General features: G+C 64.0%; 29 protein-coding genes. 9 read left to right on the forward strand and 20 right to left on the reverse strand.

Annotated features, from left to right (window positions below):
* Nucleotides 1–180 precede the first annotated feature (180 nt).
* The 5 genes from ABE528_RS25100 to ABE528_RS25120 form a co-directional block, all read right to left on the reverse strand.
* Nucleotides 181–1,716, reverse strand: a complete 1,536-nt coding sequence (locus ABE528_RS25100) for a DHA2 family efflux MFS transporter permease subunit (protein ID WP_152955835.1) — start codon at nt 1,714–1,716, stop codon at nt 181–183.
* Nucleotides 1,713–2,906, reverse strand: a complete 1,194-nt coding sequence (locus tag ABE528_RS25105; protein WP_346654370.1) for an HlyD family secretion protein — start codon at nt 2,904–2,906, stop codon at nt 1,713–1,715. The genes ABE528_RS25100 and ABE528_RS25105 overlap by 4 nt, the downstream gene beginning before the upstream one ends.
* A gap of 30 nt (nt 2,907–2,936) precedes the next feature.
* Nucleotides 2,937–3,410 carry a MarR family transcriptional regulator gene (locus ABE528_RS25110; protein WP_085679303.1) on the reverse strand — a complete coding sequence of 158 codons (474 nt, stop codon included), beginning with the start codon at nt 3,408–3,410 and terminating at the stop codon, nt 2,937–2,939.
* Between the two features lie 112 nt (nt 3,411–3,522).
* Nucleotides 3,523–4,152 (reverse strand): response regulator, encoded by a 630-nt coding sequence (locus ABE528_RS25115; RefSeq protein WP_346654371.1) that lies wholly within the window; start codon nt 4,150–4,152, stop codon nt 3,523–3,525.
* Between the two features lie 12 nt (nt 4,153–4,164).
* The gene (locus ABE528_RS25120; RefSeq protein WP_346654372.1) at nt 4,165–5,571 is read right to left on the reverse strand and encodes a PAS domain S-box protein; all 1,407 of its coding nucleotides are present in this window, start codon (nt 5,569–5,571) and stop codon (nt 4,165–4,167) included.
* Between the two features lie 194 nt (nt 5,572–5,765).
* Between ABE528_RS25120 and ABE528_RS25125 the strand changes: the two genes are divergently transcribed.
* From ABE528_RS25125 to ABE528_RS25135, 3 genes are all read left to right on the forward strand, one after another.
* Nucleotides 5,766–7,388, forward strand: a complete 1,623-nt coding sequence (locus tag ABE528_RS25125) for an acyl-CoA synthetase (RefSeq protein ID WP_152955837.1) — start codon at nt 5,766–5,768, stop codon at nt 7,386–7,388.
* Between the two features lie 18 nt (nt 7,389–7,406).
* The gene (locus ABE528_RS25130; protein WP_152955838.1) at nt 7,407–9,176 is read left to right on the forward strand and encodes an acyl-CoA dehydrogenase C-terminal domain-containing protein; all 1,770 of its coding nucleotides are present in this window, start codon (nt 7,407–7,409) and stop codon (nt 9,174–9,176) included.
* A gap of 161 nt (nt 9,177–9,337) precedes the next feature.
* Nucleotides 9,338–10,345, forward strand: a complete 1,008-nt coding sequence (locus ABE528_RS25135; protein ID WP_152955839.1) for a FecR family protein — start codon at nt 9,338–9,340, stop codon at nt 10,343–10,345.
* Nucleotides 10,346–10,349: 4 nt separating this feature from the next.
* Here the strand turns inward: ABE528_RS25135 and ABE528_RS25140 are convergent, their stop codons facing one another.
* On the reverse strand, nt 10,350–11,669 hold the full coding sequence (locus ABE528_RS25140) for a Na+/H+ antiporter family protein (protein WP_346654373.1): 1,320 nt from the start codon (nt 11,667–11,669) through the stop codon (nt 10,350–10,352).
* Between the two features lie 304 nt (nt 11,670–11,973).
* Between ABE528_RS25140 and ABE528_RS25145 the strand changes: the two genes are divergently transcribed.
* Nucleotides 11,974–14,118, forward strand: a complete 2,145-nt coding sequence (locus ABE528_RS25145; RefSeq protein WP_346654374.1) for a methyl-accepting chemotaxis protein — start codon at nt 11,974–11,976, stop codon at nt 14,116–14,118.
* A 54-nt stretch (nt 14,119–14,172) separates the two neighbouring features.
* On the opposite strand, the gene ABE528_RS25150 is transcribed toward ABE528_RS25145, so the two are convergent.
* Complete coding sequence (locus ABE528_RS25150; RefSeq protein WP_346654375.1) at nt 14,173–16,101, reverse strand: S8 family serine peptidase; 1,929 nt, start codon at nt 16,099–16,101, stop codon at nt 14,173–14,175.
* 157 nt (nt 16,102–16,258) lie between these two features.
* Between ABE528_RS25150 and ABE528_RS25155 the strand changes: the two genes are divergently transcribed.
* From ABE528_RS25155 to sfnR, 5 genes are all read left to right on the forward strand, one after another.
* On the forward strand, nt 16,259–17,275 hold the full coding sequence (locus tag ABE528_RS25155) for an ABC transporter substrate-binding protein (RefSeq protein WP_346654376.1): 1,017 nt from the start codon (nt 16,259–16,261) through the stop codon (nt 17,273–17,275).
* Entirely contained in the window at nt 17,272–18,120 is an 849-nt protein-coding gene (locus ABE528_RS25160) for an ABC transporter permease subunit (protein WP_346654377.1), read from the forward strand. Before ABE528_RS25155 ends, ABE528_RS25160 begins: the two co-directional genes overlap by 4 nt.
* Nucleotides 18,121–18,401: 281 nt before the next feature.
* A complete protein-coding gene (gene msuE / locus ABE528_RS25165; RefSeq protein WP_346654378.1) occupies nt 18,402–18,962 on the forward strand; it encodes an FMN reductase in 561 nt (186 codons plus the stop codon).
* 9 nt (nt 18,963–18,971) lie between these two features.
* Nucleotides 18,972–20,156: an acyl-CoA dehydrogenase family protein gene (locus tag ABE528_RS25170; protein WP_152955845.1), complete on the forward strand. Its 1,185-nt coding sequence runs from the start codon at nt 18,972–18,974 to the stop codon at nt 20,154–20,156.
* Nucleotides 20,157–20,165: 9 nt separating this feature from the next.
* Nucleotides 20,166–21,266, forward strand: coding sequence for a sigma54-dependent transcriptional activator SfnR (gene sfnR / locus ABE528_RS25175; protein WP_346654379.1), 1,101 nt, complete (start codon nt 20,166–20,168; stop codon nt 21,264–21,266).
* A 71-nt stretch (nt 21,267–21,337) separates the two neighbouring features.
* Here sfnR and ABE528_RS25180 read toward each other — a convergent pair whose 3' ends face one another.
* The 13 genes from ABE528_RS25180 to ABE528_RS25240 form a co-directional block, all read right to left on the reverse strand.
* Nucleotides 21,338–21,751 (reverse strand): hypothetical protein, encoded by a 414-nt coding sequence (locus ABE528_RS25180; RefSeq protein ID WP_346654380.1) that lies wholly within the window; start codon nt 21,749–21,751, stop codon nt 21,338–21,340.
* A gap of 117 nt (nt 21,752–21,868) precedes the next feature.
* Entirely contained in the window at nt 21,869–23,251 is a 1,383-nt protein-coding gene (locus ABE528_RS25185; RefSeq protein ID WP_346654381.1) for an MFS transporter, read from the reverse strand.
* Nucleotides 23,248–24,459, reverse strand: coding sequence for an acyl-CoA dehydrogenase family protein (locus ABE528_RS25190; RefSeq protein ID WP_346654382.1), 1,212 nt, complete (start codon nt 24,457–24,459; stop codon nt 23,248–23,250). Before ABE528_RS25190 ends, ABE528_RS25185 begins: the two co-directional genes overlap by 4 nt.
* An 11-nt stretch (nt 24,460–24,470) precedes the next feature.
* The gene (locus ABE528_RS25195; RefSeq protein ID WP_346654383.1) at nt 24,471–26,183 is read right to left on the reverse strand and encodes an ABC transporter ATP-binding protein; all 1,713 of its coding nucleotides are present in this window, start codon (nt 26,181–26,183) and stop codon (nt 24,471–24,473) included.
* Nucleotides 26,180–27,043: an ABC transporter permease gene (locus tag ABE528_RS25200; protein WP_152955851.1), complete on the reverse strand. Its 864-nt coding sequence runs from the start codon at nt 27,041–27,043 to the stop codon at nt 26,180–26,182. The genes ABE528_RS25195 and ABE528_RS25200 overlap by 4 nt, the downstream gene beginning before the upstream one ends.
* A complete protein-coding gene (locus ABE528_RS25205) occupies nt 27,040–28,026 on the reverse strand; it encodes an ABC transporter permease (protein WP_152955852.1) in 987 nt (328 codons plus the stop codon). Before ABE528_RS25205 ends, ABE528_RS25200 begins: the two co-directional genes overlap by 4 nt.
* Nucleotides 28,023–29,657 (reverse strand): ABC transporter substrate-binding protein, encoded by a 1,635-nt coding sequence (locus ABE528_RS25210; RefSeq protein WP_346654384.1) that lies wholly within the window; start codon nt 29,655–29,657, stop codon nt 28,023–28,025. Before ABE528_RS25210 ends, ABE528_RS25205 begins: the two co-directional genes overlap by 4 nt.
* 180 nt (nt 29,658–29,837) lie before the next feature.
* Complete coding sequence (locus tag ABE528_RS25215) at nt 29,838–32,624, reverse strand: RHS repeat-associated core domain-containing protein (RefSeq protein WP_346654385.1); 2,787 nt, start codon at nt 32,622–32,624, stop codon at nt 29,838–29,840.
* A gap of 15 nt (nt 32,625–32,639) precedes the next feature.
* A complete protein-coding gene (locus tag ABE528_RS25220; RefSeq protein WP_346654386.1) occupies nt 32,640–37,778 on the reverse strand; it encodes a SpvB/TcaC N-terminal domain-containing protein in 5,139 nt (1,712 codons plus the stop codon).
* A 29-nt stretch (nt 37,779–37,807) separates the two neighbouring features.
* Nucleotides 37,808–39,274, reverse strand: a complete 1,467-nt coding sequence (locus tag ABE528_RS25225) for a hypothetical protein (protein WP_346654387.1) — start codon at nt 39,272–39,274, stop codon at nt 37,808–37,810.
* A gap of 129 nt (nt 39,275–39,403) precedes the next feature.
* Nucleotides 39,404–41,413 carry a hypothetical protein gene (locus ABE528_RS25230; RefSeq protein ID WP_346654388.1) on the reverse strand — a complete coding sequence of 670 codons (2,010 nt, stop codon included), beginning with the start codon at nt 41,411–41,413 and terminating at the stop codon, nt 39,404–39,406.
* Nucleotides 41,388–45,956: a neuraminidase-like domain-containing protein gene (locus ABE528_RS25235; RefSeq protein ID WP_346654389.1), complete on the reverse strand. Its 4,569-nt coding sequence runs from the start codon at nt 45,954–45,956 to the stop codon at nt 41,388–41,390. Before ABE528_RS25235 ends, ABE528_RS25230 begins: the two co-directional genes overlap by 26 nt.
* 48 nt (nt 45,957–46,004) lie before the next feature.
* Entirely contained in the window at nt 46,005–50,708 is a 4,704-nt protein-coding gene (locus tag ABE528_RS25240) for an Ig-like domain-containing protein (protein WP_346654390.1), read from the reverse strand.
* Between the last annotated feature and the right edge of the window lie 298 nt (nt 50,709–51,006).

Below are 51,006 nucleotides of genomic sequence, written 5' to 3' on the forward strand. Positions count from 1 at the left end.
CTGCAGGCCCCATCCTGGGGCCCAGCGCTTGACGGGCATCCATGCCCGTCACCTCCCTCCGCAAGACCTGCGTTCGGCCTCCTGAAGTCGCAATCTGCGTCGCCTGAACTATCGCGCACTTAGAAGCCAAAGCAAAAGCAGAGCAAGAGCAAGAGCAAGAGCAAGAGCAACGCTACTGCTTCAATGCCCCGCCGAAGCCGGCCCCGCCTTCGCCGTAAACGGCGGCTTGGCCAACCACACCAACAATATCAACCCGGCAAACACCCAGGTCATCAAGGTAAAGTAATCCACCGTCGACATCATGTACGCCTGCGCATTGACGATCTGCTCCAGCTGCGCATAGTTCTGCGCACTCGCCCCGCCCAACTGCTCCAGCGTATGCCGCGTCGCCGGGTCGAACTGGCTGATGTGCTCGCTCAAATAGGCATGATGCTGGTCCGCCCGACGAATCCAGATCCACGTCGTCAACGAAGCCGCAAAACTCCCCCCCAGCGTGCGCAGGAAAGTCGCCAGCCCCGAACCATCAGCAATCTGGTGCGGCGGCAAATCCGACAGCAAAATGCTCAACGTCGGCATGAAGAACAGCGCCACGCCAATCCCCATGAACAACTGCACCAGGGCGATGTGCTGGAAGTCCACCTCACTGGTGAACCCTGCACGCATGAAGCAGCTGGTGCCAATCGCCAGAAACGCCAGCCCCGCCAACACCCGCAGGTCGAAGCGGTGCGCGTACTTGCCCACGAACGGCGACATGATCACCGGCAGCAAACCGATCGGCGCCACCGCCAGCCCCGCCCAGGTGGCGGTGTAGCCCATCTGCGTCTGCAGCCACTGCGGCAGGATCAGGTTGATACCGAAGAACCCCGCATAACCACCGACCAGCACAATGGTGCCGACCCGGAAATTGCGGTGCACGAACAACCGCAGGTTGACCACCGGGTGGCGGTCGGTCAGCTCCCAGATGATGAAGATCGCCAGGAACACCACCGAAATCAGCGTACCGATAATGATGAACGACGACTCGAACCAATCCAGGTCATTGCCCTTGTCCAGCACCACCTGCAACGCCCCCACGCCGACGATCAGCGTCAGCAGGCCGATGTAATCCATCGGCTGGCGGCTGGTCACCACCGGGCGCGTGCGCATCTGCTGGCGCACTACGGCAGCGGCGAACAGGCCGATCGGCACGTTGATGAAGAAGATCCACGGCCAGCTGTAACTGTCGGTGATCCAGCCACCCAATATCGGCCCGGCAATCGGCGCCACTACCGTGACCATCGCCAGTAAAGCCAACGCCATGCCCCGTTTCGCCGGCGGGTACACGGCAATCAGCAAGGTCTGGGTCATCGGGTACAACGGCCCGGCCACCACACCCTGCAACACCCGAAAGCCCACCAGTTCCGGCATCGACTGGGCAACACCACAGAGAAACGATGCCAGCACGAACAGCAACGTGGCCCAGATGAACAGCTTCACCTCGCCAAAGCGCCGGCTCAGCCAGCCGGTCAGCGGCAAGGCGATGGCATTGCTCACCGCAAACGAGGTGATCACCCAGGTGCCCTGCTCGTAGCTCACCCCCAGGTTGCCGGAAATGGTCGGCAGCGCCACGTTAGCGATGGTGGTATCGAGCACCTGCATGAAGGTCGCCAGCGACAGGCCGATGGTGGTCAGCAGCAGGCTCGGCGGCGTGAACTGCGCCGGGGCGTTGTTGCTCATCGCTGCGCCGTCTTGCCGGTGGCGCTGTTCTCGTGGATCAGCCGGGCGATCAGGTTGTCGGCCTCGACCAGCTGGCGGTCATACACCTGGGTGGTGTAGCTGGCCTGCTGCGGAGGCTGCTGGGCCAAGGTCGGGCCGCTCTGGTCGTGCAGGTCGACTTCGACCACGGTGGACAGGCCGATACGCAGCGGGTGGTCCTTGAGCTGGTCGGGGCTGAGGTGAATGCGCACCGGCACCCGCTGGACGATCTTGATCCAGTTGCCGGTGGCGTTCTGCGCCGGCAACAGGGCGAAGGCGCTGCCGGTACCGGCGCCGAGGCTGTCGACCGTGCCGCTGTATTTGACCTCACCGCCATACAGGTCGGCGCTGACTTCCACCGGCTGGCCGATGCGCATGTCGCGCAGCTGGGTTTCCTTGAAGTTGGCGTCGATCCACACCTCGTTCAGCGGGATCACCGCCATGGTCGCGGTGCCGGGCTGCAGGCGCTGGCCAAGCTGCACGGTGCGTTTGGCCACATAACCGGTGACCGGCGCCACCAGGGTGGTGCGGGCGTGGTCGAGGTAGGCCTGGCGCAGGTCGGCCGCAGCCGCCATCACCTCAGGGTGCGAGGACACCACGGTGTCGTCGACCAGCGCGGTGCTGGTGTTGAGCTGCTGGCGTGCGCTGTTGACGGCGGCCTGGGCCACGGTCAGGTCGTCACGGGCATGGGAGATCTCTTCCGCAGCGATTGCGCCGCTGTCGGCCAGCACCTTGCGCCGGTTGTAGTTCTGCTGGGCCTTCTGCAATTCGGCCTGGCGGGTTTCCAGCTGGGCCTTGAGCGCGTCGACGTTGCTGTACAACCCGCGCACCTGGCGCACGCTGCGCGCCAGCTTGGCTTCGGCGGACTGCAAGGCCACTTCGCTGTCGGACGGGTCGAATTGCAACAGCACCTGGCCGGCATGCACCAGGTCGCCGTCATCGGCGCCGATGCTGGTGACGGTGCCGGTCACCAGCGGGGTGATCTCCACCACGTTGCCATTGACGTAGGCATCGTCGGTGCTTTCGTGCCAGCGCCCGACCAGGCCGTACCAGGCCCAGGTGCCGGCGCCAGCGAGCAGCACCAGCAACAGCAGGCCAAGCAGCCAGGCCTTGCGCTTGCCCGACGCTGGCGCGTCGGCGGGGGGAGTTGCGGTGTCTGTGGGAGTGGCCATGACAATACCTTGGAATATGCGTAACAGGGATCAACGATCGCCGAAGCGGCGGATCGTCAGAGGGTCGCCGGCACCCAGCAGAACCTTGGCCAGCAAACCTTCGAGGGTCTTCAGCTCGTCTGGCTGCAACACGCCGACCAGTTCGTTCATCGCCGCCGCGCCGATCTCCGGCAGGCGGTCAGCCAGGCGCTGGCCGTCGGCGGTCAGCGCCAGGCGCACCTGGCGGCGGTCATCGGCGCAGCGGTTGCGCAGGATCAGGCCCTTTTGCTCGAGGCGGTCGAGCATGCGGGTCATCGAACCGCTGTCCAGGCCCAGGTAGCGGCACAGTTCGGCCGGGGTATCCACCTCGTACTGGGTGACGATGATCAGCACCTTGAACTGTGCGGCGGTGACGCCCTCCGATTCGAGGTGCCAGTCGAGAATGCGGTCCTTGAGGATCGCCGCACGGCCCAGCAGCATGCCGATGGCACAGGTCTGGAAGTTTTCCGGGGTGAAATGGGACATCGGAGTCTGCTCGGGCAATTGTTTAAAAATATTACTGCCTAGGCAGTGAATGTCAAAGCTTTGATTAGGGGGCTATGCAAATTTTCATGAAACGGCCGTTGCCGGCAACGTTTCACCGCGCACGCAAACCCAGCGCCTCCACGGCCCCGCAGGCGATCGCCATGCCCACCAGTTCGGCCAGGCTGCCCGCCTGCAAGCGCTTCATCACCCGCCCTCGGTACAGGTCCACGGTCTTCACGCTGATGCCGAGGCGCTCGGCGATCTCGCGGTTGCTCAAGCCTTGGGCCAGCGGCACGAAGACATCGCGCTCACGCGGTGTCAGGGCATCCACGCGTGCCTGCACCGCGGCCAGCACCAGGTCGTCCTGGCGCGCCTGCCCTGCCCGCTCCAGCGCGGCCTGCACACTGTCGAGCAGCAACTGGTCGCTGTAGGGTTTCTCGATGAAGTCGCTCGCCCCGGCCTTGAACGCCCGCACCACGATCGGCACATCGGCATGGCCACTGACGAAGATCACCGGGATCTGCAGGCCGCGCTCGCGCAGCGCCTGCTGCACCGCCATGCCACCCAGCCCGGGCATGCGCACATCGAGCAGCACGCAGGCCGGCCCATCGTCCACGCAGGCATCGAGAAACGCCTGGCCGCTGGCGAACGGCACGCCCTGCAGGCCCACCGATTCCAGCAACCACACCGTCGAATCACGCATGCCCTGGTCGTCGTCGACTACATACACCTTCGCTTGCACCCTGCTCTCTCCTTATCCCCGGTTCACTGCCAGACGGCAGCACAGCACCAGCCCACCCGCCTCACCCGCACGCGCCCAGAGGCTGCCGCCGAAACCTTCGATCAGGCTGCGGCTCATGCTCAAGCCCAGGCCCAGGCCATCGGCCTTGCTGGTACTGAACGGGGTGAAGATCTCATCCAGGCGCTCGGCGGCCACGCCCGGCCCCTGGTCGGCGACCTCGATCAGCACCCCGTCGCCCTCGCGCACGGCGCCCAGCAGGATACGTGACGGCTGCGCGCCATGCTGCTCGCGGTTGGCCTCGATGGCATTGCGCAGCAGGTTGAGCAGCACTTGTTCGAGCAGTACCCGGTCGGCGAACACCGCTGGCAATTGCCCGCCGATGCGCAGTTCGACAGCGACCTGGTCACGTGCCGCCTCCCAGGCGCACAGGCGCATGGCTTCAGCCGCAACTTCGGCCACCTCTACCGCCTGCAGGCGCCGCGGCCCCTTGCGCAGGAAGGCCCGCAGGCGGCGAATCACCTCGGCGGCGTGGGTCGCCTGCTCGGTGATGCGTTGCAGGCCTTGGCCGACCCGCTCACGCGCTTGCGGGTCGCGCTCCAGGCCTTGCAGGTAGCGTTGGCTGGCGTTGGCATAGTTGACCACCGCAGCCAGCGGCTGATTCATCTCGTGGGCGATCCCCGACGCCAATTCGCCCAAGGTGGCAAGCCGGGCGCTATGGGCCAGGTTCTCCTGGGCCTCGATGCGCAGGGTGATGTCACGCGACACGCTGACCACCTCCACCACCGCACCGGTGTAGGTTTCACGGATCGCCCGGCTGGCGATCTCGAACCAGCGATACGCGCCGCTGGCATGGCGGACGCGGCAGGTCATGGTGTGATAACCGTCCTGGTCCAGTGCGGCGCCGGCCTGGCGCAGCACCTGGCGCCGCTCGTGCGGGTGCAGCAGGGCCCGTACCGGCATGCCGCGCAGCTGCTCCGGCCACAGGCCAAGCAGGCGGTAGGCGGCTGGCGAGGCATCGAGGAAACGGCCGTCCGGGCTGTGCCGGGAAATGAGGTCGGTGGTGTTCTCGATGATCAGCCGATACAGGCGCCGCGCGCGGCTCGCCTCACGGGCGCCTTGGCGCTCCTCGCTGGCATCGCGGCAGCGCACCAGCACCCGCTGGCCCTGGTCATCGGGGATGAAGGTCCACAGCAGAATGCGATCGCCGACCTGCTTTTCCACATCGGCGATTGCCCGGTGCTGACGCAGGCAGGCACGCACCAGCGCCGCACAGTTGCCCGGCAGCCAGTCGTTGAGCACCGCGCCTGCGCCAATCAGCGCCTGCAAAGCCGGGTTGCTTGCCAGGGCACGGGCATCGGCGGCCAGCAGCACACTGGGTTGTGGGTCCTTGGCGAGCAAGGGTGAAAGGGTCTGGTCCACTGTCGGCGCTCGTTCTTATAGTAGTTTTACTATATTGCTATAGTCGATATTCCATCTACGATAGCGGTTCGCGTAAAACTGCGACAGGGGCAAGCGGCCATCGGCGCGCTGCCCGCACCCTGATCAGAGCTAACAATCAGCCACCGGGGGGCCACACGCACAGGCTGCGTCTGCCTCCCCTACAGGATTACCGTATGTCGATCTTCGCCCAGGGCCTGATGCCCGCTGCCGTCAACCACGTCGCCCTCACCCCGCTGAGCTTCATCGAACGTACCGCCGCCGTGTACGGCGATTACCCGGCCGTGATCCACGGCGCCATCCGCCGCAACTGGCGCGAGACCTACCAGCGCTGCCGGCGACTGGCCAGCGCCCTGAGCGGGCGCGGTGTCGGCCGCGGCGACACGGTGGCGGTGATGCTGCCGAACATTCCGGCCATGCTTGAAGCGCACTTCGGTGTGCCGATGATCGGTGCCGTGCTCAACACGCTCAACGTGCGCCTGGACGCCGAGGCCATCGCCTTCATGCTGCAGCATGGCGAAGCCAAGGTGCTGATCACCGACCGCGAGTTCCACGGCGTGATCGCCGCCGCCCTCGCCTTGCTCGAACACCCGCCGCTGGTGGTCGACGTGGATGACCCCGAATACGGCGAAGGCCGTGCGCTCAGCGAGCTCGACTATGAAGCGCTGCTGGCCGAAGGCGACCCGGACTTTGCCTGGGAATGGCCCGAGGACGAATGGCAGGCGATTTCGCTGAACTACACCTCGGGCACCACCGGCAACCCCAAGGGCGTGGTCTATCACCATCGTGGCGCCTACCTGAACGCCATCGGCAACCAGATGACCTGGACCATGGGCCACCGCCCGGTGTACCTGTGGACCTTGCCGATGTTCCACTGCAACGGCTGGTGCTACCCCTGGACCATCACCGCGCTGGCCGGCACCCACGTGTTCCTGCGCCGGGTCGACCCGCAGAAGATCCTCACCCTGATCCGCGAACACCGGGTCAGCCACCTGTGCGGCGCGCCGATCGTGCTCAACGCCCTGGTCAACATGCCGGAGGCCGCCAAGGCCGCCATCGACCACCCGGTGCAGGCCATGGTCGCCGGCGCCGCACCACCGGCCAAGGTCATCGGCGCGGTCGAGCAGATGGGCATCCGCGTCACCCACACCTACGGCCTGACCGAGGTCTACGGGCCGGTCACCGTCTGCGCCTGGCATGACCAATGGGACGAACTGCCGCTGGAGGAACGGGCGCGGATCAAGTCGCGCCAGGGCGTGCGCTACCCCACCCTCGACGGCCTGATGGTCGCCGACCCGCAGACCCTGCAGCCGGTACCGCAGGACGGCAACACCCTGGGCGAGATCTTCATGCGTGGCAACACGGTGATGAAGGGCTACCTGAAAAACCCCGAGGCCACCGCCGAGGCCTTCCGCGGCGGCTGGTTCCACACCGGCGACCTGGCCGTGTGGCACGCCGACGGCTACGTCGAGATCAAGGACCGGCTCAAGGACATCATCATTTCCGGCGGCGAGAACATCTCGACCATCGAAGTCGAGGACACCCTGTACAAGCACCACGCCGTGCTGGAAGCCGCCGTGGTCGCCCGCGCCGACGACAAGTGGGGCGAAACGCCCTGTGCCTTCGTCGCCCTCAAGCCCGGCCATGAGCAGACCCGCGAAAGCGACATCATCAGCTGGTGCCGTGAGCACATGGCCGGGTTCAAGGTGCCGAAGACCGTGGTCTTCGGCGAGCTGCCCAAAACCTCCACCGGCAAGATCCAGAAATACGTCCTGCGCGACCGCGCCAAGGCCCTGTGAACCGTTATCGAGCCTGACATGACCGACTACACCGCTCCGCTGCGCGACATGCGCTTCATCCTCCATGACGTGTTCCAGGGCCCGGCCCTTTGGGCACGCCTGCCCGCCTTGGCCGAGCGCGTCGACGGCGAAACCGCCGACGCCATTCTCGAAGAGGCCGCCAAGGTCACTGGCCAGTTGATCGCCCCGCTCAGCCGTAACGGCGACGAGCAAGGTGTGCACTTCGACGCCGGTAACGTCACCACCCCGCAGGGCTTTCGCGACGCCTGGCGTACTTACCGCGAAGGCGGCTGGGTCGGCCTGGGTGGCAACCCCGAATACGGCGGCATGGGCATGCCGAAAATGCTCGGTGTGCTGTTTGAAGAAATGCTCTACGCCGCCGACTGCAGCTTCAGCCTGTATTCGGCGCTGAGCGCCGGCAGCTGCCTGGCCATCGACGCCCATGCCAGCGAAGCGCTCAAGGCCACCTACCTGCCGCCGCTGTACGAAGGCCGCTGGGCCGGTACCATGTGCCTGACCGAGCCCCACGCCGGCACCGACCTGGGGCTGATCCGCAGCCGCGCCGAACCCCAGGCTGATGGCAGCTATCGCATCAGCGGCAGCAAGATCTTCATCACCGGTGGCGAACAGGACCTGACCGAGAACATCGTCCACCTGGTGCTGGCCAAGCTGCCGGACGCCCCGGCCGGGGCCAAGGGCATCTCGCTGTTCCTGGTGCCCAAGTACCAGGTCGAGGCCGACGGCAGCCTCGGCCCGCGCAACGCCGCACACTGTGGCTCGATCGAGCACAAGATGGGCATCAAGGCCTCGGCCACCTGCGTGATGAACTTCGACGGCGCCAGTGGCTACCTGGTCGGGGAGCCGAACAAGGGCCTGGCGGCGATGTTCACCATGATGAACTACGAGCGCCTGTCGATAGGCATCCAGGGCATCGGCTGCGCTGAAGCGTCGTACCAGAGCGCCGCACGCTACGCCAACGAGCGCCTGCAAAGCCGCGCCGCCACCGGCCCAAAGGCGTCTGAGAAGGCCGCCGACCCGATCATCGAACATGGCGATGTGCGGCGCATGCTGCTGACCATGCGCGCCCTCACCGAAGGCGGCCGCGCCTTTGCCGCCTATGTCGGCCAGCAGCTGGACCTGGCACGCTACGCCGAGGATGGTGGTGAACGCGAGCATGCCCAGCGCCTGGTCGCGCTGCTGACCCCGGTGGCCAAGGCGTTCTTCACCGACAACGGCCTGGAAAGCTGCGTGCTTGGCCAACAGGTGTATGGCGGCCATGGTTACATCCGCGAGTGGGGCCAGGAGCAACGGGTGCGCGACGTGCGCATCGCGCAGATCTACGAAGGCACCAACGGCATCCAGGCCCTCGACCTGCTCGGGCGCAAGGTGCTGGCCGATGGTGGCCAGGCCCTGGCCTGCTTTGCCGCCGAAGTGCGGGCCTTCAGTGCCGGGGCACCACTGCACCGCGAAGCCCTGCAGGCCAGCCTGGCGCGCCTGGAAGCCACCAGCGAATGGCTGCGGGCACGGGCACGCGAGGAGGCCAACCTGGTCAACGCCGTGGCCGTGGAATACCTGCACCTGTTCGGCCTGACCGCCTACGCCTACATGTGGGCGCGCATGGCGGCGGTGGCCCAGGCCAGGCACGCCGAAGACCCGGCCTTCCATGGCGCCAAGCTCGCCTGTGCGGCGTTCTTCTTCCAGCGCCTGCTGCCGCGCAGCCTGGCCCTGGATGCCAGCATCCGCGCCGGTAGCGCCAGCCTGTACGCGATGGCAGCCGAGCAGTTCTGAGCCGGCAAGGGAGCGCTTCCTGCTTGCCGCGAAGCGTTCTCAATCGCTGGAAATCCCTTGCGAAACCGACGAAAAACACACATAACTGATAGTCATTCGCCATTACCTCGGTTCTCGGGAGCCCCTTTGCAGGGGTAGAATGCGCAAAACCCGGAGCCACGATGAACCAAGACCGCCACAATCCCAGCCCAGACGATGCCATCACCGACGCCGCCGCGCACTGGTGCATGCGCCTGCACGCCGACGATTGCACGCAGGTCGAACGTGAAGCCTTCGCCCGCTGGCTGGCGGCCGACACGCGTCACGCCGAGGAATACCAGGCGATGCTGGAAATCTGGCAAACCGCCGAGCTGTTGCCGCGCACCGCCACGGTCATCGACTTCAACCCGCCTGCGCGGCATGTGCCACGGGCACGCCACTGGCGGCCACTGGCGTCGGCAGCGGCGCTGGCCCTGCTGGTATTGCCGCTGGCCGGTTGGGTGGGTTGGGAGCAAGGCTGGTTGCCCAACCACTATCAGCACTTCGAAGCCGGTAACGAGATGCAGACCGTGCAGTTGAGCGACGGCAGCACGGTCGAGCTCAACCTCCATACCGAACTGACCTACCTCAACTACAAGGACCAGCGTCAGGTCACGCTCAAGCGCGGCGAGGCCTTCTTCAAGGTGCAGCACGACAGCAGCCACCCGTTCATCGTCCGCGCCGGCCGCGGCCAGACCCGCGTCACCGGCACCCAGTTCAACGTCTGGAAGTACCAGGACCAGGTCAAGGTCACGCTGGTGCAGGGTTCGGTGCTGGTCAGCAGCGATGGCAGCGCTGGCGGCTACCGCCTTGGCCCTGGCATGCAGGCCAGCTACCACACCGGGGATTTCGAGCCGCAACTGGCCGAGAACAGCGACTACGACAACAGCCTGGCCTGGCGCGACGGCAAGCTGGTGCTCGACAACCTGAGCCTGGAACAGGCCCTGCCGGTGATCAACCGCTACCTCGACGCCCCGCTGCTGCTGGCCGACCCCGGCACCGGGCGCATCCGCATCAGCGGCATCTACAACACTCGCGAGGTCGAGCGGCTGGTGGACAACCTGCCCAAGGTGCTGCCGATCTACCTGACCCGCAGCAAGGACGGCAGCACCGTCCTCAACAGCATCTCACCGCCCCCCACCAAGGGCTGACACCTTACAACGTCATCGCTGCCAGCCAGCCGAACGCCAGCAGCGGCAAGTTGTAGTGAAGGAAGGTCGGGACCACGGTGTCCCAGATGTGATGGTGCTGGCCATCCACGTTCAGCCCCGAGGTCGGGCCGAGGGTCGAGTCCGACGCCGGCGAGCCGGCATCGCCCAGGGCACCTGCGGTACCGACGATGCACACCGTGGCCAGCGGGTCGAAGCCCAGTTGCACGCACAGCGGCACGAAGATCGCCGCCAGGATCGGCACCGTCGAGAACGACGAGCCGATGCCCATGGTCACCAGCAACCCCACCAGCAGCATCAGCAAGGCGCCAATGCCCTTGCTGTGGTCGATCCACTGCGCCGAAGCCTCGACCAGGCTGTTGACCTCACCGGTCGCCTTCATCACATCGGCAAAGCCTGAGGCGGCGATCATGATGAAGCCAATCATGGCCATCATCTTCATGCCTTCGGTGAACAGGTCGTCGGTGTCCTTCCAGCGCACGATGCCCGACAGCGAAAAGATCAGGAAGCCGACCATGGCACCGATGATCATCGAGTCCAGCCACAGCTGCACGATGAATGCCGCGGCAATCGCCAGCCCCGCCACCAGCAGGGTCAGCAGGTTGTACTGCACGCTGACCTGCTCGACCTGCTCGATGCGCGCCAGGTCGTAGTCGCGCTTCTTGCGGTAGCTGATGAACACCGCCAGCAGCAGGCCGACGAACATGCCGGCGGCCGGGATGGCCATGGCGTGGGTGACATTGACCCCGCTGACATCGACCCCGGCCCGGGCGACGTTGGCCAGCAGGATTTCGTTGAGGAAGATGTTGCCAAAACCCACCGGCAGGAACATGTACGGCGTGATCAGGCCGAAGGTGATGACGCAGGCGATCAGCCGGCGGTCGATGCGCAGGCGGGTCAGCACGTACAGCAGCGGTGGCACCAGCAACGGGATGAAGGCGATGTGGATGGGCAGGATGTTCTGCGACGACACCGCCACCACCAGCATCAGGCCGATCAGCAGCCATTTGACCTTGCCGCCGTTGGCATGGCCCTGGCGGTCGATCATGTTCAGCGCGCGGTCGGCCAGGGCATGGGCCAGGCCCGACTTGGCGATGGCCACGGCGAAGGCGCCGAGCAGCGCGTAGGACAGTGCCACCGTGGCGCCGCCACCGAGGCCGCCGTTGAAGGCCTTGAGTGTGCCTTCGATGCCCAGCCCGCCCACCAGGCCACCGGCCAGTGCGCCGATGATCAGGGCGATGACCACATGCACGCGGGACAGGCTGAGTATGAGCATGATGCCGACGGCGGCGATCACTGCGTTCATGGTTTGGAGTTCCTCATAGCGGCAGACAAAAAAGCGCGCACTGTGACGGAGTGGGAGTTGGATGTCAAAAGCGCCATGTTGCGGCGCATTTCGCTGGCAATTTAAATTGAATGTTTGAATAAAGAAAAAAGCGCCAGGGCCGATATAGGGGGAAGCTCAGAGATGCCTGCCTTTAGGTTTTCAGCGCCTGTGAGATCGAGCGCCGCGCGGGCGGCGCTCGATCTCACAGGCGCCAAATACCTCAAGCCAAACACCTCCCAGCCCCACCGCCAAACCCTTACTGACAAAAAAAGGGATTCCCCACATGCCTTTGCGACAACTTTCCATCCAGTGGAAGATCACCCTGCTCGCCGGTCTCTGCCTCGCCAGCATCGTCACCCTGCTCGTCGGCCTTTCACTGTACCGCATGGACCACAGCTCGGACCTGGTCAAGGCCAGCAGCATGCAGATGCTTTCCGAAGCTGCGCAGTCGCGCATCGAGTCGCAAGGTGAAGTCCAGGCGCTGAACATCCGCCGCCAGTTCATGGACGCCTACCAGTACGGCGCGGGCTTCTCGCGCCAGGTGCTGTTCCTGCGGGAACAGGCGGAAAAACGCTTCCTCGACGCCTTCGACCTGCGCGAAGACCTGACCCGCCAAGTGCGCGCCGCACTGCAAGCCAACCCCGACCTGCTCGGCCTGTCGCTGGTGTTCGAACCCAATGCGCTGGACACCAAGGACAGCCTGTTCGCCGGCAAAGCCGAGCTGGGCAGCAACGAAACCGGGCGCTTCTCCCTGTACTGGTCGCAGCCACGCGCCGGCCAGCTGACCGCCATGGCCCTGCCCGAACACGACTTGGCCAACACCGAGATCGGCCCCAGCGGCCAGCCGGCCAACACCTGGTGGACCTGCCCGCGCAGCACCGGCAAGGTCTGCGTGGTGGAGCCGTATTTCTACGACATCGACGGCCAGCGCGTGCTGATGACCAGCATCGTCTTCCCACTGGCAGTCAACGGCAAGATCATTGCCACCCTGTCCATCGATATCAACCTCAACAGCCTGCAGGCCCTGAGCCAGGATGCCAGCCGCAGCCTCTACGAAGGCCGCACCACGGTCGGCATCCTCAGCCCGGTCGGCCTGCTGGCTGGCTACAGCGCCGACGCCAGCAAGCTGGCCCAGCGTTTCGACCAGGTCGACCCGCGCCAGGGCGCCGAGCTGGTAGGCAAGCTGGCCACTGGCAAGCTGAGCACCCTCCACGACCAGGCTCGCCTGAAAGTGCTGGCGGCCTTCGAACCGATCCCCGGCGCCCAACCCTGGGGCGTGCTGCTGGATGTGCCGGAAAATGCCCTGACCGGTCCCGCCGAAAAGCTCAAGCAAGAGCTCGACACCCTGAACACCAGCGGTACCCTGCTGGAGCTGGGCCTGGGCCTGGCCGCAGCGATCGCCGGCCTGCTGCTGGTCTGGCTGATGGCCCGTGGCGTGACCAAGCCGATCCTCGGTGTGGCAGCGATGCTCAAGGACATCGCCAGCGGCGAAGGCGACCTGACCCGCCGCCTGACCTACGACAAGCGCGACGAACTCGGCGAGCTGGCCGGCTGGTTCAACCGCTTCCTCGACAAGCTGCAACCGACCATCGCCGAGGTCAAGCGTTCGGTGCAGGCCGCCCGCGGTACCGCCGACCAGTCCTCGGCCATCGCCACTGAAACCAGTGCCGGCATGGAGCAGCAATACCGCCAGGTCGACCAGGTGGCCACCGCCTCCCACGAAATGAGCGCCACCGCCCAGGACGTTGCCCGCAGCGCTGCCCAAGCTGCGCAAGCCGCCCGCGAGGCCGACCAGGCCACCCGCGAAGGCCTGGCGGTGATCGACCGCACCACCACCAGCATCGATGCCCTGGCCGCCAACATGAGCGAGGCCATGGCCGAAGTCGAAGGCCTGGCGCAGAACAGCGAGAAGATCGGCTCGGTGCTGGAGGTGATCCGCTCGATCGCCGAGCAGACCAACCTGCTGGCGCTCAACGCCGCCATCGAGGCGGCCCGTGCCGGTGAAGCCGGCCGTGGCTTTGCCGTGGTCGCCGATGAAGTGCGCAACCTGGCCCAGCGCACCCAGGAGTCGGTGGAAGAAACCCGCCAGGTGATCGAAGCCCTGCAGACCGGCACCCGCGATGTGGTCGGCAGCATGGACCACAGCCATCGTCAGGCCCAGGGCGGTGTGGAGCAGGTCAGCCAGGCGGTGACCGCGCTGCAGCGCATCGGCCAGGCGGTGAGCGTGATCACCGACATGAACCTGCAGATCGCCTCGGCCGCCGAAGAACAGAGCGCGGTGGCCGAAGAGATCAACAGCAACGTCGCGACGATCCGCGATGTCACCGAATCGCTGTCCGGCCAGGCCAACGAGTCGGCGCGGGTCAGCCAGTCGCTGAACAGCCTGGCCAACCAGCAACAAGCGCTGATGGACCAGTTCCGCGTCTGATCCCCCGCCCTGGCCCGGGCCGCCGTGCCAAGCGCACAGCGGCCCGGGCACGCTTCACAACTCGTCATGCGCGCTCAGGAAACGACCACTACCCATTAGCTGGTCAAGCAACAGCAATGCCCCCTGCACATTGGGCCTGGCCCCCATTGGCAATACCTCGCTGCCGGCCTCGCTGGCATCGTCATAGCCCGACGCCATGACCAGCAGGTGCATCTGGTCGGCGTTCAGGTAGATATGGTGCTGCCCGATGGCATAGGACTGGATCAGGCTCAAGGCGCCGGTCACCATGGGCGTTGCCGATGACGTACCGCTGTAGCTGGCGGTGTAGTCGCGATCATCGCCGGGCTTGTCCTGCAGTTTGCCGTAGGACAGGGTCATCACGCTGTCACCCCAGGCATTGAGCATGCGGTAGCGATAGTGATGGTTGGAGAACTGATGCGCCTTGCCATCCCAGGATTGGCAGGCGCCCACCAGAATCGCTCCGGCATCGCCGTGATCGTTGAAGTGAGGCCAGTGCGAAAGGTCGACTCCCTGCCCGGTCACACTGCCGATTCGCTCGTCCGTCCGATTGCTGCCATTGCACGCTGCGGCCAGCACCACTGCACCTCGCTCGGTCAGGCTGCGGACCGTGTCCCACCAGGCGTAGTCATGTACGCTCGGCAGGAAGGTGTAAGGGTCGTTGACGTTGGCGGTCTGGCGATTGATCCCGACGATGTCGCCTGGCTCCACCTGGCGCAGCAGGTCCTTGAGGGTACGCAGATGGCCTGCGCCATCCGTCGCCCGATTGTGATAGACGAACAACTCGCTCTGATGGCAGATGCCGGTGACCCCGAAGCGGTTGTTGGCCGCCAGCAACAGGCCAACCGAAGCCGTGCCATGCCGGGGGTTATCATTGGGCTCCAGTGCAACGATCTTCAGCGCGGGGTTGTTGCGCAGGTCTTCATGATCGGGGAACAACCCCCCATCGCTGAAGTGGATTCTTGCCCCTTTGCCCCTTACCTGCTGGCTCCACGCCTGGCGCACATTCAAGCCCTGCCAGCGCCCGCCAGGGGCGTCCAGATAATCCTGGCGCGGCTCATAGTCCGGGGTGGGCAAGGCATTCTCGTACGCACGATCGCCAGCCACCACTGCAACGCCGGTCAGCAAGGTCGCCAGTGCGCCGGCCACGAAAAGCACGACAGGGTGCGGGTCAGGTTGCTCGGCCAGGAACTGTATCGTCTGCACGTAGTCGAGCGAGGCCAAGGTCCGCGACAATGCCAGGAAGGTATCATTGAGCATGCTGCGCGGTTGCTCGATCAGACCGTACGCGGCAAGCACCTGCAAGCGTGGATTGTCCTGCTCGTGCGCGGCCAGCAAGGGCCGCAGTTCGATCACCTCGCCGAGTTTCGGCCACAGACGCGCCAGCATCGAGTGCGACTGAGGCTGGAGGTCGGCGAGTAACTGATCGACACCGCCTGGAGCAAACCTGACCAGCAGCGGCGGCAGTGATGTGCCAACAGCCGAGTGGCCGGCAGGTTCACTCAGCTGGGCGAATGGCTCATCGAGCGATGGGGCAGTCGCCGGTTCCGCCAACGCACGGCGACGACGGCGCAGCGGCACGGCATCCACAACGCTTCGGGTCAGATCCTGCTCGGTGATGACCAGCGTCAGTGGCTCAAGGTCGATAACGCCAAGCGCGCCCGGTGGCAAGCCGTGCGCCAGGGCCTGGGCATCGAGCAGGATGACCCTGGGGCTGATCCGGTAGGTGGCCGATCGGGCCGCGGTGAACAGCGTCGCCGGGCATCCATGGTCGACCAGCGCCCCACTGAATGCCATGGAGACGCTCGACTCACCCGTCAGGTGTACCGGCCCCTCCGGCTCGATACGCTCCAGTTCATAGCGGATGCGTGCAACCTTGTCGAGATCGCCGCCGGCACATCGGACATGAAACTTGCCGTCGAAACGAAGGTTGCGGTAGTACACGAAATCCAGATCGAGGTTCATTGGCCTGCGCTCCTCAAGGGCATGACGAAGTGTCATGCGCCGCTGGATTGTTCCCCCCGGGGCCCCCTCGCTAGCATGCCGAAAGCCTTCCTGGCGGGCCGCTCCGATCCGTCGTCTACACTTGCTCCACCCAAGGCACGCTAACGACGAGGCCCCGATGAAGAAACTTCCAACGCTGCTGGCGAGCCTGCTGCTCGCCATCGGCCTGGCCAGCACCGACAGTGCCGCATCGGCAGAGCAAGCCAAACCCATCCACTTCGGCGCCATCGGCTGGGAAAGCGGCGCCCTGACCACGGAAATCCTGCGCCACATCGTCGAACACGGTTACGGCTACCCCACCGACACCCTCCCCGGCAGTTCCGTGAGCATGGAAGTGGCGCTGGCCCGCAACGACCTGCAAGTGATAGCCGAGGAGTGGGCCGGGCGCAGCCCCGCCTGGGTCAAGGCCGAACAGGCCGGCCAGGTGTTCGCCCTGGGCGACACGGTGAAGAACGCCGAGGAAGGCTGGTGGGTACCGGCCTACGTGATCAAGGGCGACCCGGCTCGCAAACTCGAGCCGCTGGCCCCAGACCTGCGCAGCGTCGACGACCTCAAGCGCTACCCGCAGGTATTCCGCGACCCCGAGATGCCAGACAAGGGCCGCTTTCTCAACAGCCCCAGCGGCTGGACTTCCGAGACCGTCAACAGCCAGAAGCTCAAGGCCTATGGCCTGGACGGGCTGTACAACAATTTCCGCAGTGGCTCGGGCGCGGCGCTGGACGCCGAAATCAGCTCGGCCATCCGCCGCGGCCAGCCGGTGCTGTTCTATTACTGGAGCCCCACCCCGCTGATGGGCCGCTACGACCTGGTGCGCCTGCAAGAACCCCCCTTCGATGCGGCGGCCTGGGCCACCCTGACCGATGCGAAAAACCCCCACCCGAAAGGCAGCCAGTCGTTGCCTGCGAAGTTGTCGATCGGTGTGTCCAAAGCATTTCGCGAGGGCTACCCGAACCTGGTGGCAGTATTCGAGAAAGTCGAACTGCCCCTCGACCGGCTGAACAAGGCCCTGGCCGAGATGAACGAAAAGCGCCAGCCACCCACCGATGCCGCGAAGGCGTTCCTGCGCGCCAACCCCGATGTGTGGAAGGCCTGGCTGCCCGCTGACGTGGCCGGCAAGGTCGAGGCCAGCCTGTGAGCACGGGCTTCCCCGAAGCCCTGCAACTGTCCTTTGCCGACACCATCAACCGCCTGGTCGACTGGCTGGTGCTGCACTACGGCGACCACCTGCGCAGTGTCTCCGACCAGCTGCTGCAAGTGCTGGTCGGCCTGGAGAACCTGCTACGCCTGATGCCCTGGTGGCTGCTGTTGCTGCTGGTCGGCCTGCTCGCCTGGCACGCCAGCCGCAGCCTGCTGCGCAGTGCGGTGCTGGTCGCGCTGCTGGCGTTCATCGGCGTGCTTGGGCTGTGGGACAAACTGCTGCAGACCCTGGCCCTGGTGTTGGTCAGTACCGGCCTGTGCGTGTTGATCGGTGTGCCCTTGGGCATCCTCCTGGCCACCCGCCCGCTGGCCCGGCGGCTGCTGTTGCCGGTGCTGGATGTGATGCAGACGCTGCCGGCCTTTGTCTATTTGATCCCGGTGCTGATGCTGTTCGGCCTGGGCAAGGTGCCGGCAGTGTTCGCCACCTTGATCTATGCCTTGCCGCCGCTGGTGCGGTTGACCGAGCTGGGCCTGAGCCAGATCGACCCCTCATTGCTGCAGGCCGCCCACGGCCTGGGTGCCGGCCGCTGGCAGCGGCTGCGGCGCATCGCCCTGCCGCTGGCGCTGCCGAGCATCATGGCCGGCCTCAACCAATCGGTGATGATGGCCTTGTCGATGGTGGTGGTGGCATCGATGATCGGTGCCCGGGGGCTGGGTGAGGATGTGTTGGCAGGGATCCAGACGCTCAATGTCGGCCAGGGCGTGGAAGCCGGGTTGGCCATCGTCGCGCTGGCCATGGTGATCGACCGCATCAGCCAGGCGTATGGACGCAGCACTCGGTGATACCTGCACCGGCCTCATGCCTCCCAACTAAATAGGCATAAGAATATAAATTCTTATTCTTTTTTAACCAAATTCAATTCCGCTATAACTCTCCCAACTGTACAGCCGCCAACACCCGGCCAACTGTCTGCAGCGCAACACCCGATCAACAAACAACGCCCACAAGGCAACAGCGGCAGCGCATCAGTATTCGCAACCTGTTGATCCATAACGAATTAATATATCGGCACGACGATTGCTCAAGCAAAGTCCCCCGCTCAACAAGAACCGGAGACCTGCCCATGAGCACCCCATTGAACGTCGTAGCCCTGTCTGGCGGTACTAGCCGCCCATCTCGCACCTTGGCCCTGACCGAGGCCATCCTCGCCGAACTCGGCCAACACCTGCACATCAAGCCGCACCTGATCGAACTGGGCGATATCGCCCGGCCACTGGGTGCCGCGCTGTGGCGCAGCGAACTGCCCGAAGCGGTGGAGCAACAACTGCGTCTGGTGGAAAAGGCCGACCTGCTGGTGGTGACCACGCCCGTCTACCGCGGCAGCTTCCCCGGCCACTTCAAGCACCTGTTCGACCTGATCGGCCAGGACGCCCTGGTCGACACGCCCGTACTGCTAGCCGCCACCGGTGGCAGCGAGCGCCACGCGTTGGTACTCGACCACCAGCTGCGCCCGCTGTTCAGCTTCCTGCAGGCCCTGACCCTGCCGATCGGCGTCTACGCCAGCCAAGCGGAGCTTGCCGACTACCAGGTTTCCAGCGACGCCCTTGGCGCACGCATCCGCCTGGCCGCCGAGCGCGCCGTGCCGCTGTTCGGCGCCCATTACGCACTGCGTCAAAGCGCCTGAGGAACCGCCATGAATGCACCTTTGCATGCGGCCCGTCCGGCCCTGGCGGTAGCGCGCGAACTGGCCGCACAGTTCGCCCAGACCGCAGTGGAACGTGACGAGCGGGGTGGCACGCCCAAGGCCGAACGCGATGCCCTGCGCGACAGCGGGTTGCTGTCGCTGGTCATTCCCCAAGCCTATGGCGGCCAGGGTGCAAACTGGCATGACACCTTCGAGGTGGTGCGCGAGTTCGCCCGGGTCGACAGTTCGATCGCCCACGTGTTCGGCTTCCATCACCTGATGCTGGCCACCGTGCGCCTGTTCTCGCGCCCTGAGCAGTGGCAACCGTGGTTCGAGCAGACCGCGCGCAAGCACTGGTTCTGGGGCAACGCCCTCAACCCGCTGGACACCCGCACCGTAGTCAGGCACCTCGACGGCTGGTGCGAGTTCTCCGGCAAGAAGAGCTTCTGCTCCGGCGCCAGCGACTCGGAAATGCTGATCGCCTCGGCGGTGGACGAGCGCGCAGGCGGCAAGCTGCTGATCGCCGCGATCCCCAGTGGGCGCACCGGCATCACCCTGCACAACGACTGGAACAACATCGGCCAGCGCCAGACCGACAGCGGCAGCGCCACCTTTGAACGGGTGCGCGTCGAACACGCCGAACTGCTGCTCGACCCTGGGCCGTTGAGCACGCCGTTCGCCGCCCTGCGCCCGCTGATCGCCCAGCTGCACTTCGCCAACCTGTTCCTCGGCATTGCCGAAGGCGCCTTCGACGAGGCGCGCCAATACAGCCTGAAGGAAAGCCGCCCATGGTTCCGCTCGACGGCCGCCAGCAGCGCCGAAGACCCTTACGTGCTGCGCCACTATGGCGAGTTCTGGGTGGGCCTTGAGAGCGTGCGCCTGCTGATCGCCCGCGCCGCCCGCCAGCTCGACAGCGCCTGGGCCAAGGAACAGGCGCTGAGCGCCGAGGAGCGTGGCGACCTGGCCCTGGCCATCGGCACCGCCAAGGTCGCGGCCACCCGCCACGGCCTGGACATCTGCAACCGCCTGTTCGAGGTAACCGGCGCCCGCGCCACCCACGCCTCGCTGCGCTTCGACCGCCACTGGCGCAACCTGAGGACGCAAACCCTGCACGACCCGGTGGATTACCGCATCCACGAGCTCGGCGAGTGGGCCCTCGGCGGCAAGCGCCCCGCCCCATCCTTCTATTCCTAAGGATCGCTCATGCAACTGCTGACCCTCCCCCCGTCACCGACACTGGCTACCTCGATCAGGGCGACCGCACAGGTCTTCGAAGACCCCAGGTCGCAGGCGCTGCTCGCCCACCTGCAACAGGTCGCCCCCAGCGAGGCCAGCGTCCTGATCATTGGCGAAACCGGCACGGGCAAGGAGCTGGTCGCGCGCCACATCCACAACCTCAGCGGCCGGCGCAACGGCCCGTTCATCGCGGTCAACTGCGGTGCGTTCTCCGAATCGCTGGTCGAAGCCGAACTGTTCGGCCATGAAAAAGGCGCCTTCACTGGCGCCTTGGCGGCCAAGGCTGGTTGGTTCGAAGAGGCCAACGGCGGCACGCTGTTCCTCGACGAAATCGGTGACCTGCCGCTGCCGATCCAGGTCAAGCTGCTGCGCGTGTTGCAAGAGCGCGAAGTGGTGCGCCTGGGCTCGCGCAAGAGCATCCCGATCAATGTGCGGGTGCTGGCCGCGACCAACGTGCAACTGGAAAAAGCCATCAACGCCGGGCATTTCCGGGAAGACCTGTACTACCGGCTGAACGTGGTGACCCTGCAGCTGCACCCGCTGCGCGACCGCCCGGGGGACATCCTGCCACTGGCCCGGCACTTCATCCGCAGCTACAGCGAGCGGCTGGGTTACGGGCCGGTTGAACTGAGCCCCAAGGCCCAGGCCAAGCTGGTCGAATACAGCTGGCCGGGTAATATCCGCGAGCTGGAGAACGTCATTCACCACAGCCTGCTGACCTGCGGCGACGGGCTGGTGCAGGCGCAGGACCTGCGACTGTCCAACCTGCGCCTGGAGCGCCAGGAGGAAGCGCCCGTGAACCCTGGCGTGGACGATCTGCTGCTGCAGGCATTCAGCCGGTTGTATGAGGAGCAGCCTGGCGATTTGTACGAGAAGGTCGAGAATGCCTTGCTGCGTTCGGCGTACCACTTCTGCCATTACAACCAGGTGCATACCTCGCAGTTGCTGGGGCTGTCGCGCAACGTCACGCGCACCCGGCTGATTGCGATCGGCGAGCTGGTGGTGAACAAGCGCCGGGGGCAGGCGCCGCAAGTGCTGGATAACCGGGTGGTGCGGTTATCCATCTGAATGGTACCGTGGCCGGTACGGGCCTCTTCGCGGGTTTACTCGCAAAGTGGCCGGTACCGGCAACTCAAGAGTCAGTAACGATCGACCCCGCGATCATCCCCGACATCGTGATCGGCCCCGTCATCCGCGCCCTGCCCCGCACCGTTGTCATCGCCAGCCTCATTGGCTTCATGGTTCGCTTCGTGGTTAGCCTCATGGTTGGCTTCGTGATTGCCCCCGTCATCCGCGCCGCTGCGGCCCGAGCTGGCGCCGCCGCCATCGCCGCTGTGCCCGCTGCCGCTGCCGCTGCCACCACCTCCTCCGCCATGGCCTCCGCCGCCGCTGCCACCGCCTCCTCCGCCGTGACCACCGCCACCACCGCCACCGCCACCGCCACCATCCTTCGCATACGCGCTGGACGTACCGCCCAGCGAGTCAGGTAGCAACACTGCCGAAGCCGACAGCAGCGCGCCGATAGCCAAAGCCAACAAGCATTTCTTGAGCATGATGAGCCTCCGCTTGATCGAGATCCGTCAAGGCCTCCCGGCCGGATGTTTCAAGATATTTCTTGTAACTGAGCGTAGCCTGCCGCCCCATCCGTCACCAGGCAGTGAGCCGAATGGTCAGCCCGCCAAACGCCGGAACACCAGGCCAGACGCTCCGCACACCCCAGCGCACAACAGCATCACCATGGCAATGTCGGCCACCGAGGTTTCACTGCGCCCGTCCAGCACGGCCAACAGCCCCAGCATCACCCCGGCCAGGCTCACCGACATGGCCATGGTCAGCTGCACCGACATCGCCGAGAGCGAACTGGCAGCCGCCGAACGTTCTCCAGGCACGTCCTGGTAACTGGCAGCCCCCAAGGTCGAGAATTGCAGTGACCGCACCAGGCCTGCCGCAAACAGCACCAGCGCCATCAGCCAGACCGCGGTGTCGCGGTCGAAACCGGCACACAGGGCAATCCCCAGGGCGCTGAGCACCGCGTTGCAACTGAGCACCCGCCGATAGCCGAAGCGCCGCACCAGCGGCACAGCCAGCAGCTTCATCAACAGCGCACCCACGCCACCGCTGACCACCAGCCAACCGGCCGCCAGCGGGCTCATGCCCAGGCAGTTCTGCAACAGCAGCACGATCAGGAACGGCTGCGCCGCCGAACCCAGGCGAAACAGCCCGCCCCCGGCCTGGGCCACGCCGAAACTGCGCAGGCGCAACAGCGACAGATCGACCAGTGGGCTGGGGTGCCACCGGGCATGCAGCAGGTAACCCAAGGCGCAGGCCAGACCGCCAGCAACCAGCGCCAGCGCCCAGGCCTTTGGCAACTGCCCCAGCCCCAGCGACTCCAGGCCGAACACCAGCATGGCCAAGGCACCACCACTGAGCAGCAGGCCGCGCACATCCAGCGGCGGCACCGGCCGTGCCGGGTAGTCCGGCACATGGCGCAGGATCAGCCAGCAGCCGACCAGGCAGATCGGCAAGTTGACCAGGAAGATCCAGTGCCACGACAGCACCGTCACCAGCAGCCCACCGAGCAGTGGCCCGATCAACGGCCCGACCAGGGCCGGCAAGGCCAGCCAGGACATGGCTTGCAGCAGCTGTTCGCGGCTTGACCAGCGCAGGATGATCACCTGCCCCACTGGCGTCATCAACGCCCCCGCCGCCCCCTGCAGCATGCGCCCCAGGCACAGCTGCCAGAGCGTATCGGCCAGGGCGCAGGCCAGCGAGGCGGTGGTGAACAAGCCCATCGCCAGCAACATCACCCGGCGCGGGCGAAAGCGTTCGGCGGCCCAGCCACTGACCGGCACGCACAGTGCCAGGGCAAGCATGTACAGCGACACCACCAGGTTCATGCGCAGCCCCGGCTCGCCGAAGTCCGCGGCCATCTGCGGCAAGGCAGTCATCACCGCCGTGCTGTCGAGCAGCTCCATGAACAGCGCGGCGCCAATGATCACCGGCACCTTGGGGCTTTGCAGGTGGCCGGCCAGCAGGGCCGGCTGGGCGGTCAAAACAGCCCCGACACAGGTGGGCGGGTGCCTTTGAGCTGCCAGGCACCGACCACTGCTGCCTTCCACTGGCGCGGGTTGTGGTTGGCCACGGTGCGCGCGTTGCGCCAGTGCCGGTCAAGGTTGTGCTGGCGGCCGGTGGTGGAGGCGCCACCGACGTCGAACAGGGTTTCAGCCGCCTTGAGCGCCAGCTCGGCGACCAGGTACTGGGCCTGCGCAACCTCAATGGCGGCCTGTTCTACGGCGGCCTCATCCAGCTGCGCCAGCCAAGCCCTGTCGATCGTCGCTGCGGCCTTGAGTACCAGCGCCTCGGCGCCATAAGCGCGGGCAGCGATATCGCCTACCGACAGCTCCACATACGGGTCATCCACTGAACGGCTGGCCGTGCTGTGCTTGATTGGCCGGGCATGCTCGCGGGCGAAACGCGTGGCATCAGTCAGTGCGTTGCGGGCGATGCCGGCCAGGACGGTGCCGAGAAACAGCTGCAGGAACGGCGTGACGATCGTGCGCTTGCCCTCCTCCACGGTACGCGTGCGAATCTCGCTGGCCTCGACCCGCACATTGCGCAGGTGCGTGGTGCCACTGGCCGTCAGGCGCTGGCCCATGGCATCGAAATCGTCGACCAATTCCAGGCCCTCACGGTCACGCGGCAGGATGAACGACACGGGTTGCTCATCCTCATCCAATGCCACCGCGCTGACGTAATCGGCGAACAAGGCGCCGGTGCTGTAGAACTTGCTGCCGTTGGCGCGGTAGTGCTCGCCGTCACGGACCAGGCGTGCCGCAATGGCGCCGTTGGCCCCGCCCAGTTCCCAGCCGGCGTTGCCGATCACGGCGCCTTGCAGGTAACGGGCAAACCAGCGTTCACGCTCCTGCTCGGCGCCCTCGCCCTGGGCGACCAGCAGGCCTTCGACGAAAGCGAAGCCCGGGCGCAGGGCCTGGGCGACGTTGGAGTCGACCGCGGCGATCTGCAACAGCAGTTCGATCACATCGCTGACGGCGCCCCCAGGGCCGCCGTAACGGGTAGGGATCCGCACGGTGTAAAGCCCGGCTGCCGCGAGCTGGGCGATGGCTTCATGAGGCAGTTGGCGTTCGCGTTCGCGCTGTACGGCGCCTGCGCCGATGGCGGGCAACAGGGCAAGGATGCGGGCCTTGAGCTGCGCAACATTGGTCGCCGGAGCCTGGGTTGGGAAACGTTGGAAAGTGGTCATGGTTCAGTCCTTTAGATGGCGATTTTCCACAGGCGGGTTTCGTCGAACAGGTCGAAGGCTTCGTGTTCCAGGTCCAGCGGCGGCACCACCAGTTCGGCGCCGCTGCCGGGCAGGCGCGGTACCGCGCCGAGCAGCCGTTGGGTGTATGCGTGGGCCGGTCGCTCGAACAGTTGCTCGACCGGCGCCTGCTCCACCACCTGGCCGTGGCGCATCACCAGCACGTCGTCGCTGACATGACGGATCACCCCCAGGTCATGGGAAATGAACAGGTAGGCCAGGCCCAGTTCGTCCTGCAGGTCGGCCAAGAGGTCGAGCACCTGGGCCTGCACCGACACATCCAGCGCCGAGACCGGCTCGTCACAGATGATCACCTTCGGCTCACTGGCAATCGCCCGGGCGATGGCCACGCGCTGGCGCTGGCCACCGGACAGCTGCAATGGCCGGCGCTGGGCAAGGTCCGCCGGCAGGCGCACCTGATTGAGCAGCACAGCAATGCGTGCCGGTCGGGCCGCCGTTTCGACACCGGCCACCTGCAAGGCGTCATCGAGAATCTGCGCTACGCTCCAGCGCGGGTCGAACGAGCCCAGCGGGTCCTGGTAGATCACGCTGATCTCCCGACGCAACGGCCGCCGTGTTGCTTCGCTGACGGCATTGGCCGGGCGGTTCCACGGCTGGCCGCGATACAGCACTTCGCCCTGGTCGGGCTGCAGCAGGCCGAGGGTGATGCGTGCCACCGTGGTCTTGCCCGAACCGGACTCGCCGACGATACCCAGGGTGCGCCCGGCGCGCAGGGTGAAATCGACCCCCTGCACCACCTGGCGCAACAGGCCATCCGGGCCGAGGTAGCGCTTGCCCAGGCCGCGGCCTTCGAGCAGCACGTCGCTGTGCGCACGTGCCCGTGGCTCGCGGCGCACACCTGCCCGCTCCGGCGACAACCGGCTGCCACGCGGATGCTCGGCCGGCACTGCCGCCAGCAAGGCCTGGGTGTAGGGGTGGCGTGGCTGGCGCAGTACCTGCTGCATCGGCCCCTGCTCCACCACTTCGCCGTGGCGCAGCACCACCACGTCGTCGGCCAGCTGCGCGACCACCGCCAGGTCGTGGCTGATGATCAGTAATGAGGCGCCACGGGCCTTGATCTGCTGAAACACCTCGAGGATCTGCGCCTGCACCGTGGCATCCAGCGCGGTGGTCGGCTCGTCGGCGATCACCAGCGCAGGGTCCAGGGCCAGGGCACTGGCAATCAGCGCACGCTGGCGCAGGCCACCGGACAACTGCCCAGGGCGCTGTCGAGCGCGCAACTCGACGTCGGGCACGCCAACCCGCTCAAGCAGCTCATGCACCCGTGTCGCACGCGATTGGCGGTCGCCGTACTGATGCGTCTGCAGCACTTCAAGAATTTCCTTGCCCACGGGACGCAGTGGGTCGAGTGACACCAAGGCATCTTGCAGCACGAAGCCGATGTCCTTGCCACGTACCGCACGCCACTGGCGTTCGCTCAAGTCGAGCAGGTCATGCCCGGCAAAGCTCAGCTGCCGGGCGCTCACCTGGGCCTTGGCGCCGGCCAGGCCGACCAGGCTGCGGGCACTGACGCTCTTGCCCGAACCCGACTCACCCACCAGCGCCACGCATCGGCCTGGTTGCAAGGTGAAGGACAGCTCACGCACCACGCTGCGGCCTGCGAAGGCCACGTTCAGGCCTTCGACGATCAAGGTCTTGTCGCTCATGGCAGGCGCCCCTCCAGGCGTTGTTGGATGTAGCGGCCAGTCACGGTCGTGGCCAAGGTGGTGAGGACGATGAACAGGCCGGGGAAGAACGTCAGCCACCAGGCATTGGCAATGAAGTCGCGGCCCATGGACAACATGGTCCCCCACTCCGGCGCTGGTGGCCGTGCACCCAGGCCGAGGAAGCTCAGCGCCGAGGCCCAGACGATGGCCTGGCCGACGCCCATGGTCAGCGTCACCACCAGCGGCCGCATCGCGTTGGGCAACAGCTGACGCAGCACAATGCGCGAAGTCGGATGCCCCAACGCACGCGCCGCCTCGATGTAACCGGCATTGCGCACCGCCAGTACCTGGCCACGCACCATGCGCGCATAACCCGGCGCGCCGCCCAGCCCGGTGGCGACGATCAGCGGACCGACACCGCTGCCGAACACCGCCACGAACAGCAGCGCCAGCACCAGGCTGGGGAAGGCGAACAGCACTTCCAGCAGCCAGCCCAGCGCACGGTCCACCCGCGCCCCGCCAAGGCCACCGAGCAAGCCGAGGGTGATGGCGATGGCCATGGAGATGGCCGTGGCCGCGACGCCGATCAGCAGGCTTTGCCGCGCGCCGTGAATGATCCGCGCAAAGATGTCACGGCCCGACTGGTCAGTGCCCAGCCAGTGCGCCCAGCTCGGCGGCTGAAAGGCGTCACGGGGGACGATGGCCAACGGGTCGATGCGAGTAAACAGCCCCGGCAGCAGCGCGGCCAGCAGCAAGGCGAACAGGAACAGGATCGCCAGGCTGGCACCCAGCGGCGGCAGCTGCAGTTGGCGCTGCCGGCGCAACGGCGCGAGGGTTCGATCAAGGGTCAGGTCAGTCATGCTGCAGCCTCCTGTTGCCGCGGGTCGATCCACTGGTACAGCAGGTCGACCAGAATGTTCGCCAGTACATAGCCAGCCGCCACCACCAGGCTGACACCGATCACCAGGGGCATGTCCTGGGCCTGCACCGCCTGGTACAGCTGGCGGCCGATGCCCTTGCGCGAGAAGATCACCTCGCACACCACCGCACCGCTGATCAGCGCGCCGATGGCCCAGCCCGACAGCGAAACGCCTGGCAGCAAGGCATGGCGCAAGGCGTGACGGAAGCGCACGGCGAGGTCGCTGAGGCCCCGGGTGCGGGCAGTCAATACGAAGGGTTGTTCGAGGGTCAGCTCAAGGGATTCGCGCGTGACCTGGGCAATGAACCCGGCCAGCGGAATCGCCAGCGAGAACGCCGGCAGCACCAGGCTGGCAACGCTGTCGCTACCTGCGGGCGGGAACCAGCGCAAGCCGAAGGCGAACACGGCCAGCAGCACCACGCCGAGCCAGAAGTGCGGCAAGGCTGCGCTGAGGGTTTCGGCCAGCGAGGCGATGCCGCCCACCAGCCTGCCACGCCCGGCAGTTATCACCGTCAACAGCAGGACCAAGAGCCAGGCCAGTCCCAACGCGGCGATGGTCAGCTCCAGTGTCGCCCCACCCTGCTCGGCCAGCACGCGGGTGACCGGCAGGTGCTGCGAGTACGACACGCCGAGGTCGCCTTGCAGCAACCTCCCCAGGTAAAGCAGGTACTGCACAGCCAATGGCTGGTCGAGGCCGAATTCCACACGGGCAGCCTCGATGGCTTCCGGTGTCGGGTTGGCGCTGGGGCCACCGAGGATGGCCAGCACCGGGTCGCCCGGCATCAGGCGCAGGGCAAAGAAGGTCAGGCTTGCCACCGCCCACAGCACCAGCACACCGCCGCCCAGGCGGATGGCAGCGCGCCGGCCCAGGGCGGCCAGGCGTTCGCGGCGCGGGTCGGTCACCGCGAGTGTCGTCGTACTCATTTGTTCACCCATGCGTCATAGAGGTAGGTCACCGCCAGCGAAGGCTCCAGGCGCACGCCGTGGGCGGTCTTGTAGATGCCCAGGCGTGTGCTTTGCGGGTAGGTGGTGAGTTGCAAGTACTGCGCGGCGGCCTGTTGTTGCGCCTTGAAGTAACGCTGGCGGCGCTGGTCGGCGTCCTGGGTGGCCAGGGCGCTGTCGAGCAACGCGTCATAGTCTTCGTCGGCGTAACCGGAGGAGTTCTGGTGATAGCCGCCGACCCCGGCCGGCTGCACGAAGGCAGTGGTGAAGATGATGCGCAGTACGTCGGGGGTGTTGGTGTTCCAGTAGCCGGTGCGGATGTCGTAGTCCCAGGCGGCCTGGCGGGCGGTGACCTGGGCATCGCTCATCTGGTCGAGCACCAGCTCCAGGCCGGCCTGGCGAGTGGTGGCTTGCACCTGTTCCCACAAGGTCAGCTCCGAGGGTGGCGTGCGCGCGCCGATCAGCACCACGGCACGCAGGCGCTGGCCGTTCTTTGTGCGGTAGCCCTCACTGTCGCGGCTGGTCCAGCCGGCTTGGTCGAGCAATTTGGCGGCACGGGCCGGGTCGTAGTCCTGGCTGTGTTCGAAGTCGCCGCTGTAGAACGGTGTGGCGATGCTCAGCGGGCCACCGGCGCGGGGGAACTCGCCGAAGTACACGCTCTTGAGCGCCCCCTCGACATCGGCGCTGCGCACGAAGGCCTCGCGCACGCGGATGTCGTCGAAGGGTGCGCGGCGCAGATTGAAGGTGCCGTTGGTGGGGTTGCCGGGGCGCTGGGCGATGATCAGGTCCACGTCCGGGTTGCGCCGCGCGGCTTCGTGGGACTCTGGCGGCAGCGCTTCGATCACGTCGACTTCGCCGGCCTGCAAGGAGGCAAAGCGCACCGAGGGTTCCTGGATGAACTTCCAGACGATGCGGTCGAGGTAGGCCGGGCCTTGGTGCTGGGCGGTCGGTGGCGCCCAGTTGTAGTCCGGGTTGCGCACCAGCTCCACCTGGTTCTGCCGGTCCCAGCGCGCCACCTTGAATGGCCCGCTGCCCACCGGGCTTTCGCAGTTCTGGTCGCGGCTGCGCAGCAGCGCGGTGGGTGACTGGATGCCGAGGAAGCCCTGGGCCAACACTTCGAGGAAGGCCGCATAGGGCGTCGCCAGGGTGACCTCTGCGGTGTAGGGGTCAATGATCCTGGTGCCGCGGTACTGGCGGATATAGCCGCCCGCGGTGCTGGACTGGGTCTTGGGGTTGGCCATGTGGTCGAGGTTGGCCTTGACCGCCTCGGCGTTGAAGGGGGTGCCGTCGGTGAAGTGCACGTCGCGGCGCAGGTGGAAGGTGTAGCGCAGGCCGTCCGGGGAGACTTCCCAGCTTGTGGCGAGCCAGGGGCCGATCTGGCCTTGGCTGTCCATCGACACCAGCGAGTCGAGGTATTGCTGGGCGACGAATACCTGGGGCATGTCGCCGGCCACATGCGGGTCGAGGCAGGTGGGTTCGCGGTCAGTGGCGTAGACCAGGGTGCCGCCCGGTTGCGGCGTGGTGCTTTGCGCGGTGTGCTGCTCGGTCTTTCCGCAGCCGAGCAAGGCCAGTGCGGTGCAGAGCGGGATCAGGGGGAGAATGGGTGTGTTCAAGGGCGCTCCTGCGGGGACTGGGCTTTGGGAGGCCTGTTGCAGGAGTTGTGCCGGGTTCAAGGGGTTGATTTTGTTGGGGTTTGACGGGGGTTTGGTGCTGGGGTGGGGGCAAAGTGCTTCGGGGGTGTTTGTGGGGCAACAGTGTTCACCGGAGGAGGGATTACGCCTGCGAGTTCCTCCTCAGACTCTCGCAAAGAGCCTGGCTTCTCTCGCCTGAAGACGGCGAAATCGGTTATGCGGGTGAGCACCCACTATTTGCCCCCTTTTGCCTACCGAAATGGCGATAAAGTGTTTTTTACCTTTGAAGTTGACTTGGTAAACCGGACGAGTGGGATTTCCCTCCCCTTCCACTATGTTTCCTGCAGCGAGTGCTTCGAGCAATAAGACCGGCAGATCCGTCATGGCAATACCTGCGTCCATGAAGTCTTGCTCATGTCTCCTCACTACATGATTCAAACCCATGCCCTTGCCTTTGGTGAGGTAGAACACCTTATTACCGTGCACGTCAGGACTGGGGCGCTCGCCTGCGCCGATTACCTGCACGCCCTCTTCAACACTCATTGTCAGCTTACTCAGGTACCGGACCATTTCCGTCGGGTCAGTTGTGTATCTCTTGCCCTGCCCGCCTCCAGGACTATTCGGCGGCTGGGTGGACGCTCGGGACAAATTCGAAGTTGAGGATCCACGTGAAGAACGTGAAGCGACTGTAGAAAAACCATCATTGTCTTCTTCGTGCGCGAGGGCTGCTTGCATGGACGCCTTTTTCGCCTCGCGCTTTTTCTTGCCGGGCTTGCCTGGCTTGCGATCAACAGCTGTTTCTGCGGCCGGCTCGATCATTCTGGATGATGATGCGGCCTCCTCAGGCGTTTCAGACTCATCCTGGTTGGGCTCTCCCTGTGCTGGCGCTTTGGGCGTGAGTGGCCGTCCTTGGTCCATCAGACTTCTCATACCTCTGACCAGAGACTCAGGTGAGTACATCAAACCCTGTTCATCAACCCGCACTACCGGGTTATTCAGAACCATGCAGAAAAGATTGAGCCCATCGACCGTGCCTGCCGGGTCTGCACTCAACCAGCAGCCAAACGCTGACAGGTAGTAACGCCATCCGTAGTAATACAACCCTGTCGCATCAAGTTCCTTGCCCGAGTAGCGCAAGGTTCGTTGCTGCAGGTTGTCGATTTCAACGCTGCCCTCATCACTCCCGGTCGTTTCACCGTAGGGCGCGTACTCTTGGCGAGCCACCACCCTGCCAAGCGCATCGGTTTCGCCGCTGCTGCTGCCCAGGTGGTCGGTGAACCCATACCGCAGCTGATACTCACCGTTCAGGGGCGAATGTATCCAGCGCACGCCGGCGTGTTCAGTGATAACCACCTGTTTCTGCAATTGCCCATCGAGCTGCCGGCTACGCGTTTCGCAGCCGCCCGCATAGGTGACGAGGGTGGTCTGCAACCCTTGCGCCAACTTCAGTGTGGTGACCTTGCGCGTACGAGTGCCGCCGTCGGCATAGTGGAAACGCTCCACGTCATCTTCACCCTCGGCACGCCTGACCAGGCTGACCTGGCGCAGTTGGTTGTCCGCCTGCCAGCTCAAAGGCCTGCCATCGGCCAGGGCTTTCTGCAAACCGCCAGGCACAAACCCGGTTTCCGGTGTCAGCTCGTGCCCCTCAGGCATCGCACGATTGCTCTGCTTGGACACCATCCGCTTGCGGCTGCGCGAACCGGCCCCACCGTTGTGGCTGAGCACGATCAAGTTGTCGCCATCATCGTAGGTGTAATGCTCGGTGTACTTGCTCCAGGCATTGCCCCCCTTGCGGTCCGCAGCCGAGAAGGCCGGCGACCAGATGCCGCTTACTTGAATGCGCTCTCTACCGCTGGCCGAGACCAGGCGATACAGCGTGTCGTAGCCGTATTCACGCAGGCCATCGGCGCGTGTGTTGCGATGCCAGGTCGGGGAGGCGCCCTGATCGTCCAGGCTGAGGATATTGCCAACCGGGTCGTAGGTGTAGTGCAGGTCACTGATCTCCAGCTTGCCCTGTGGATGATCACCGCGGCGGTAGGTTCGATGGCGACTCAGGTACTGGGAACGGGCCGAATAGGCATAGGTATCGGTCACATCGTTGCCTGCCGTTTGCGACAACGGCACGCCATCCGCGCGCCGTTGCACGGCCTTGAGCACCAGGGTTTCACCTGCACCCTGCCCCATCCAGGTTTGTGCTACCGCACCGCTGACGTCGTAGACCGATCTCGTGCTGACGCCCACTGCATTGACTTGCTCAAGGCGCGCTCCGACGGCATCCATACGGTTGATCACGCGCAGGGGCGGCTCCAGTTCCTGCTCGCTGCTGCCCGCCCAGTCAGGCTGTTGCGCCTGCGGGCGCAACAATTGCTGGCATGTCTCAAGGGCCCGGCCGCCCAGTGAAAGCGAGTGGGTGTACATGACCCCGGCATTGTCGAAGTGCGCGACACATTCGCCCGCCAGGTTGTGGCTCCGGCGCGCCGCCAGCGGCTCGCCATAGTCCAGGCGCTCACGCTGACGTTTCACATCGCCCGCCGCCTGTTCGCAAACCTCGACCAAGCGCCCGCCGGCACTGTCGTGTTCATACGCGTGCGCCAGGACCGTGCCTTGGGCATTGCTTGCCCACAGCGCTCGGCCGGCGCTGTCCGTCAACGCCAGGGTGGCGTCAGCGTCGACTGTGTGCAGCCTTAGCGTTTGCCCGTCAAGGCCCTGCACGGTGGTGGCGTCAGCCAGCACTGGCGCGTCGGCCGCTGCCTTTAGCGGTCGGGCGCCGAACTGGCAGCCGGTGCGCGACAGTGGATCAATGACCGTGCGCACGGCCAGCCAGCGCATGGGCTGTGCTGCGTCCGGCTGGCGCAACAGGTGCAACGCCCGCACCTGAATGCCGCTGCTGGCGACGACGGCCACCTCTGGCGTGCCAGCATGCAGGGTGGGTAACGATAGCTCGCTCATGCGCTTCGTCCACACTCAGTGCAACGTCCGCCGGGCCCTGTCCCGCGCCAGTTCGATGACCTCGGCCCAGGTGTCGTTCTCGTCCTCCGACACGGTGAACCAGGGATACACCTGCACCCGCCGCTCGTAGTTCGCCCACTGGCCTTCCACGTCCTCGCCGTTGGCGCACACCACCTTGTATTCACGGCCCAGCGCATCGTAGTAGTGGGTGTCGGCGTAGATGCCCTCGCGCGCACTGTCGTCGCTGACCCAGCGCCAGTCATCGAGGTAGAACGGCAACCACACGCGCACCGCCTGGCCTTTGTTGTCGAACTCGGTCTTGCCGGTCACCGCCCAGCGCACCGGAGTGTCCTTGACGACGGCCTGGCCCTGGCCATCGGTTTGCAGGCCGCCGGCCTCGGTGCGCACGAAGGCTTCACCCGACGGATTGAGGATGGCCGTCTGCAGGACCTGCCCGCCCCCATTGAGCACCACCTTGACCCTGACCTGCTGCTCCTCGTCGCTGTCATACCGGTCGGTCTGGATCTGGATCACGTAGGGTGGCGTGCGCCCCTCCATCATCGACGGCACCGATACCCCATCGCGGCGCAAGCGCTCGGCATCTCGGCGCCAGGCCAGCTCACCGCAACGCCTGCTGCTGTCGGTGCTGCCATCGGCCTTCAGCGCCAACGGCATCCAGCTGTCGGCCACGACAGTGAACGCCTGGGCCACCGGAACCTCCTTGCTCTTATTGAGTGCCACCGCGGCCTCGACCGTGGCAGGTGGGTCGAAGGGCACGTCCGGGGTGTAGCCGCTCATCACCGCCTGATCACTGCCTCCAGGGGTTTCAGTGCCGTAGAAGCGGGTATGCCGGACCCGGCCCAGGGCATCGAGCTCGACGGTGCTGGTGTTGTCGTTGGCATCCTTGATCTGGATCGGCGTGAGGAAGCGCCAGTCATGCGCCTCGACCGTGGTGGTCAGGCCGGCGGCGTCGGTGACCAGACGCAGCGCCAGGCCATGGGCGGTGTATTCCAGCTGGCTGGGCCCGGTGACCGTGTTCTCTTGCACCGTCCTGGGCAGCCAGAACAGCTTGCTGTCATGGTAGTGGCTGATGCCATGGTGGCCGCAATAGGCTTCCTCGACCAACGGCTCGCCCGGGATGCCCGGTACGCCGATATCCTCGGGATCGTGGGGGTCTGCCAGCTCCGGCGCGTCCGGGGCGCGGCTCATGGCGACATAGCCGCCGCGCTTGAGCAACTCAGGCAGCGTCTCAGCTTGCACGCGCTGGTTGAGCAGCGCCTGCACAGCGGCCAGCCAGGTTTGGTTGGCCTGTGGCAACGGCACGTCATCCGCGCCCGGTTGCAGGGCGTTCAGCACGGCACGCCAGAGTACGGGGGTAGCGTCGGCGCGTGCCAGGGCTGCATCGGCGTTGCCGTGCAACAGGTTGAGGGTCGTGCCGCCCTCCTCCTCATGGCTGGCAAACCAGGTCAGCACCGCCCACAGTGCCGTATCCGGCACGCGGCTTTGCTTGTATACCGCCGCCTGCAGGCCGTCGGGCAAGTGCGCCGGGTCGGCATCCAGCAGGCGCAGGCGCAGGGCATCCACTGAAATCACCGATTTCAAGGCTTCACGCAATATGCCACTGGCTGCTTTATCGTCTGGCGCAGTCTTCAGGTAGGCAAGCAATACCGGGTAAAGCGACGTGCCCTCGGCCAGGGCTGGCAGGCGTTGGCGCACCCGTTGCAAGACCTCTGGATGGTTGTCCGGGGAGTTCAATGCTTGCCTTACAAGGTCGTGCAAGGTCTGTTCGAACGTCGGGCGCAGCACGTCCAGCGAAGCCTTGTCGAGCATCGCGGTGCGGCTATAGGCCACCAGCGCCTGAGGTGACGGCACGTTGGCCACGCCAGTGCCTTTGGCATCGCGCCAGACCACTTTTTCGTAGCCCGCCAAGGTGGCCTTGCCCGGGTCGGCCAGCGGCAGGCCTTTTTCCAACAGGTACTCAAGGGTGAAACCACCCGCCGGCTCATCGCTGGCGGCAAGGCGCACCACATCCTTGCGCTGCGTGTCGGGCAGGCCGATCACCCAGCTGTCGTCGTCGACCAGGTTGTGCACCGTGGTGCGCGTGAGATTGACCCAGCAATCGTATTGCTGGGGGTCGCAACTGGCGGTGATCAGGCCTTCGGGCAATGCCTTCGGATAGATCGCCCGGTCTCGCTCCTCGGCCTCGAGCGCCCCTGGCGAGAGGCGCCGCGGGTAATGGATGCTCACGCTTTCCAGCACCGTGCCGTAGGCATCCTGACGCAGCACGATGTCCTGCTTGATCTGCGGGTCTTCAGGGGTGCGTTCGCAGGTGATGGCCAGGGCCTGCACCGGTGTCACCAGCGCCGCCGGGCGCAGCGGGTCGGCCGTCGGGCAGGCGCGCACCTGCAGGCGCGGGCGTGCCACGCTGTAGGGCCGGTCGGCACGGGCGTGGCCATCGTCACCGTAGACTTCCACACGCATCGGCTGGCCGCGCAGGGCGCGGAACAGCCACGCTCGTTCATCCGGCCCAGGCTCGTAGGCCTGCTCGCCCTCGTCCTGCCATTGGGTAAAGCGCACCGCGCCAGGATCGAAGCCATGTTCGGCTTCGGTATAGGCGCCCAGGGCGAATTGATCATGGGCCTCGATACCGCAATAGAACCAACTGCACGTGCGCGCCGGCGGCGATAGGTGCGCGGCGCCCTGGCTGGCCAGGGCATGGGTGTCGGTCTGCTGCAACCGGGTGAAACCGGCGAACTCGCGTTCCTTGCCGTCCCATACGCCCCCCAGGTAAGTGCTCTCGCTGCCCAAGCGAAGGCCGGTGATAAGGTTGTATCGGGTAATCTTGCTGACCGTATGCACCGGGAACGGCAGGTAGCTGACCGGGGTCTTGCCGGTGGCCTCGATCACCGCCGCCTTTTCGTCCAGCCAAGCCTGCGCCGAGCTGCGATAGGCCAGCTCCGTGCAGCTGCCGGCATTGTCCAGTACGGTTTCCAGCAACCAGGGGCGCTTATCGTTGAAACGGTACAACCAGCTGCACGGCTCCAGGTCTTTGCCATGGTGAAGGCAGGTCAGCAGCAGGTCTGCCGTACCCTGCCCGAGGATATCGGCAACCTGCAGGTAACACTCTGTATCCAGCGTCACACCTGGTGGCGCGGGTATGAACGCGCCCTCCTGGTAACGGTTGCCGCTCTGGCTGACGAACACACGGATGCCATCGGGCTGCAGGTAAAGAATGTCGGTGGTGCCAGCACCATCGGTATCGGCCAGGAACACCCTGGAGGCATTGAAGTCTTCCACTTCGAAACCGGCAATCGCGATGGCGTCGGCGAAACGGCCATGGCCCAGCGACGGCCACAGGGTCACGCCCTGGCCGGTGATGCGCACCAGGTGCGCCTGGCCACTGCCGGCAGGGTCGGCGAAAGCCACCAGTTGGTGCTCGGAAGGCTCCAGCGAGGGCAACGGTTCGTCCCCGTCATACCCTTGATTAAGCGCGGCCAACCAACCTGCGGTGCCGTTGGAGGGGTACAGCCGGACACTCCTTGGCCCCAGCGCGCGGAACAGCACGACATCCTGCTGGCTGTTGCCAGTCAGGTCGGTCATCCGCGCATGGGGGTGGTTGAACTCGGTCGGCAAGGCGCTCAACGGCACCAGGCCGCCCCAGGTGCCATCGGGCGCCAGGGTGAAACTGCCCCGCAAGCCCGCGGTGACCAGCCATTCCGGGCGACCATCGCTGTCCAGGTCCATCAAGGTACCTGTCGAGCTGTCTGGCTGGATACGCAGGGTTTGGGGTGCGCCCCAGGTGATCTCATCCTGCTGAGCACCTGGCCGCCGTTGCGGTACCCGGTAGTACCAGGCGCCCTGGTCGAGGTACAACAGGCCGGGAATCCCCTCGCCATAGAGGTCGGCCAATTGCCAGGCCGGCGACCAGAAGCCGTCGAGCGCCTCCAGCGGCTCCCACACCGGCTTGTCACGCCCTGGCCGGCTCAGCGCGAATTCCAGCGGCGGCATGTGGCTGCTGGCTTCATGGGTAATCTGTTGCACCTGGGTCAGCACGCTGGCGACCGCACTGCTGTCGTATTGCAGGTGCAGGCGCGCGACCAAGGTCGGTGTGTCGTCGTCCGTGCCCGCCATGCGCGCCGTACGGTGCCACAGCAACACATCGCGGCACAGGCGGCGCACACGCACATTGAAGCCGTAGCGCCAGAACGAGAAACGGTCCTCGCGCAGCGGCCAGGGTTGTTTGGTATCGAACGGAGGGGGTGCGCCAGTGTCGGCGCCGCGTTCGCCGTAATCGAACAGGGTAAAGGTGAGGAAATCGCGTTCTTCGAAGGCGCCCTGCGGGATCAACAGGGCATCCGAGGGCGTGACGTTCATGGCGTGGACTGACGCCGGGTACACATGCGTGACCTGCGGATGAGCAGCCCGTTCATCGTCGCTGCAACCCTGCTCATCTTCCCCGCGATAGCGGTACACCACATGCTCGCCGCGGGTGGACACGGTCTCTTCCAGGTACCAGCAGGCCACATGCTGCGCCTGGGCCGGGTCTTGCAGACGGGCCGATGGCGACCAGCCGTACAGCGACAGGCTGCCATCGCCGGGGTAATGCAACCAGAAGCCTGCCGGTTGTTCGCCACTATTGTCCACCCAGTGTTCCAGGCGCTCTGCCGCGCTGCCGCGGCGCGCACGCCACGGCGTCACGGTGTACTTGCCCAGCTTGCCCTGAGCCCTCCACCTGGGTGCCCACGTGTTACTCCCCCGAGTGCTGCCATCGGGCAAGGTGTCGGCCTGGCGAGATGCCCCGGCCTGGCGGATCTCCTCCCCCGACGGGCCGGCCAGGCGGTCGCTGGCATCGTACTTCGGGAAGCCGAAACGGGTCATGCGCACCACCGCCGGCAACGGGCAATCCCAACCGGCGCCAAATGCGCCATTGCCGCCGCCGGAGGAATATTGCAGGTTCAGATCGGCGGACAGGGCGCGGCCGGCGGGCGATGGCAAAGGCAGTTGCCAGCTGGCGGCGCCATCCGGTCCACCGGCGGAGAGCATGCCGCCGCCGATGGAGACGGTGCCACCGCCTTTGGGGAGTGCAGGGGCGGTGAAAAATGATGCGCTACCGCCTTCTAAGTCCATGGAAGTAGAGCGAGCGTGTTCTGACATAGGGGCAGTACCTGATTGTGTCAGCCAAATTATCTAACGTCTACTGTAAACTCAATCGCACTCGGATATTCATAAACCAACTCCCCACCCATATAAATAGCGAAGGCGACATCTACATAGCCCAATTTTGTACGGTCAGTGATATTGACAGTAAGAAAACAGGTATGCACATCCGGCCGATCAAAACCTCTTATCCCTACATTACTTTGCCTGCTGAGCCAAACTTTAACTTCAGCACCTACAGCCAGCAGGCCATCAATCCCCTTCAACTCAATCTTCGACGTTTCGTACTCCTTGACTCTTTGCTTATAAAAAATCAGCTGAAGGCCGTTTAAGTACAAGCCCAAATCATTACTCATCACCCCACTGAGCGTCATGATCGTACCGACAGACGCCGGACTGTCATAAAGCCGATTATTAAACACCACAGGGTGCGCACTTGAACGGTCCTCATCTGGCGCTATAACGTCCCATCCCAGTGTCGTCCCTTCGACCAGGTCTACACCCTCAAGGTCGGGCGGCGAAAAAGTGGCTTTCGGAAAATACCCTGTGTGTTGTGACTCTATATGGATTTTCTCACCCGCCAACGGACTCCCAACTGGACACTTAACTTTAAAATACTGGCTCACTGTCTGCTTCGGTTTCAAGATCCTGGTATCACGCGTAATCTCGAGTGCGTCCTCCAGTCTTTCCGGCAAAACGAAGTACTGAGTATCCTCTATCCCTTTATCGATCCCTTCTAGATAAAAGCCCATCTTCAGCCGTGTGCTGCGTGCTGGAATAGTCAACTCCCAGGTGGCGCCTGACGCAGTCAATTCCTGCCGTATCGTTTTAGCTGGTTTAGAAGGCACCTCAACATCGAAATAATTGAACCAGGCCTTAAACCCTGTCACCGGACTACCGGGTTTCGGCCGGAGTATGGCCTCAACCTTTTTACCCAGCGGCAATAATAAATCCTCACCACTGACCAGCTTACCATTGATAACCAGCTCCGCTTCGTCATCGAGTTTGTCTGACACCAGCAAGAAATCATTGGTCTCCAGGGAAGACTTACCATCGTCAAGACTCACCGACAAGGCGAACTTCCCACTATTAGCTTCACCCCATACATCCCATTCATACTTGCCATCAATCAAATCAAGCGACTTACCGTAACCAGGCCTCGCCGCCATATCACTCTGTGAAATCCCCCCCCGATGTACGAATCCCAACTCGGCAGGAATTTTGAGTGTCTTCAGCGGACTGTTTGCCTTGGGTCGCACGCGTAGGTGCTCCAGTTGCGTGCGTTGCGGAACATGATTAGTCATTTCCCAATCGACTTCATCTGCCAAATTACGAGACAACAACGCGCCCCCCTGCATTTCAACCGGGTCGGCATATTCATCGACGCTGAACTTCAAACCAAAGGTGCCACTGGCCTCTTTTCCGGTCAGCGACCAAGTCGCGCCACTCGCAGTCATGTCCTGCCCGTATCCGTACTCCGGTTTCGCAGTCATATGCTCCTTGGCAAGCGTCCCAGCGACAAAGGTAATCCGCGCTTGTAGCGATGCATCGGCGATCGGACTCCCAGCTTTGGGCGCGAGCCTGACCTCTTGCGCCAACCCGCGGTAGAACAGGTTGTTGGTTTAAGGTGACTGGCCCCCCACTATCAGTTCCATTTCGTCATCCAACTTCGTGGACAACAACACAGCCTTGGCCAACGACACCGGTTCACCGAACCCTTCAAGGCTAACACTCAGCCCAAAAGTACCGCTGACAGCCCCGCCCGTGAGCGACCACGACCACGCGCCCCCCATCCGAGCATTCTCAGCACCAAATTCTGGATCGGCCGACATGTGAGGTTTTGCCACGCTGCCATCGACAAATGTCAGGGTAGCCTTTAGCGCCGGCATGCGCTCAAGCGGGCTGCCAGGCTTGGGAACCATGCTGAAAACCTGAGGCTTGCCGCGCCAGAACAGAGGCGGTTTTTGCGCAATGATACCTGCCACTTTGAAGTCGACTTCATCCGCCAGGTTCGCCGACGTCTGCCCGCCTTTCAGCGAAAATGGCACGTTCAAACCCGCCGCGAAGGCATCCAGGACGAACGACCCTCGACCCTCACCGCTGCTGATCGTCCATTCCAGCCCCTCTGCCGGCATGACCATAGCTTCCTTGGGAGCAAAATCGATGCCCAGTTTCTCTGCACTTTCTTCTTGGGAGCGCAGCGTGATCGCCTTGCCGATGAAGTAATCACCTTTCGGTTTGAGCAGTAGCTTATTGCTTCCAGAGCCAAGCTTCAGATGCAGCCCAAGGTCTTTTAAGTCCACCGGCTTGCCGTTGAGCCACACCTCCACTTCATCGGCCCAAGGGCTGCTGGCAAATACACGAATCTTCTGGTTTTTTTCGCTTGAATAGCCTTCCAGGCTTGTGCAAATTGCCGTTATCTCAGCTTCGTTGCCGGTACCCTCATCACCCTTCTGGGCCGTGTACTTCACTAGCACCTGGCCACGTTCATCGCTCGGCTCGGTTGCGAAGGGAACGCCATTGAGCAACCACTGGACTTGCGCGCCTTTGATGTTCCGCCCAGGCACGAAAAAGTTGGAAATGTAAGTGGTGAGCGTGGCGCTGTTGGCGTTCTGGTCGTCGATGACCAGTGCGATATCTCCCCCCTCGATCTTGCTCAAGCCATAGACGTAGTCGCCGACGTTAGCATCGTGCTTGCCTATCGCCGCCTGCCACCAGCTTTTCAAACCCAGCGACAAGGGCACGGAAGCGGTTGTGGCATCTGCGCTCGAGGTAATGGTCCAGGCGGTTTTCGTGGCGCTGAGCGTATTCTGGAAACTGTCGCCGTCGACGTCGCCGCGCTGAAAAGGCGGGGTGGCCTGTAACGCCAGCTCGATCGGCAATTTATCCTCATGCCAGCTCAAGGCAACAGGCTGATCCAGCCAGCTGCCAGCCTCGTCCCCTGAAACCTCAAGCCGATGCTCTGCCCCATGGCAAAACTGGTAAGGGGCTGCAGCCTGCTCGATCTTCAGGCCGTCCGGGTCGACGACCAGCGTTACCTTGGCCTTCAACTCGGGCAAACGCACATCCAGGTCGGTGTTGCGCAAATTGAGGTAGGAGCGGCCGTCACCCGCTTCGAACTTGATTCGAATCGCGGTAATGCCACTGTGCAGCCCCTTGATGCGCTGCAGATCACGGGTTGTCCAGTTGACGTTCTCCGGTTTGGGCACGGGTGGCAATCCATGCGCGGGCGGGGTTGCCTTCACACCTTCCATGACCACGGTGTCAAGCAGTGCCCCTTCTTTCCCTTCGCTGAAGTCATGAACCGTCAATGTGCAGTCAGTCAAACTGCCGGTGTCATATTCCCAACCCACCCAGTAATCGGGCCGAGCATCGTCGACAGGGTTTGCCGCAACCGGCAAGACGATGTCCTGCCACAACTGCGCCTCAGGGTACAGCGCCACATAGGGGTAGGCGGCGCTCGGTTGCTCGTAATCGCCTTTGAACTGCCAGGCCTTGCCGGTACCAATGCTACCGAGTGGGAACGAAGGTTCCCTGACCAGGTCATGGCTCTTGCTTTCCTCTTGCTTATCGCCTTGGCGCCCGCTGGGAACGCCCGGTTTTTCGTCATTCGCTTGGTGAAGTTTGGACATGATCGTCTCCAGCCTGAGGCTGCATTGAAAGAGGGGATGGCGCAGGGGTTATCCGCATTGGAGCCAGCAACGCTGTTACGTCACGGGTGAACTGCACGCCGCCGGGCAAGGCGAAGTAACGTACGTCGAGGACGATATCGCTAAGCCCTTCCAGCAACGCCTTTTGCGAGTCGGGAAGCGGGAACTGCAAGTGCCAGGACGAAACGGCGCCGGTGCCTTCGAACGGCAGGTAGCGGTCATCTGCGTCGGCGGCGGTCACCAGCCCCAGGTCCTGGTTGCCAGTGGACAGACACACTTGCTGGTGCGAGCGCAGGCTGATCATCACGTTGCGGCCATCACCGTCGCGTTGGGCCTGTGGCGTCAGGAAGTTCACCGCCGCGATGTCAGGCCTGATCATCAAGCTGCTTTGTGTCTGGGTCAGGGTGGCGCAGATATTCTGATAAGGCCCCAGCAGTGCAGGTAGCGTCACGGCCACACTGTGCAAACGACGCATGTAATGGCCGGGGTAATCTCGGTCGAACAGGGATTGCGAGAGGTTTAACGCCAGCCCGTCGTCAGAGCTCAACGCTTTGAGCACACCGGCCCAGTCCTTGATCGGGTCGCCATTTTTATCGAACAGCAGCTGCTCATCGCCCAGCAGCAACTGCTGCAAGGAGACCGTCTTGCGAATCTCAAGGTGCCGCTCGTTGCGCAGCAGTGCTTCAGCCTCCAGGCGTTGCAGGTCGAGGCGCAACTCTCCGCCCGCATTGAGGCCGCGGCGGTCGGCCTGCCACACTGTCGTGCGGATGATGCGCTTGTCGTATCTGCCGCTTTCAAACTGCCAGCAGGCTTCGGCGCTGTTGCAGAGGCTGACGGCCACATCGAACAACGTCGAAAGCCATGTGGTAGCCTGGGTTCGCAGCCATTTGTACAGGTCCCCGTTGGTCGATCGCTTGGTGTAGAACTCAACCATAGCCTTAGCCTGGTCCCGGGCTTTACAGCTGTGAACGTACCCATCGTGTGCCGCCTGGGTGGCGAGTGCCTGGGCTTCAAGCTGCTTGTCCAGCACCTGTAGCTCTTTTTCAGCCTGTTTGTACTGCAACTGCCAGTCTTGCCGACGGCGGCGGTACATCTCGGTGTCTTGCATGTTTTTCGCGGCGACCTCCACCGCACTTCCCGCCGCGTGGGTTAAGGTCCCTGCCGCGATCAGGGGATTGCCCAGCTGTTGCCCACCATTAGCTACGCCGAAGATATTCGGCGGGGTATTCATCAGATAGCCTTTCGCAATCATCACGCTGCCAGCGATGGTAACAGCCGAGCTCTCGCCAGCGACAATCCTTGCCGTGGTTTCCAGGACCGAGACATTTTCGTCATACAGCTTCTTGTAATGATCATGGCGTTCTCGCGCGCCAGCCTGCATCACCGTCAGCACGTCATGGTTCTTGCGCTGCTGCTCATACAGCTGTTGCTGCATGCTGATGGCATACTCGGCGATCTCCGCCGCATGGCTGAACTGCAGCTGCTCTTGATTGATGCGATCTTCCATTTCCATGAAACCGCGCAGCAACTCAGCGAACTGGATCAGGCTGGCCACTGTTTCTTGTGCCTTGGCGAGCAGGGTGCGGAAGCGGTACGGCGGCACCACGGTGCGGTAGCCCTGCAGGTGCGCCAGGCTGGCGTTGCCGCCCATGCGCGCGAGCAGGAGGTCGAAGGGGTTGGCTGGGGCCTCGTACAGCGGCAACTGCATCGGCTGGCCCTCGAGGGTGAGGAAATGCCGCAGGTTATGAAACCGCCGTGCCAGCACGCCCCAGGTGTCCAGCAATTGCTGGTTCGCCGGTGCGCGGAAGGCCGGGTGCGCCGCCGCGCCACACCAGACGAACGTCTCCAGCTGCTTGGGCAGGTCGGCGGGCTGCAAGGCATGGGCATGCTCAAGCAGCCTCATCTGCCCGCCATCGAATGCTTCCAGCAACGCGTCGACGGTCTTGGGCTGCCAGGTATCAATCGCCCTGGCGTTCGGCGCCTCCCCCATCAGGTCTGCCGCCATGTTGTAGAGCAACCAGGCATTGGCCAGGCTGTCACGGGTCTGGCGCCGATAGAGCAGGTCGGCCTCACCGATCAGCAACTGCACCTGCTGCATGAACACCGCCTTGCGGTAGTGGGACGGTGCATGCAAGGCAATCGCGTGGGGGTCGGCCAGCTGGTGCTCAAGGCCGGGCGCCTGGGTGTCGTCTTCCAGTAGCCAAGCACAACTCCAGTAATCGACACCGGCCTGTTCGGTCGCCGCCTGCTTGCGTTGCGGGTCGAACACCAGCCCCAGCCAACGGCGCGCGTCCTCGAAGCGCTCCTCCTCCTGTAGCCGCGAGGCGATCAGGTGCGGTACATGGAAGTACAGTTCGCGAAGGTACAAGCCATTGGCGTCGAAATATTCCACCCTCGGATCATTGTCCGCGCGCTGCCACCCCTGATAGGTCACACTGTTCGTGCTGGCTTTGTAGGCGGGCTCTTGCAGCAGCTGGGCATCCCAGGCAAAAACGGCCTGGGGTGAGGCCTGCGCTCGGTTGATCAGATCGGTGACATGCTGGGAGTTCAAGCGCGAGGTGACGTCACGATATTTAGCCTCCGCCTGATACAAGCGTACGACCAGGAAGTCCGTACCGCTCGCCTGCCGAGCGATGATCGGTGCCTTACCGACATCGATCAGGTTGCCCAGCTCGACCACAAACTCTGCGGATTCGCTGCCACTTGCAAATGTGATCGTAACCTCATCGGCTCCTTTTTCCAGCGGCTTACTTCTCCAGGCGCTGGTGGCGCTCCCGTTCAGCGTCAAGGTCTGCGCGCCAAATTTTTCTCCAGCAATGGTAACCGTGAAGTCTCTGGTGGCCATTGTCTCGACCAGCCCAGTGATAAAGTTTTTGTGGCTCGCCAGTGGCCGTGCCTGGCTGCCATCAACGCTGAAGGTGAAACCGGCGCCCTTGAGGATTTCGCTGGCTTTATAGCCGAGCAAATGAATATCAAAATCTTCAAGTTCAACCTCCACCTCGTACCAGCCATAACGGCGCATTTTGAATTTGTTACTCAATACCTGAGTGACGGGTTTTCCCTCGTGCTTCAACTCCACACTCTGGAACGCTGGTAAGGAAGGAGTGATGCAACGCAGCAACAACACGCCGGACGGGCCAGTGAACACCTCTGCGTTCACGCCACTCGAGATGAGAAAATGAGCCCCAATGCTGCTGAGATAAACCGACTTGGGGCGCAGAATGGGTTCAACCTTGGCACAGCGACCTCGTGCGCGAAGTGTGTAGGTTTCTGCTGGGTGTGCTTCAAGCGATACATCCACTTCAAGAAAGGTGTCACTTCCAGGCTTTCGCGTGACCGTCACCGGTTCCTGCTTCGCATGGGTGATTCGGCGCTGAAAAGCCAGGCCGCCCGCTGGGTCGGCAAAGGTTGCGAGCAGCGCGTTACGGTCAGTTTCACTGAAGACTTTATCCTCAGGCGTATCGCGCTTAAGAACATCACGTTGCACGTGCCCGACCAGTGTTTGGTTTTCCACCCAGGCGACATATAACTGGTCGTCGCTACCCTGCGCCTTACCGACGGCCAAGGTCAGTAAACGATAATTGATGGGCTTTATGGGATCTTTATCCTTTGCGGTTTCCTCATAGCTACTGAGCAACAGCTCCGGTGTCGACCACTGTTTATCCAAGCCCAGGTACATCAACTGCACGTTGAAGTCGTAGTGCTTCTTGGTACCCTCTTCGATTTCGCGCGGCGCTTCCTGTTGCAGCCACACCAGGTGCAGGCGCCCGCAGAACAGCACGAGTCGGGCCTCGAGTACCGTGGCGGCGGGCGGCATGCTGATCGCTTGCCACTCGCTCCAGGCATCGGGTTGCACATAGGTGGACTGCTGGTCCAGGCGCACGGCGACTTTGCGCCAGTAATACTTCGGCGGCGAGGATGTGTCGCAGCCCAGCAGGTAGTAATCCGAATTGGCCAGGGTATAACCGGGGAACTTGCCCTCGTCCCCCGGCGGGCCGGGATAATCGATGTAGCCGGACTGCACGCGGATACTGTTCTGCAACTCATAGCCGCTCAGGTAGTTCAACAGCGCGTTCTGGACGGCCGCATCGGTGATCTTGCCCTGGGCCAGGTCGCTTTCCAGCGTCTGAAACAGCGCGGTCTTGTCGAAGCGCAGTTCCGGGCGGATGTAGTTCTCCGGGTAGTCTTCGAGCATCTGGTAGCCGGCCCAGATCGAATAGTTGGCCATGCCCTGCTGCCAGAACGTGCGCAAGTCCTGTGCAAACGCCTCGTCATAGCCTGGCTCGATATTGTTGAAAATGCCGTTGATGTAGGTTTGTACACAGGCCAGCGCTTCAGCCAGGTACGACGTGGTCACCGCCGACGTGACCTGGGTATCGAGCAAGACGTATTTGCTCAAGTGCTCGGGCGTCACCATGTTGAGCGCCGACGCCTGCAACACGTCGGGCAAAACATGGTGAATGCAGTAGTTCGACAAGGCGTCCCGCCATTGTTCGGCCAGCTGATTGCTCAATGCAGTGTTCATGGTCACCTCGGTAGCCGCGATGAAAGACCGGGTCTTGGTAAAAGGGATTCAGCGGGCTGGATGGACTTTGACCGGAACCAGCACGCCGTCAACGGCATGGTCGTACATCAGCCGGAACTCGCCTGCGCGGGCTTCAGGCAACGCCGTGTTCTCGCACACGAGGGTCCATTGCACCTTGCCATCGACGAATTTTTGCTTCTCGCCAAGCCCAGGGTCGACGGAAAGCCCCAGCGAGTACGCCGAATGGCGGCCGAAATAGCGCAAGTTCACTTCCATGCCGAGCAATGGATGGTCTTTCAGGTGGAAGCTCAGAACGTGCGTGCTTTGCCCTGACAATGGCTGCGTGATCTCGACACCCTGTGGTGCGGGCTCACCGTCCAGTTCGACGTCAATCTCCAGCGCCGGCAGGAATTCGATGGGGTCGAATTCGCGTTCCTCTCCAGCCCAGCTGGCAACGACCTGGGCAGTTTTCGCTTCATCGCTCTTGAGCGAGAAGCGGCTGATACCTTCTGCCCCGGTCAACTGCACCGTGGACAGGGCATCGTCTTCCAGCACCTTCCAGGTCACCGGGTAACGCGCCACCGGCTCGCCTTTGGAACTGCAGATCTTCACGGCGAATTCAGCCGCCGAGATACCGTCCGCCATTGGCCAATCCCAAGGCTGGATGAGCTCATGCTCATCGGCATCGAGCAGTACCTCGAACGCCAGGTCTTTACTGACGTAGTCCAGGCCATCAGTGGTCAAAAACACCGTGACCCGCATGTGGCCGGCGACGGCATTCTTGAAGGTGGCGTTGGCCATGCCGTCGTCACCGCTTTGCGTATCAGCCAGGTCCAGTTCAGCGCCTTCGCATTCCCAGCGCAGCGGCTGATTGCCCACCGGGTTGCCATCCAGGCCGTTGATCAAGGCTCGGATGACGATCGGCTCGCCGGCCACAGCCGCCGAGACAAGGGTCAGGGTGCTGATGAACGGTTGATTGGCGAAGCCGATTTCGCGCTGCAACGGGGCCAAATCGCCGAACCAGGCCATGACAATGCCGGTGCCCGCCGCCATGCTCTGCACGCGCATGGTGCTGTAGCCTTCATGATCGGTCGCGGTGGTACCATCGCTGTCGACCAGACGGCCGATGCTGGTCGACCAGTGCACAGGGCGATCCCCCCCCACGTTGTCGAGTTGATCCACAAGTTGGAAACGCAGGGTGTACGTGCCTTGGTTGCCCGCAGGGAGCCAAGGCTCCTGGGGCCGGTCACTGGCGGCCCACATCCTCAAGGTCGCGTCATCGCAATCAATGACGACGGGTGGCGCGAACGCCTCGCTGTCGAGCAGATAACGGGCTTTGACGTTCGCAACCCCCTGCGTGTTACCCGCCTGCAGGGTCACCTCAGCACGCCCTTGCTCATCCGTGTAACTGAAATGGTCGAGCAATACCCCCTGGTCGGTGGACCAATTCACCCGAATGTCCGATACCGGGCTGTTGTTCATGTCCAGCAAGGTCAACGTCAACGTCGTGCGTTTTTCATGTTCCTCGTACTGCTGTTCAAGCTTGTGACCCACCACGTTGGCCACCAGTCGCAGGGAGGTCGCGGTACAGCGCGTGGACAGGCTCTGGCGCAGTTCCTCGTCATCCGTCGGTGCACCGGCCGAATGCAGCAGGCTGCTGAGCATTTCTTCAGCTGCGGCACGGAAGGCTGCAATATCGCTGCCGGGGCCAAGCTGGCTGAGCTTCATCAACGAGGCAGCGCTCAAGCCGGTTCGCCGGCACAATTCGCGGGTATCGAGCAGTGCACACAATTGGCCGAGGTTGCGGATGATGCCATCCGCCGAGACCAGGCTGGCCACGTCCAGCACCTCACGAATGCCGCAGCCCAGCCAGTTGGCAATCTTCTCGGCGGCGGCATCCTTGACCAGGCGGCGTTCGTTGTCGGTCATTTCGCCCAGGGCCTCGACCAACGCGAAGTAGCCCAACAGTTGCGCTTCCGACTGCTTGGCCATGCGCAGCAAACGGGTGTAGCGCTCAAGGTAGTAGAGCGTCGCAAAGGTCAGGTCGAGTGACGGAATACTCAAGCGCTGGCGGTGCACACGGACCAGCAAGCTGGAGAACAAGGCCGGGCTCAAGGTAAAGCGCCTGACCACTTCGGCGCGGGTCTGCATGCGCCGCTCCAGCGGCAGGATGATCTCCAGCTCGCGCGAGTCCAGCTGACCCGGGTCGAACGCGACCGCGCTGGCCATCCACTGATGCACGTTGGACTCGGCCCAGTAAATCACCGGGACGATCATGTTGGACTCAAGGCCGAACAACTGCGCCAACTGTTCCTGCACCACACCCCATTGCTGCAAGCGCACGCGCAGTACCACCCCAAGAATCAGGCTGGTCAGGTGCTCGGCTTCATCCTCCATCAACTCCGGCAATTCGGCGTCCTCGGCCGAGCGCCCTGGGTCATCCTCCTGTGGCTGCAATCGCTTGATCACGGCCTGGATTTCCCGCTTGGCGAAGTCTTCATACTTCACCGGGTCGAAGTCCTCTTCCGGGCTGCCGCTGTCGCTGATCAAGCCCTCACCATCCACGATCTGCACCAGGTAGCTTTGCCAATTGCCTTTGTTCAGCGGCATCACCCCTGCGTCCTCGAGCAGGCTGTTGAAGTCACGGAAGGGTTGCAGCTTGCTGGCCAGCTCGGTCAGCGTGACCCTGACCTCCATGGACGCCACATCCGAACGCTCGAGGGGCAGCAATTGGCGCACCAGCCAGGCAATCGGAATGTCCTGCTCCTGGCACCAGAGCACGCACGTGGCGAGGGCATGGACGACGTTGACCACATCGGTCTGGCTCGTGTCGTTGCGGTACATCGAGACCTGGGGTTTGCCCGCCAGTTGCAGCGCGTACAGCCCCTCCGGGTTGAGCACTTCCAGCAAAGACAGCAGTTCGACCGGTGTGATCGACAACAGGCGAGCCAGCCATACCACCCGGTAGAACGCCGAAACCACCGCCAACGAACGGGTCAGGCCCGCCCCGCCCTGGGCCTGCATGATCGCCCGCGACAGTGGCCGGAAGGTCTCCATGTTGATGCCCAGGCCGCTGCACAACTGGTCGACGGTGCGTTTGCTGGCGCTGTCATCAGCCGCCAGGCTGAACGGTTGGTCATCCAGTACCAGGGCGTTCGGGCCGTCGCCATTGAACACCTGATCGAACAGGCTGGACGCCGTGCTGGTACCGTAGATGGACATGCCGGACAGCAAGGCCGAGAACCCCTCGGTGAAGCGGGCGAGGCTCTCCGGCGTGTCGGCCATGGCAAACCGTTCGCGCAGGAACTGGAACAGGCCCAGGCTGCGTAGCGTGTTGGGCGTGATCACCATCGGCCCGTCGACGTTGGTCAGGCGCCCGCGGCTGCGCTCGATCACGCTGCGCGTTTCGCCATCGATGGCAGCACAGAGCAGCTGGTCGGCTTGCGCGTACGCCAGGCCAAGGGCGCTGGCCACGCGCACCAGGCGGTTCAGCCGGTCGCACCGGGCGGCCGTGAGAAAGTGGAATTCGTGCTGTGTTTCATCACCGTCCTTGCTACCGACCCCGACCGGCTCGCCGCCGCCGCTGTTGATGAAACGCGCGCCTGCCTGGCTGGCGCTTGCCCATTTGCCGGTGGCTGCGACGGGCACGTTGGGCGAGCGCAGCGGGGTGTGGTCGGCCAAGGCGAAGAGCTGCTCCATGCCCGGCTGATCGATCTGCAGCGCCTGGTAGAAATTGACCACGTTCTGCAGGTTGTGGAACCCTTGAACACCAAAATTGTGCTTGAAGAACGTCTCTTGGGGAGACGGCTTTTCGTCGTCGTCACCGGCGCGGCTGCCCTTGTGCATCGCATGCAGTTGTGCCGCCCGTGGGCTCAGCTGAACCCCGGTGCCTTCTTCGAAATAGGGCACCTCAAGGAGCATCTGGCGCAGCAGCGGCCCCATTGAAGTGTCCTGCAGCAAGGCATCGTCAGAGTGTGCTGAGTGGGCGCCTGGGCGGATGAAATATGGCGCCTGGGTGTCACTCAGGCGGGAGACTTCGCTCAGGTGGACCTTGCTGTGGCCCAGGACTGTGCGGATCTGCGCCCAGTAGGCTTCGTAGGGAAACAACCGCGGCGGGTAGCGAACCGCCAGCAGCTTGTCCTCGATCTGCGTCAAGTCATTCGCCGCTTGCTGCCTCTTGATCAGTTTCTGCAGCACATGGATGACGAGTTCGACCTGAGTCACCTGCTGGTTCATGGTTTGCGCGTCAACCATCAGCTCGAACAAATCGGGCCGGCGCGCTCGCAGGGACAGCGCACGGTCTTCATCGGCCTCGCTTTCCAGGCATAACTGGACGAACAGGAGCAAATCGATCAAGTAGGCAGCAGGCGAAATGGTCGCATCCACCGCCTGAGGATCAGCGCTATTGCCCCAGCTTGGGCGAAACTGGTTTTCGAAAGTGGGCCCGGTCGAATGCGCGAGAGGGCCTTTGAGTTCGTCCGCCGAGCGCCTGCGGCCATCGCTCAAACGCTTTTCCCGGAAGGCCCGCATCATGGCCGCGCGGCTGACATCCAGGCGTGCCTTGAGCCGCTTCGCTTGCGCGTGGGTCAGGGTCGGGAACTGTGCCATCAACGCGGTCGGGCGCAGGTGCTGCAGGCCGACCAGTAAATTGTCGGCCAGCGGGGTGGACTTGAGCTTGACCTTGATGCCTGGCTCGGTATCGAGCAGCTTTTCGAACAGCGATGCGGCCTTGCCGGCCTTTGGTTTTGCCATTGCCATCTCCCGAATACGCGTGTTGCTGTGAGCAGCCGTACAACGTTGGGGGAAGGCTAACGGGGGGGATGCGTATCCGAAACTGGTAAAAATGTCAGGTGTGGGCGGCCGGCGGGCGTGCGAAACTCGGGTTGAGCTGTGCCGGGGAGTCAACCTCTTGGAGGGATTGCGCCTGTGAGATCGAGCGCCGCGAGGGTGTCAGAAATTTTGTGTTCGGGCATAACATGAGTAAGAGGTGCATGTATGCCAACCAAAAAGAAACCCTTGCGTGACCTGCCCAAAATCCCCAAAGAGCTGC

Origin of the sequence: Pseudomonas sp. TWI628 (assembly GCF_039673865.1) — a bacterium.
In the GTDB taxonomy this organism is placed as follows: Bacteria; Pseudomonadota; Gammaproteobacteria; order Pseudomonadales; family Pseudomonadaceae; genus Aquipseudomonas.

Coding starts and splice junctions, on each gene's coding strand:
- ABE528_RS25180 (WP_346654380.1), bottom strand. CDS start 21,751: ATGCTCAAGAAATGCTTGTTGGCTTTGGCTATCGGCGCGCTGCTGTCG.
- ABE528_RS25205 (WP_152955852.1), bottom strand. CDS start 28,026: ATGAGTACGACGACACTCGCGGTGACCGACCCGCGCCGCGAACGCCTG.
- ABE528_RS25140 (WP_346654373.1), bottom strand. CDS start 11,669: ATGAACGCAGTGATCGCCGCCGTCGGCATCATGCTCATACTCAGCCTG.
- ABE528_RS25235 (WP_346654389.1), bottom strand. CDS start 45,956: ATGAACACTGCATTGAGCAATCAGCTGGCCGAACAATGGCGGGACGCC.
- ABE528_RS25240 (WP_346654390.1), bottom strand. CDS start 50,708: ATGGCAAAACCAAAGGCCGGCAAGGCCGCATCGCTGTTCGAAAAGCTG.
- msuE (WP_346654378.1), top strand. CDS start 18,402: ATGAGCACCCCATTGAACGTCGTAGCCCTGTCTGGCGGTACTAGCCGC.
- ABE528_RS25135 (WP_152955839.1), top strand. CDS start 9,338: ATGAACCAAGACCGCCACAATCCCAGCCCAGACGATGCCATCACCGAC.
- ABE528_RS25220 (WP_346654386.1), bottom strand. CDS start 37,778: ATGTCAGAACACGCTCGCTCTACTTCCATGGACTTAGAAGGCGGTAGC.
- ABE528_RS25190 (WP_346654382.1), bottom strand. CDS start 24,459: ATGACCACTTTCCAACGTTTCCCAACCCAGGCTCCGGCGACCAATGTT.
- ABE528_RS25215 (WP_346654385.1), bottom strand. CDS start 32,624: ATGAGCGAGCTATCGTTACCCACCCTGCATGCTGGCACGCCAGAGGTG.
- ABE528_RS25170 (WP_152955845.1), top strand. CDS start 18,972: ATGAATGCACCTTTGCATGCGGCCCGTCCGGCCCTGGCGGTAGCGCGC.
- ABE528_RS25225 (WP_346654387.1), bottom strand. CDS start 39,274: ATGACTGCGAAACCGGAGTACGGATACGGGCAGGACATGACTGCGAGT.
- sfnR (WP_346654379.1), top strand. CDS start 20,166: ATGCAACTGCTGACCCTCCCCCCGTCACCGACACTGGCTACCTCGATC.
- ABE528_RS25145 (WP_346654374.1), top strand. CDS start 11,974: ATGCCTTTGCGACAACTTTCCATCCAGTGGAAGATCACCCTGCTCGCC.
- ABE528_RS25130 (WP_152955838.1), top strand. CDS start 7,407: ATGACCGACTACACCGCTCCGCTGCGCGACATGCGCTTCATCCTCCAT.
- ABE528_RS25195 (WP_346654383.1), bottom strand. CDS start 26,183: ATGAGCGACAAGACCTTGATCGTCGAAGGCCTGAACGTGGCCTTCGCA.
- ABE528_RS25110 (WP_085679303.1), bottom strand. CDS start 3,410: ATGTCCCATTTCACCCCGGAAAACTTCCAGACCTGTGCCATCGGCATG.
- ABE528_RS25125 (WP_152955837.1), top strand. CDS start 5,766: ATGTCGATCTTCGCCCAGGGCCTGATGCCCGCTGCCGTCAACCACGTC.
- ABE528_RS25230 (WP_346654388.1), bottom strand. CDS start 41,413: ATGTCCAAACTTCACCAAGCGAATGACGAAAAACCGGGCGTTCCCAGC.
- ABE528_RS25200 (WP_152955851.1), bottom strand. CDS start 27,043: ATGACTGACCTGACCCTTGATCGAACCCTCGCGCCGTTGCGCCGGCAG.
- ABE528_RS25100 (WP_152955835.1), bottom strand. CDS start 1,716: ATGAGCAACAACGCCCCGGCGCAGTTCACGCCGCCGAGCCTGCTGCTG.
- ABE528_RS25155 (WP_346654376.1), top strand. CDS start 16,259: ATGAAGAAACTTCCAACGCTGCTGGCGAGCCTGCTGCTCGCCATCGGC.
- ABE528_RS25105 (WP_346654370.1), bottom strand. CDS start 2,906: ATGGCCACTCCCACAGACACCGCAACTCCCCCCGCCGACGCGCCAGCG.
- ABE528_RS25150 (WP_346654375.1), bottom strand. CDS start 16,101: ATGAACCTCGATCTGGATTTCGTGTACTACCGCAACCTTCGTTTCGAC.